The 57,671-nt window shown below is 63.1% G+C and carries 45 protein-coding genes and 2 tRNA genes (1 of these 47 cut by a window edge); 16 read left to right on the top strand and 31 right to left on the bottom strand.

What is annotated here, in order from left to right; all coding sequences use genetic code 11:
* Positions 1–23 precede the first annotated feature (23 nt).
* From hpf to FYB76_RS14700, 7 genes are all read right to left on the bottom strand, one after another.
* Positions 24–386: a ribosome hibernation-promoting factor, HPF/YfiA family gene (hpf, locus tag FYB76_RS14670; protein WP_034331451.1), complete on the bottom strand. Its 363-nt coding sequence runs from the start codon at positions 384–386 to the stop codon at positions 24–26.
* 152 nt (positions 387–538) lie between these two features.
* The gene (locus FYB76_RS14675) at positions 539–2,029 is read right to left on the bottom strand and encodes an RNA polymerase factor sigma-54 (RefSeq protein ID WP_154134115.1); all 1,491 of its coding nucleotides are present in this window, start codon (positions 2,027–2,029) and stop codon (positions 539–541) included.
* 68 nt (positions 2,030–2,097) lie between these two features.
* Positions 2,098–2,847: an LPS export ABC transporter ATP-binding protein gene (gene lptB, locus FYB76_RS14680; RefSeq protein WP_088756092.1), complete on the bottom strand. Its 750-nt coding sequence runs from the start codon at positions 2,845–2,847 to the stop codon at positions 2,098–2,100.
* Positions 2,844–3,482, bottom strand: a complete 639-nt coding sequence (lptA, locus tag FYB76_RS14685) for a lipopolysaccharide transport periplasmic protein LptA (protein ID WP_088756093.1) — start codon at positions 3,480–3,482, stop codon at positions 2,844–2,846. Before lptA ends, lptB begins: the two co-directional genes overlap by 4 nt.
* Before the next feature lie 51 nt (positions 3,483–3,533).
* Positions 3,534–4,142: an LPS export ABC transporter periplasmic protein LptC gene (gene lptC / locus FYB76_RS14690; RefSeq protein ID WP_154134116.1), complete on the bottom strand. Its 609-nt coding sequence runs from the start codon at positions 4,140–4,142 to the stop codon at positions 3,534–3,536.
* Complete coding sequence (locus FYB76_RS14695; RefSeq protein ID WP_154134117.1) at positions 4,139–4,693, bottom strand: HAD family hydrolase; 555 nt, start codon at positions 4,691–4,693, stop codon at positions 4,139–4,141. The genes lptC and FYB76_RS14695 overlap by 4 nt, the downstream gene beginning before the upstream one ends.
* Positions 4,693–5,721, bottom strand: coding sequence for an SIS domain-containing protein (locus FYB76_RS14700; RefSeq protein ID WP_154134118.1), 1,029 nt, complete (start codon positions 5,719–5,721; stop codon positions 4,693–4,695). The genes FYB76_RS14695 and FYB76_RS14700 overlap by 1 nt, the downstream gene beginning before the upstream one ends.
* Before the next feature lie 361 nt (positions 5,722–6,082).
* Between FYB76_RS14700 and FYB76_RS14705 the strand changes: the two genes are divergently transcribed.
* On the top strand, positions 6,083–8,074 hold the full coding sequence (locus FYB76_RS14705) for a cation:proton antiporter (RefSeq protein ID WP_154134119.1): 1,992 nt from the start codon (positions 6,083–6,085) through the stop codon (positions 8,072–8,074).
* 250 nt (positions 8,075–8,324) lie between these two features.
* Positions 8,325–9,956 (top strand): methyl-accepting chemotaxis protein, encoded by a 1,632-nt coding sequence (locus FYB76_RS14710; RefSeq protein WP_154134120.1) that lies wholly within the window; start codon positions 8,325–8,327, stop codon positions 9,954–9,956.
* Between the two features lie 128 nt (positions 9,957–10,084).
* Here FYB76_RS14710 and FYB76_RS14715 read toward each other — a convergent pair whose 3' ends face one another.
* The 3 genes from FYB76_RS14715 to FYB76_RS14725 all read right to left on the bottom strand — a co-directional run bounded on the left by FYB76_RS14715 (position 10,085) and on the right by FYB76_RS14725 (position 15,964).
* Positions 10,085–10,852, bottom strand: a complete 768-nt coding sequence (locus tag FYB76_RS14715) for a phytanoyl-CoA dioxygenase family protein (RefSeq protein WP_088756099.1) — start codon at positions 10,850–10,852, stop codon at positions 10,085–10,087.
* 163 nt (positions 10,853–11,015) lie between these two features.
* Positions 11,016–13,883 carry an excinuclease ABC subunit UvrA gene (uvrA, locus tag FYB76_RS14720; RefSeq protein WP_145607307.1) on the bottom strand — a complete coding sequence of 956 codons (2,868 nt, stop codon included), beginning with the start codon at positions 13,881–13,883 and terminating at the stop codon, positions 11,016–11,018.
* 326 nt (positions 13,884–14,209) lie between these two features.
* Positions 14,210–15,964, bottom strand: a complete 1,755-nt coding sequence (locus FYB76_RS14725; RefSeq protein WP_154134121.1) for a glycosyltransferase family 39 protein — start codon at positions 15,962–15,964, stop codon at positions 14,210–14,212.
* Positions 15,965–16,537: 573 nt separating this feature from the next.
* On the opposite strand from FYB76_RS14725, the gene FYB76_RS14730 reads away from it, so the two are divergent.
* Positions 16,538–17,734 (top strand): MFS transporter, encoded by a 1,197-nt coding sequence (locus tag FYB76_RS14730; protein WP_370516353.1) that lies wholly within the window; start codon positions 16,538–16,540, stop codon positions 17,732–17,734.
* An 18-nt stretch (positions 17,735–17,752) separates the two neighbouring features.
* A complete protein-coding gene (ssb, locus tag FYB76_RS14735) occupies positions 17,753–18,280 on the top strand; it encodes a single-stranded DNA-binding protein (protein ID WP_154134123.1) in 528 nt (175 codons plus the stop codon).
* Between the two features lie 78 nt (positions 18,281–18,358).
* Here ssb and FYB76_RS14740 read toward each other — a convergent pair whose 3' ends face one another.
* The 3 genes from FYB76_RS14740 to FYB76_RS14750 form a co-directional block, all read right to left on the bottom strand.
* Positions 18,359–19,510, bottom strand: coding sequence for a branched-chain amino acid ABC transporter substrate-binding protein (locus FYB76_RS14740; protein ID WP_229296974.1), 1,152 nt, complete (start codon positions 19,508–19,510; stop codon positions 18,359–18,361).
* 125 nt (positions 19,511–19,635) lie between these two features.
* Positions 19,636–20,724 (bottom strand): ATP-binding protein, encoded by a 1,089-nt coding sequence (locus FYB76_RS14745; RefSeq protein WP_154134124.1) that lies wholly within the window; start codon positions 20,722–20,724, stop codon positions 19,636–19,638.
* Positions 20,725–20,747: 23 nt separating this feature from the next.
* Complete coding sequence (locus FYB76_RS14750) at positions 20,748–21,488, bottom strand: response regulator (RefSeq protein WP_154134125.1); 741 nt, start codon at positions 21,486–21,488, stop codon at positions 20,748–20,750.
* A gap of 170 nt (positions 21,489–21,658) precedes the next feature.
* Here FYB76_RS14750 and FYB76_RS14755 point away from each other — a divergent pair, with 170 nt between their 5' ends.
* Both FYB76_RS14755 and FYB76_RS14760 read left to right on the top strand, forming a co-directional pair.
* Positions 21,659–24,769 carry a multidrug efflux RND transporter permease subunit gene (locus FYB76_RS14755; RefSeq protein WP_154134126.1) on the top strand — a complete coding sequence of 1,037 codons (3,111 nt, stop codon included), beginning with the start codon at positions 21,659–21,661 and terminating at the stop codon, positions 24,767–24,769.
* On the top strand, positions 24,769–25,038 hold the full coding sequence (locus tag FYB76_RS14760) for a hypothetical protein (RefSeq protein WP_154134127.1): 270 nt from the start codon (positions 24,769–24,771) through the stop codon (positions 25,036–25,038). Before FYB76_RS14755 ends, FYB76_RS14760 begins: the two co-directional genes overlap by 1 nt.
* Positions 25,039–25,082: 44 nt before the next feature.
* Here the strand turns inward: FYB76_RS14760 and FYB76_RS14765 are convergent, their stop codons facing one another.
* The 4 genes from FYB76_RS14765 to FYB76_RS14780 form a co-directional block, all read right to left on the bottom strand.
* The gene (locus FYB76_RS14765) at positions 25,083–25,388 is read right to left on the bottom strand and encodes a hypothetical protein (RefSeq protein ID WP_154134128.1); all 306 of its coding nucleotides are present in this window, start codon (positions 25,386–25,388) and stop codon (positions 25,083–25,085) included.
* Between the two features lie 206 nt (positions 25,389–25,594).
* Positions 25,595–25,671, bottom strand: a tRNA-Arg gene (locus FYB76_RS14770).
* Positions 25,672–25,753: 82 nt separating this feature from the next.
* Positions 25,754–27,382: a glucan biosynthesis protein gene (locus FYB76_RS14775; protein WP_154134129.1), complete on the bottom strand. Its 1,629-nt coding sequence runs from the start codon at positions 27,380–27,382 to the stop codon at positions 25,754–25,756.
* 152 nt (positions 27,383–27,534) lie between these two features.
* Positions 27,535–28,602, bottom strand: a complete 1,068-nt coding sequence (locus FYB76_RS14780) for a type II asparaginase (protein ID WP_154134130.1) — start codon at positions 28,600–28,602, stop codon at positions 27,535–27,537.
* Positions 28,603–29,168: 566 nt separating this feature from the next.
* Here FYB76_RS14780 and FYB76_RS14785 point away from each other — a divergent pair.
* A complete protein-coding gene (locus tag FYB76_RS14785) occupies positions 29,169–30,671 on the top strand; it encodes an AMP nucleosidase (protein WP_154134131.1) in 1,503 nt (500 codons plus the stop codon).
* A gap of 82 nt (positions 30,672–30,753) precedes the next feature.
* Here FYB76_RS14785 and FYB76_RS14790 read toward each other — a convergent pair whose 3' ends face one another.
* Positions 30,754–31,977, bottom strand: coding sequence for a YbfB/YjiJ family MFS transporter (locus FYB76_RS14790; protein ID WP_154134132.1), 1,224 nt, complete (start codon positions 31,975–31,977; stop codon positions 30,754–30,756).
* 117 nt (positions 31,978–32,094) lie between these two features.
* On the opposite strand from FYB76_RS14790, the gene FYB76_RS14795 reads away from it, so the two are divergent.
* Positions 32,095–32,958, top strand: a complete 864-nt coding sequence (locus tag FYB76_RS14795; RefSeq protein WP_154134133.1) for a LysR substrate-binding domain-containing protein — start codon at positions 32,095–32,097, stop codon at positions 32,956–32,958.
* 387 nt (positions 32,959–33,345) lie between these two features.
* Here FYB76_RS14795 and nhaR read toward each other — a convergent pair whose 3' ends face one another.
* The gene (gene nhaR, locus FYB76_RS14800) at positions 33,346–34,284 is read right to left on the bottom strand and encodes a transcriptional activator NhaR (protein ID WP_154134134.1); all 939 of its coding nucleotides are present in this window, start codon (positions 34,282–34,284) and stop codon (positions 33,346–33,348) included.
* Positions 34,285–34,450: 166 nt separating this feature from the next.
* On the opposite strand from nhaR, the gene FYB76_RS14805 reads away from it, so the two are divergent.
* The 6 genes from FYB76_RS14805 (at position 34,451) to FYB76_RS14830 (ending at position 45,192) form a co-directional block, all read left to right on the top strand.
* A complete protein-coding gene (locus FYB76_RS14805; protein WP_154134135.1) occupies positions 34,451–34,750 on the top strand; it encodes a zf-TFIIB domain-containing protein in 300 nt (99 codons plus the stop codon).
* 88 nt (positions 34,751–34,838) lie between these two features.
* The gene (locus tag FYB76_RS14810) at positions 34,839–35,816 is read left to right on the top strand and encodes a TerC family protein (RefSeq protein WP_088756117.1); all 978 of its coding nucleotides are present in this window, start codon (positions 34,839–34,841) and stop codon (positions 35,814–35,816) included.
* A gap of 182 nt (positions 35,817–35,998) precedes the next feature.
* On the top strand, positions 35,999–36,730 hold the full coding sequence (locus FYB76_RS14815; protein ID WP_154134136.1) for a transposase: 732 nt from the start codon (positions 35,999–36,001) through the stop codon (positions 36,728–36,730).
* A gap of 185 nt (positions 36,731–36,915) precedes the next feature.
* Positions 36,916–41,592: a glutamate synthase-related protein gene (locus tag FYB76_RS14820; protein WP_154134137.1), complete on the top strand. Its 4,677-nt coding sequence runs from the start codon at positions 36,916–36,918 to the stop codon at positions 41,590–41,592.
* A gap of 110 nt (positions 41,593–41,702) precedes the next feature.
* On the top strand, positions 41,703–43,166 hold the full coding sequence (locus tag FYB76_RS14825; RefSeq protein WP_154134138.1) for a glutamate synthase subunit beta: 1,464 nt from the start codon (positions 41,703–41,705) through the stop codon (positions 43,164–43,166).
* A gap of 226 nt (positions 43,167–43,392) precedes the next feature.
* The gene (locus FYB76_RS14830; protein ID WP_154134139.1) at positions 43,393–45,192 is read left to right on the top strand and encodes a M61 family metallopeptidase; all 1,800 of its coding nucleotides are present in this window, start codon (positions 43,393–43,395) and stop codon (positions 45,190–45,192) included.
* A gap of 93 nt (positions 45,193–45,285) precedes the next feature.
* On the opposite strand, the gene FYB76_RS14835 is transcribed toward FYB76_RS14830, so the two are convergent.
* The 6 genes from FYB76_RS14835 to FYB76_RS14860 all read right to left on the bottom strand — a co-directional run bounded on the left by FYB76_RS14835 (position 45,286) and on the right by FYB76_RS14860 (position 50,622).
* Positions 45,286–45,891 carry a 50S ribosomal protein L25/general stress protein Ctc gene (locus FYB76_RS14835; protein ID WP_034335663.1) on the bottom strand — a complete coding sequence of 202 codons (606 nt, stop codon included), beginning with the start codon at positions 45,889–45,891 and terminating at the stop codon, positions 45,286–45,288.
* A 137-nt stretch (positions 45,892–46,028) separates the two neighbouring features.
* Positions 46,029–46,979, bottom strand: coding sequence for a ribose-phosphate pyrophosphokinase (locus FYB76_RS14840; protein WP_008332043.1), 951 nt, complete (start codon positions 46,977–46,979; stop codon positions 46,029–46,031).
* Positions 46,980–47,110: 131 nt separating this feature from the next.
* Positions 47,111–47,187: transfer RNA gene (locus tag FYB76_RS14845), tRNA-Gln, on the bottom strand.
* A gap of 79 nt (positions 47,188–47,266) precedes the next feature.
* A complete protein-coding gene (ispE, locus tag FYB76_RS14850) occupies positions 47,267–48,136 on the bottom strand; it encodes a 4-(cytidine 5'-diphospho)-2-C-methyl-D-erythritol kinase (RefSeq protein WP_154134140.1) in 870 nt (289 codons plus the stop codon).
* A gap of 63 nt (positions 48,137–48,199) precedes the next feature.
* A complete protein-coding gene (gene lolB, locus FYB76_RS14855) occupies positions 48,200–48,823 on the bottom strand; it encodes a lipoprotein insertase outer membrane protein LolB (RefSeq protein WP_154134141.1) in 624 nt (207 codons plus the stop codon).
* Positions 48,820–50,622, bottom strand: a complete 1,803-nt coding sequence (locus FYB76_RS14860) for a tetratricopeptide repeat protein (protein ID WP_154134142.1) — start codon at positions 50,620–50,622, stop codon at positions 48,820–48,822. Before FYB76_RS14860 ends, lolB begins: the two co-directional genes overlap by 4 nt.
* Positions 50,623–50,842: 220 nt before the next feature.
* On the opposite strand from FYB76_RS14860, the gene mutM reads away from it, so the two are divergent.
* Positions 50,843–51,664: a bifunctional DNA-formamidopyrimidine glycosylase/DNA-(apurinic or apyrimidinic site) lyase gene (gene mutM / locus FYB76_RS14865; RefSeq protein WP_088756125.1), complete on the top strand. Its 822-nt coding sequence runs from the start codon at positions 50,843–50,845 to the stop codon at positions 51,662–51,664.
* Positions 51,661–52,803, top strand: coding sequence for an A/G-specific adenine glycosylase (gene mutY, locus FYB76_RS14870; protein WP_154134143.1), 1,143 nt, complete (start codon positions 51,661–51,663; stop codon positions 52,801–52,803). The genes mutM and mutY overlap by 4 nt, the downstream gene beginning before the upstream one ends.
* Before the next feature lie 78 nt (positions 52,804–52,881).
* On the opposite strand, the gene rapZ is transcribed toward mutY, so the two are convergent.
* The 6 genes from rapZ to ilvA form a co-directional block, all read right to left on the bottom strand.
* Positions 52,882–53,745 (bottom strand): RNase adapter RapZ, encoded by an 864-nt coding sequence (gene rapZ, locus FYB76_RS14875; RefSeq protein WP_088756153.1) that lies wholly within the window; start codon positions 53,743–53,745, stop codon positions 52,882–52,884.
* 116 nt (positions 53,746–53,861) lie between these two features.
* Positions 53,862–54,800, bottom strand: coding sequence for an HPr(Ser) kinase/phosphatase (gene hprK / locus FYB76_RS14880; protein WP_034330851.1), 939 nt, complete (start codon positions 54,798–54,800; stop codon positions 53,862–53,864).
* Between the two features lie 72 nt (positions 54,801–54,872).
* Positions 54,873–55,346: a PTS sugar transporter subunit IIA gene (locus FYB76_RS14885; RefSeq protein ID WP_088756127.1), complete on the bottom strand. Its 474-nt coding sequence runs from the start codon at positions 55,344–55,346 to the stop codon at positions 54,873–54,875.
* Positions 55,347–55,644: 298 nt separating this feature from the next.
* Positions 55,645–56,259, bottom strand: a complete 615-nt coding sequence (locus tag FYB76_RS14890) for a hypothetical protein (protein WP_154134144.1) — start codon at positions 56,257–56,259, stop codon at positions 55,645–55,647.
* 286 nt (positions 56,260–56,545) lie between these two features.
* Entirely contained in the window at positions 56,546–57,421 is an 876-nt protein-coding gene (gene queF, locus FYB76_RS14895; protein WP_154134145.1) for an NADPH-dependent 7-cyano-7-deazaguanine reductase QueF, read from the bottom strand.
* Positions 57,422–57,505: 84 nt separating this feature from the next.
* A protein-coding gene (gene ilvA, locus FYB76_RS14900; protein ID WP_255475313.1) for a threonine ammonia-lyase, biosynthetic crosses the window boundary here: on the bottom strand, positions 57,506–57,671 show its 3' portion. Its footprint extends 1,370 nt past the window's final position; 166 of the gene's 1,536 nt are visible here — the last part of the coding sequence; the start codon falls outside the window, past its right edge; it ends in the stop codon at positions 57,506–57,508.

Genomic DNA, 57,671 nt, shown 5'->3' on the forward strand with positions numbered 1-57,671 from the left:
CGGCTTGCCGAGGGTGTCCTGGCTTATGCCGCTCCGGCCACCGCATCCTCCGGCGTTTCGTCCGGCAGGCGCTTGGCCATGGAGTGATGTTCCTGCAACTTGTCCTTGTGCTTGATGACCTGGCGATCGAGCTTGTCGATCAGCGTGTCAATGGCAGCGTAGAGGTCGTGTGCGATGCTTTCCGCATGTAGATCCTTCCCCTTGATGTGGACGTTGATTTCCGCTTTTTGGCGCTTTTCCTTTTCTGTGAGTTTATCTACGCTCAGGATCACGCTGACGTCGATCACGTTGTCGAAATGGCGCTTGATACGCGAGAGCTTGCTTTGCACGTATTCCCGGATGGCGGGGGTCAGTTCGAGGTGGTGTCCACTGATGGTCAGATTCATACAAGACTCCTATCGTGAAGTCACTGGAGGTTCGTGCAATCGATCCTGCTGCAGCTGTACCACGGGCACGGTCTTCGTGTCGGATGGCGCGGGCATCAGTCGGATGCTTGCCTGAACACAGCAACGGTACTGCAGAAAAACTGAGGAAAAACTCAGAGGGACTTGCGGAGATTGACCGGCGGAATCTTCAACACTTCGCGGTATTTGGCGACTGTGCGTCGCGCGACCACCATGCCTTGTTCTGCCAGCATATCCGCAATCTTGCTATCGGATAATGGGGTCTGCGGGTTCTCGGCTCCTATCAACTGTTTGATCAGCGCCCGTATCGCGGTGGAGGAAGCTTCGCCTCCGGTTTCAGTCGCGACGTGGCTACCGAAGAAGTATTTCAACTCAAACATTCCATGCGGAGTGAGCATGTATTTCTGAGTCGTCACGCGAGAGATGGTGCTCTCGTGTAGACCCAGTGTATCAGCAATTTCACGCAGCACAAGGGGGCGCATGGCGACTGCCCCATGTGAAAAGAAGTTTCTTTGACGTTCCACAATAGCCTGCGCGACGCGCAAAATTGTATCGAAACGTTGCCGCATGTTCTTGATGAGCCACTTGGCTTCCTGCAACTGCGACGACAGCGAACCTTCGCCCTTGGCTTGCTTCAATGCACTGGCATACATCGCATTGACGCGCAGCTTGGGCATGACCTCATGGTTGAGCATGACCTGCCAGCCGGTCTTTGTCTGCTTGACAATCACATCCGGCACCACATAGTCCGAGGCATCGCGCGCGAATTCGGCACCCGGGTGCGGACGGCATTGGCGGATCACGGCCTGGGCTTCACGCAGGTCTTCGTCATCGCAATCCAGGGCCTTCTTGATCTTGTTGAAATCGCGCTGGGCAAACAGCGGCAGGTAATCCTCAACGATCCTCAGCGCCAGCTTGCGGGTGACAAAGGGGATCTTGGGCAGGCGGCGGATTTGCAGCGCCAGGCATTCACCGGCACTGCGTGCACCCACCCCCGCGGGATCCAGGCTCTGCAGGAGCTTGAGCGAAATGGACAGCTCTTCCATGTCGATGCCCAACTCTTCAGGCAGGCGCGCGTGGATGTCTTCCAGCGGTTCTTCGAGATAGCCGCTTTCGTCGAGCGCATCGGTGAGCAGCTCCAGCAGCGCCCGATCGCGCAGGGTGCGCGCGGTCACGCGGATCTGTTCCAGCAGGTGTTCGCGCAGGGTCAGTTCGTGGGCTTCGAGTTGCGGACGGGCATCGTCGTCGTCCGGCGACTTGCCGCTGCGTGCGACATCGTCAAAGCTCCAGTCAGCATCGCCGGTGACACCGTTGTCGGGATTGTTGTCCTGGTACTCGAAACTGGAATCGCCATCTGCCGCCGCCGGTGCGGCCTCGCCGCTGCCTTCCCCGGGCGCCTCGGCCACACCGCTGGAGGGCGAACTGGAGACGGCGCCATCGGCCAGCAGGCGCACCGAATTGTCGAGCGCATCGTCCAGGCGTTCCAGCAGGGGATTGTCGGAGAGGATCTGTTCCAGTTCCTGGTGCAGTTCCAGCGTCGACAGTTGCAGCAGCCTGATCGACTGCTGCAGTTGCGGCGTCAAGGCGAGGTGCTGCGAGGTACGTAACTGGAGCGACTGTTTCATCTGTCTTTCTGGAAGCGGCGTGGCCCGCTGGTTGCACTGCCTGTCGTTGCGTAAAGTAAGTTGCCTGCTTACATGCGGAAGTGTTCGCCCAGGTACACGCGGCGCACCGATTCGTTGGCGATGATCTCTTCCGGATTGCCGCTGGCCAGCACCGTGCCCTGGTTGATGATGTAGGCGCGGTCGCAGATGCCCAGCGTCTCGCGCACATTGTGGTCGGTGATGAGCACGCCGATGCCGCGTTCCTTCAGGAAGCGCACGATGCGCTGGATCTCGATCACGGCAATCGGGTCGATACCGGCAAAGGGTTCATCGAGCAGCACGAAGCGCGGATCGGTGGCCAGTGCGCGGGCGATTTCGACACGGCGACGCTCGCCGCCCGAGAGCGACAGCGCCTGGCTATCGCGCAGCTTTTCGATCTGCAGTTCGTGCAGCAGGTTGTTGAGGCGGCCTTCGATTTCATCGCGCGAGAGCGGCTTGCCGTCTTCCTGGCGCAGCTCGAGCACGGCACGGATATTGTCTTCCACCGTCAGCTTGCGGAACACTGAGGCTTCCTGCGGCAGGTAAGACAAGCCCATGGTGGCGCGCTTGTGGATGGGCATGCGCGAAATGGATGCGCCATCCAGGTCGATCTCGCCGCCATCGGAGGGCACCAGGCCCACGATCATGTAGAACGAGGTGGTCTTGCCGGCACCATTGGGGCCAAGCAGGCCGACCACTTCGCCGCTGCGCACTTCCATCGAGACATCGCGCACCACCTGGCGCGCGCCATAACTTTTCTTCAGGCCGCGAACGACCAGCGAGCTGGCTGCCATCGTCATTGGCCCTTTCCGTTGTCGCGACGCGGGGCAGGCTGCGCGGCGTTGTTCTTGCCGGACGGCTGGGCCGCCGGGGTGGCCGGTGCGGTGCTGCCAGCCGGCGGCGGATTCTTGGGCTGGATCACGGCGGTGATGCGGCCCGCGCCGGGCTTGCTCTCGCCGCTGGCGGTATTGTTCACGGAGTAGAACTCCGCACGGCTGTCGTAGGAGATGAATTCACCGTTGACTTCATCGGTGATGCGATCACCATCCATGCGCTGGATGTGCGCGCGCTGGAACAGTTTGGAGACTTCGGTCTGTTCCGAATATTCGATCCGCTCGGCCTGGCCTTCGATCCACAGGTTGGGACCGCCGTCGCGCTTCTGGCGGAAGTTGGCCAGCGACCCGGGAGCCGCGTACAGCACGGCGTTTTCATAACCGTACTGGTCGGTCGTCAATACCACCCGGCCGGCCTTGATGATGAGCGTACCGCGCGTCATGACCACGTTGCCGGTGAAGGTCTTCACCTGGCGCACATCGTCATACACCATCTGGTCTGCCTCGATGTTGGTGGGCTTGGTGGAGTCCGCCTTCTCGGCGTTGGCCACGCCGCACACGGCAGCCAGCATCAGCATGGGCAGAAAGAGTGAGCGTTTCATTGGTTTCCTGTCTGGTCGGTTCTTGGCGTTCTTGTCCCGGTCGCTACCGGGTTATCGTTTCTTCGGGGTCGGCTCGTAATAGCCGCGTACATTGCCGAACAGCTGCACCACCTGGGTGGCGTTGTTGGCCACCATGCCCACGCCGTTCAGGCGCGTGGTGCCCATGGTCATGGCCACCGGCTTGTCGGTCTTGACGATTTCATCGTCGGGCAACAGCAGCAGGTATTCCGATACCAGGTGCATCTGCTCGCGCCCCTTGTAGGGCGCGCGTATCGCGTTGGCGTTGCCGTACATGTGGATCTGGGTCTGGTCGTCCGTCACGCGTGCGGTATCGGAGTAGAGCTCCATGGGCGCCTGGGCCTGGTCCAGGTTGTGCACGACCGGCTTGGTGATCTCGAAGGAATCATCCGTGGGGAAGTGCACCATCTTCCTGCCCGAGACGTCATAGCGCGGCAGGCCGGTGGGGCCCATCCTCACGTAGCTGAAGTTTTCCAGGTAGTAGTCGGGCTTGCCGCGCGGACGCTGCACCGGCTGCTTGTCGCCCGCTGCGCGCATGGCCTGCATCACCCAGAAACTGCCCAGCGCTGCGCCGATCAGGATCGCCAGGATCACCGCCACGCGGATGCGCTCGGCCTTGCGTGCCCCGCTGTGCCCGCTCATGCCAGGTACGGCGCCAGCGCCGCCTCGTAGTTGCCTTGCGCGGCCAGGACCAGGTCGCAGATTTCTCGCACGGCGCCATTGCCGCCGGTGGCCTGGGTGACGTAGTCGCTGCGCGACTTCACTTCACGATGGCCGTTGGCCACGCAGGCCTTGAAGGCCACGCGGGTCAGGACCGGCAGGTCGATGATGTCATCCCCCAGGTAGCCGCAATCCTGCGGACCCAGCTGCACCTGCTGCAGCAATTGCTCGAAAGCCTGGCGCTTGTCGTGGATGCCCTGGAAGACATGGGCGATGCCCAGGTCGCGCGCCCGGCGCAGTACGAAGGGCGACTGGCGCGCAGTGATGATGGCGGCGGCCGTACCGTACTGCTGCATCATCTTGATGCCGTGGCCATCGAGGGCGTTGAAGCGCTTGAAGGCTTCACCCTCATCACCATAGAACAGGCCGCCATCGGTGAGCACGCCGTCCACATCGAAGATCATCAGGCGCACCTGCGCCGCCTTGGCGAGCGCGGCGGCGGGCAGGGTGCTGGCGAAGGCTGGCGCATTCATCAGATCACCTTGGCACGCGTGAGATCGTGGATGTGCAGCGCGCCCGTGAGCACGCCGGCCGCATCGGTGACCAGCAACTGGTTGATGCGGAATTGTTCCATCAATTGCACCGCATCCACTGCCAGCTGGTCCTGGTTGACGGTCTGCGGATTGGCATGCATCACGTCTGCAATGCAGAACTTGGCGAAGTCCTGGCCACGCTCCAGCAGGCGGCGCAGGTCGCCATCGGTAAAGACGCCGACCGGGCGGAATTGCTCATCCACCACGGCGGTCATGGCCATGCCCTTGCGGGTGATCTCCATGAGCGCGGCCGACAGGGACACATCCGGACGCACGGCAGGAATGGCCTCGCCACTGCGCATGACATCGCGTACGTGGGTCAGCAGGCGGCGGCCCAGGGCGCCCCCGGGATGCGAGCGGGCAAAATCTTCCTCGACGAATCCGCGTGCGTCCAGCAGCGACACCGCCAGCGCATCGCCCATGGCCAGCGCGGCCGTGGTGCTGGCGGTAGGCGCCAGGTTGAGGGTACAGGCTTCCTGGGCCACGCCCACGTTGAGGTGCACGGCCGCAAGCTGCGCCAGGCTGGACTGGTCATTGCCGGTCATGGCAATGATCACTGCGCCCATGCGCTTGATGATGGGGACGATGGCCAGCAGCTCGGCCGTTTCGCCGGAATTGGAAATGGCGATGAAGACATCGCGCGCGGTCACCATGCCCAGGTCGCCATGGGCGGCTTCAGCCGGATGCATGAACAGCGACGGGGTGCCGGTAGAGGCCAGGGTTGCAGCCATCTTGCGGCCGATGTGGCCGGATTTGCCGATCCCGGAAACCACCGCTCGCCCCTCGCACTGCAGCAAGACCTCTACGGCCTGGGCCAGGGGTTCGGCGCTGTCGTCGCGCAGGCGGTTTTTCAGGGCCAGGATGGCATCAGCTTCGATCTGCAGGGTCTGGCGTGCCAGTTCGATGGCACGGCGGGCAGCCCCGGCCGAAAAAGATGCAGGCGTGGTTTTGTCATCGGTTACACTCATAACCGAAGTATAAACGAATTAGCAAAGCAAAAAACTTGCCAGATGTAAGGGAATGCTGCCGGATTTGATGTGAAGTGCAGCTTTGCGTCGCGCCGCAGCGCCGCAGCCACGGGGGATTCCGGCCTGCACCAAGGTCGGGCGCGGCATCGCAACAGACGGGGAAAGCCCACGATCGTAGTGAATAACTCTGCTGTTGTTGCGCCACAGGTATGAATTCTACGGCGATCAAGCCCGCCGCTGCCCGAGGTTTTCCTTCACGTTCAATGCTGGCTGCATGAACTGCCTCTTGCTGGTGCGTTGCCAATTCATTCACATCGAACCCCGCCGAGCCCGGCGGCTTTTGACAAGAAACTCGACAGCAATGTTTTCCGGACTGGAACTGACCCTTTTCCTTCTGGCCGCCGCAGTGCTCGGCGTGGTCGCCTTCCGCATGATGCAGTTGCCGCCCATGCTGGGCTACCTGGTGGTGGGCATCATCATCGGCCCGCACGGCCTGGCCTTCGCCGAAGACAACGAAACCACCCATGCGCTGGCCGAATTCGGCGTGGTCTTCCTGATGTTCTCCATCGGGCTGGAGTTTTCGCTCTCCAAGCTCTCGGCCATGCGCCACATCGTCTTCGGCCTGGGCGTGGCGCAAGTGGCCGCCACCATTGCCACGACCATGGTGGTGGCCTGGGGCGCGGCCATGGTGCTGCCGCAGTTCGTCAACGTGACCTGGCAGGCCGCCTTCGCGCTGGGCGGGGCGCTCACCATGTCGTCCACGGCCATCGTCTCCAAGCTGCTCACCGAACGGCTGGAGCTGGAGACCGAACACGGCCGCCGCATTCTCGGCGTGCTGCTGTTCCAGGATCTGGCGCTGGTGCCGCTGCTGATCGTGGTGCCGGCGCTGGCCAACCCGTCGGGCAACATCATGGTCACGCTGGGCTGGGCGGTGGGCAAGGCGCTGGTGGTGCTGGCCCTGCTGCTGTTCTTTGGCAGCAAGCTCATGCGCGGCTGGTTCCGCATCGTGGTCAAGCGGCGGTCGCAGGAACTGTTCATGCTGAACCTGCTGCTCATCACCCTGGGCGCAGCCTGGATCACCGAGAAGGCCGGGCTGTCGCTGGCCCTGGGCGCCTTCATCGCCGGCATGCTCATTTCCGAGACCGAGTTCAAGCACCAGGTGGAAGAAGACATCAAGTCCTTCCGCGATGTGCTGCTGGGCCTGTTCTTCATCACCATCGGCATGCTGCTCAATGTGCGCACGCTGGTGGATCACTGGTTCCTGGTACTGCTCCTGCTGACCGGGCCGGTATTGCTCAAGTTTGCCCTCATCGCCGGACTGGCGCGCCTGTTCGGCTCCACCACCGGTGTGGCGCTGCGCGTGGGCCTGGGCCTGGCGCAGGCCGGGGAATTCGGCTTCGTGCTGCTGAGCCAGGCCGGTGGCCTCAAACTGGTCGATCCCATGCTGATCCAGGTGATCCTGGCCGCGATGGTGCTGTCGATGCTGGCCACGCCCTTCATCCTGGCCAAGTCCGATGCCATCGTCATGAAGCTTTCTGCCAATGAGTGGATGCTGCAGTCGCTGGCCCTGACGCAGCTGGCCACGCGCACCATGGGTGTGCAGAAGCATGTGATCATCGCCGGCTTCGGCCGCAGCGGCCAGAGCCTGGCGCGCCTGCTGGAAGAGGAGGGCATCGCCTATCACGCCCTGGAGATGGATCCGGAGCTGGTGCAGGACGCCCGCAACGGTGGCGCCAGCGTGTCCTACGGCGATGCGGCGCGGCGCGAGAGCCTGGTGGCCGCCGGTATCCATCGCGCGGCGGCGCTGGTGGTGACCTATGCCAGTACGCCTTCGGCCCTGAAGGTCCTGCATCACGCCCACGAACTGGAACCCGAGCTGCCCGTCATCGTGCGCAGCCACGATGATGCCGACCTGGAAAAACTGCTGGCCGCCGGCGCTACCGAGGTCGTGCCGGAAGCCCTGGAAGGCAGCCTCATGCTGGCTTCGCACGCACTGGTGATGTTGGGTGTACCGCTGCGGCGGGTGGTGCACCGCGTGCAGGACGCTCGCGACGAACGCTATGCTTCGCTGCGCGGTTATTTCCACGGCATGTCGGACGCCGAGGCCGATGGCGTGGGCATGAACGTGCGCCTGCAATCGGTGACCCTCATCGGCGGCGCCAGTGCGGTTGGCCACACCCTGGCAGAAATCGACCTGCCGACGCAGTGTGGCGCTGAAGTCACCATGTTGCGACGCGGCAAGCAACGCCTGGAATCGGCCCAAGATACGGTGCTGATGACGGGCGACATCGTGGTGCTGCGCGGAAGTTCAGAGAGCATCCTGCGCGCCGAAAAGCGCTTGCTCAGCAAGTAGACGGAGCGTGCCGCTGGCAGCCGATGCGCAGCGGCTCGTGAAGCAAACTTCAGCACGTCTGCTCATCATCCCAGGCCTCCAAAAATAAATCTTCACTTGGCGCATCCCGCACCTGTTCCCCTGGTACGAGAAATGCTAGTGTTTCCGGGCGGCAGCGGCGTGGCCTCATCGGCGCGCCGGACGCATCAGGACTACGGGTCCACACAATGGATCCGTTGTAGAGAAAACAAAAGTGAAGTCCGGGAGGAACATGTTCAGCAAATTAACCATCAGGGCTCGCCTGATTTTCGTCATCGGCTTTTTGGCGTTGCTGCTGGTCGCCTCAGGTGTCTTGGGACTGGTGGGCCTGCGTTCGACCAATGCGCAGATGCGCTCGCTCTATGAAGATCGCCTGGTGGCCTTCTCCCAGCTCGAACGCATGTCGGCGGCGCTCGATGCCGCGCGCAATGGCATCTCCACGTCCATCGTGGGAGACTCCGGCGACATCGACGCCAACATGGACCGCATCGAAAAAGCCATCAAGGCCAACGATGCCGTCCTCAAGCAATACCAGGAGACCCAGCTCACCAGCGAGGAGCGAGCGCTGCTGGACAAGCTCGTGCCGCAGCGCCAGAAGTTTGTCGCCGAGGGCATCAAGCCTGCGGCCGAAGCCCTGCGTAATCGTGACTTCCAGGGCGCCATCGAGCTGTATGGCGGCGTCATGCTCAAGCTCTATGCGGATGCCCATGCCACGCTGGCCCAGCTGATGGACTTGCAGCGCAATGTCGGCCGTGAGCTGCATGAGCAGGCGCAGCAGCGTTACCAGACCTTGCTGGTAGTGATGGGCGTGGCCATGGCGGCGGGCCTGTTCGTGGCATTGTTGATGGGTGTGCTGCTGGTGCGGGCGATCTCGCGTCCCTTGCAGCGAGCCGTGACGGTGGCGCAAGCGGTGGCCGCCGGCGATCTCACCCAGCAGATCGACGTGCACAGCCAGGATGAAACCGGCCAGCTGATGCAGGCGCTGCGGCAGATGAATGAAAACCTGCAGGGCATCGTCGGCCAGGTGCGCCTGAGCACGGACACCATTGCCACGGCCTCCAGCGAGATCGCGCATGGCAACCTCGATCTCTCCTCGCGTACTGAACAGCAGGCCGGCGCACTCGAAGAAACCGCCTCCGCCATGGAACAGCTGACCTCCACCGTGCGCCACAACGCCGACAGCGCGCAGCAAGCCAAGGAGCTGGCGCATTCCGCTTCCGAAGTGGCGGTGCGTGGAGGCGATGTGGTGCGCCAGGTGGTCGACACCATGAGTTCCATCAACCAGTCCTCCAGCAAGATCGTCGACATCATCAGCGTCATCGATGGCATCGCCTTCCAGACCAACATCCTGGCCCTGAATGCCGCCGTGGAAGCGGCGCGCGCCGGGGAGCAGGGGCGCGGGTTTGCGGTGGTGGCCTCCGAGGTGCGTTCGCTGGCCCAGCGTTCGGCGGCAGCGGCCAAGGAGATCAAGGTCCTGATCGATGACTCGGTCGCCCGCGTGGGGACCGGCAGCGCCCTGGTGGCACAGGCCGGACAAACCATCGATGAAGTGGTCAGGAGCGTGCAGCGCGTAAGCGAAGTGGTCACCGACATCAGCGCGGCCGGGCAGGAGCAGAGCCAGGGCATCGAGGAAGTCAACAACGCCATCACGCAGATGGATGAAACCACGCAGCAGAACGCCGCGTTGGTGGAGCAGGCCGCTGCCGCTGCGCAATCCATGCAGGAACAGGCGGCGCGCCTGTCGGAGGCGGTCAGTGTCTTCCGACTCGGTGGTGGCAGCGTGGCCGGGATACCGGTCGCTCAGAGCATGGCCGCTCCTGCCACTCCTTCCTTGCCGGCCAAGGGCAGCCTGCTGCTGCGCTGATCCGGCCCGGCCTGTCCGCTACGGCTTTGCTGCAGCGGACAGTTCACCGGAACAGTCGCCCGACTGTTCCGGCCCAGTGCCCTGAACCTTACCGGTGCACCGCTAGTTGATCGACCAGTACGGTCGGCTCAACTGTCCAGGGCCACATCCTCCGACGCCGCCGACCGCGTGCCCGGCAAGGGCGGGTTGCTTTTGCCGTGATAGGCGAACACTGCCGAACACTTCACCTGGTCACTATCGTTACGGCCAGCGGCATGGAACAGGCCGCTATGGAACAGCACCACATCGCCCGGCGCCAGCGACAGCGCAATGCCCTGCTCGAACAGGGCCTGGTTGGCGGGCACGTCCGGACGCAGGAAATCGAGTTCGTCCATCTGTTGCGGCTGCAGCTTGAGCTTGTGCGAACCGGGGATGAACTTGAGTGCGCCGTTTTCCGGCGTTTCCGCGCCCAGCGCCAGCCACACCGAAATCAGCTCATTGCGCGGGAAGGACCAGTAGCGGATGTCGCGGTGCCAGCCGGTGGCCGTGCCGAAGGCCGGGTGTTTGGTCATGATGCAGTTGTGATGGGCCAGCGTGAGGCACACCGGTTCTTCGAACAGCTGGTGCAGCATGGCCACCAGTTGCGCATCGGCGGCCCATTCGCGATACACCGGATCGCGCTGCCAGGCTGCACGCAGGCGCCGCGCCGTGCGGCCTCCTTCGGCTTCCAGCGAAGCGGGGGCGCCTTCATAGCCGACCTCGGCTTCGTATTCCAGGGGCGCGACCGCGCGTTGCAGGTGATCTTGGGTAACGGCGAGCAGGCGTTCGCGCAGGGCGTCAGGGACCATGCCCGGGAGCAGGAGATAGCCCTGTTCGCGGAAGAAAGCGACCTGGGCGGGTGACAGCGGGTTCGACATGATGGACTTTCGGGGTTGCACGGCAGCGCGTCCATGGCGGACGGGCGAGCCTTCATTGTGCGCCGGATGGCGGCCAGGTGCATGACTGTATGCCATGGCCGGCGCAGCGCAAGATACAGATGGGCAGCAATTCTGTATCGTTTGCGCGTGCGCAAGTCCGGACTTATTTTTCTTGCTTCGACTTCTTCTTCAGCAGCGGACCCAGGTACTTGCCGGTGACGCTGGCCGGATTCTTGGCCACGTCCTCAGGCGTGCCCGCGGCGACGATGCGGCCACCGCCGGCACCGCCTTCGGGACCGAGGTCGATGATCCAGTCGGCGGTCTTGATGACGTCCAGGTTGTGCTCGATGATGGTCACCGTATTGCCCTGGTCGCGCAGGCGATGGATCACCTTGAGCAGCAGGTCGATATCGTGGAAGTGCAGGCCGGTGGTCGGCTCATCGAGGATGTAGAGCGTGCGGCCGGTATCGCGCTTGGACAATTCCAGCGACAGCTTCACGCGCTGCGCTTCGCCGCCCGAGAGGGTGGTGGCGCTCTGGCCCAGCTTGATGTAGCCCAGGCCTACATCGAGCAGGGTCTGCAGCTTGCGCGCGATCAGCGGCACGGGTTTGAAGAACTCGTGCGCGTCTTCCACCGTCATGTCCAGGATCTCGGTGATGTTCTTGCCCTTGTACTGCACTTCCAGCGTTTCGCGGTTGTAGCGCTTGCCGTGGCAGACATCGCAAGGCACATACACGTCCGGCAGGAAGTGCATTTCCACCTTGATGACGCCATCGCCCTGGCAGGCCTCGCAGCGGCCGCCCTTGACGTTGAAGGAGAAGCGCCCGGCGCTGTAGCCTCGTTCCTTGGCCATGGGCACGGTGGCGAACAGGTCACGGATCGGCGTGAACAGGCCCGTGTAGGTGGCCGGGTTGGAGCGCGGCGTGCGGCCGATCGGAGCCTGGTCCACGGCGATCACCTTGTCGAAGTGTTCCAGTCCGCCGATGGCTTCGTGCTCGGCCGGTTCGGTTTGCGAACCGTACAGGTGGCGTGCCGCCGACAGGTACAGCGTGTCGTTGACCAGGGTCGACTTGCCCGAACCGGAGACGCCGGTCACGCAGGTCAGCAGGCCCACCGGCAGTTCCAGGTCCACATTCTTGAGGTTGTTGCCGGTGGCGCCGGTGATGGTCAGCATGCGCGATTCATCGCAGGGCGTGCGCTTCTTGGGCACGGCGATTTCCAGCGAGCCGTTCAAGTACTTGGCGGTCAGCGACTTCTTGTTCTTGAGGATGTCCGGCAACGAACCATGGGCGATCACGTCGCCGCCATGCACGCCCGCGCCAATGCCCATGTCGACCACGTAGTCGGCGGTGCGGATGGCGTCTTCATCGTGTTCCACCACCAGCACGGTGTTGCCGATGTCGCGCAGGTGCTTCAGGGTATCGATCAGGCGGTCGTTGTCGCGCTGGTGCAGGCCGATGGAGGGTTCGTCCAGCACATACATCACGCCGGTCAGGCCCGAGCCGATCTGCGAAGCCAGGCGGATGCGCTGGGCTTCGCCGCCCGAGAGCGTATCGGCGCTGCGTTCCAGCGAGAGATAGTCCAGGCCGACGTTGTTGAGGAAGGTCAGGCGCGAGACGATTTCCTTGATGATGCGGTCAGCGATTTCCTTCTTGGCGCCGGTCAGCTTCAAGGTCTCGAAAAAGGACAGGGTCTCGCGCAGCGGCGTGGCAGCGACTTCGTAGATGGCACGCTGCTGCTTGCCGCTGCCGACCTTCACATAGCGCGCTTCCACCCGCAGGCGGGCGCCGTGGCAGGACGGACACTGCTTTTCGTTGATGAACTTGGCCAGCTCTTCCTTGACCGCCATCGAATCGGTTTCGCGATAGCGGCGCTGCAGGTTGTTGACCACGCCTTCGAAGGTGTGCTCCTTGACCACCGTGCGGCCACGCTCGTTGACATAGGCAAACGGAATGGTCTGGCGGCCGGAGCCGTAGAGCACCGCTTGCTGGGCCTTGTCGTCGAGCTGCTCGAAAGGCACATCGAGGTCGAAGCCGTAGTAGGCGGCGATGCTGGTCAACATCTGGAAGTAGAACTGGTTGCGGCGATCCCAGCCCTTGATCGCGCCCGAGGCCAGCGACAGGTTGGGGAAGGCTACGATGCGCTTGGGGTCGAAGAATTCGATGTGGCCCAGGCCATCGCATTCCGGGCAGGCGCCCATCGGGTTGTTGAAGGAGAACAGGCGCGGCTCCAGTTCCTGCAGCGAATAGCCGCAGATGGGGCAGGCGAACTTGTTGGAATACAGGTGTTCCTTGCCGCTGTCCATTTCCAGCGCAATGGCGCGGCCATCGGCCAGGCGCAGCGCGGTCTCGAAGCTCTCGGCCAGACGCTGCTTGATCTCGGCCTTGACCTTCACGCGGTCGATGACGACGTCGATGGTGTGCTTCTCGGTCTTCTTCAGCTTGGGCAGGTCATCGACTTCATACACCTTGGCCGTCCCGGTGCCGCTCTGGATGCGGAAGCGCACGAAGCCCTGGGCCTGCATCTCCTCGAACAGGTCGGCATGTTCGCCCTTGCGGTTGGCTACCACGGGCGCCATGATCATCAGCTTGGTGTCTTCCGGCAGCGCCAGCACGGCATCGACCATCTGCGAGACCGATTGCGCCTCCAGGGGATGCTCGGGGTGGTCCGGGCAATAAGGCGTACCGACGCGGGCGTACAGCAGGCGCAGGTAGTCGTGGATCTCGGTGACGGTACCGACGGTGGAGCGCGGGTTGTGCGACGTCGCCTTCTGCTCGATCGAGATGGCCGGGGACAGGCCCTCGATCATGTCGACATCGGGCTTTTCCATCAGCTGCAGGAACTGGCGTGCGTAGGCCGACAGCGACTCCACATAGCGGCGCTGGCCTTCGGCATACAAGGTATCGAAGGCCAGCGACGACTTGCCCGAACCGGACAGGCCAGTGATGACGATGAGCTTGTTGCGGGGGAGGTCTAGGTTGATATTCTTGAGATTGTGCGTGCGTGCGCCGCGAATGCGAATTTCTTCCATGGATGCCTTCAGCTAGGGGTTGCCTGCCCCCGCGTGCGATCAGCCGATAAGCGATAGCGCGTTGTGCGGAGCAGCGATGGGGACAACATGTAACTATAACAGGACTGCGAATGGCCGGCAGGCGGGGCTGCAGCGGCAGATCACCCATGTGGGCATGCCTGCGCGAATTGAAAGCGCGACAGTGGAAAAAGGCTTGCCGGTGCAGCGCAAATGCCGCAGGAAATCGACGCTACAGGCATCCTGAAGTGAAGTTTCCGGCGCGAACGGGCAAGAAAAAGCCGGCCCGGGGCCGGCATGGATGTTCTTGATGGATTGGCAATGCGTCTTCAGGGGGCGCGCTGGTAGACCTTGAACAACTGCCCCTGGTCGCCATCGCGGCGGCCCTCCCAGAACAGGACCCAGTGGCCGTGCGGACGCCTGGTGGCTTCGGGCATCTCCTGGATCAGCCAGCGGCAGCGGGTGCGGGCGTGTCCCACCACGGGCTGGTGCAGGATCCCGGTGTAGTAGAACAGCATCGGCGCCTCAGACTCGCCCAGCGCCTGGCTGGCCATGCAGTCGCCCTCCTGCCAGAGCGGCGCTATCCTGGCGTTGAGGTCGGTGTAGACATATTCATAGCTCTTGCCGTAGTCGGCCCAGGGCATCAGCAAGGTGAAGGCCAGGCCCCACATCAGGGTCATGCCGCCGAACCAGGAAAAGACGCCGCGCCACTGGCCCGCGCGACTGAGCAGGCCCAGCGAGACGATCCACAGCGCGCTCATGGCGCCGGCCGCCAGCAAGGCCAAGGGGTAGACGGGGGTGACGAAGTCCAGCGGCAGCCATTTGCCCATGAAGCTGATGGCCTGGTGCTGGTCGGCCGGGCTGGTGGAAACGAGGTAGATGGCCCAGATCCCCACGGCCAGGGTGCCGAAGAGCAGGCGCGACAACCAGTCCCATACCAGGTGGAGCCGCTGCGGCAGGCGGGGCAGGGCGCGCGCCCCCAGCATGGCCAGCGGCAGCAGGACCGGCAGCAGGTAGAGCTGGCGCGCGGTGGCCGAGCTTTGCAGCACCGCCAGGCTGATGGCGCCGAAGGCCAGCGGCACGGCCACGCGCGAGGTACCGGCCTGGCGCCAGTCGCCGGAGCTCAGTGCCAGCAGCGCCAGGAGGGAAACGGGCAGGGCGAAACCGGCCAGTGCCCGCAGGATCACGGTATGGTCGTTGTCCGACCCCAGTTTCTGGACGGAGAAGCCGAAGAAGCGGCCGACGTTGTTATCCCAGAACCACTCCATGAACAGCGGCATCGAATGCTGGGCCAGCAGCGCTGGCCAGATCACGAAAAAGGGCAGCGAAACCAGCACGGCTGCGCCGACCATCTTCCAATAGGAGCGCCGCCGGCAGGCCGGGACCAGGATGCCGACGGCCAGGGCGGTGGCGGCGAAGGTCAGCGGTACGAAAAGTCCCTTGCTCATGAGCGTGATGCCGACCCCCAGCCCGAACCAGAAGGCGGCCTTCCAGGAGGGCGTATTGCGTTCCTCATTCAAGGCGATGAGCAGCAGGCCGTAGGTCGCCATGGCGCCGCCGGCCACCAGGGCCACGTCGGTGAACATGTCGTGGGCGTGCTTGACCATGCCCGGCGATCCGGCAAACAGCGCCAGGGTAGCCAGTACCGGCAGGCTCATGAGGCTGTGCTGCTGCCACATGATCTTGGCGATGCGGGCTACGAAGACCGGCGTCACCAGGTTGTAGAACACGGAGGCCAGGCGCGCCCCGTCGTGATAGGGCAAGAGCGGGTGCAACAGCTTGGCCGTGATCACCGCCGTCCAGTAGTACAGCGGCGGCTTTTCCATGAAGGGTTGGCCGGCATTGGTTGGCACCAGGTAGTGGCCCGACACCAGCATGTGATGGATCATGCCGAAGGAATACGTTTCGTCCTGCTTCCACGGGCCGTGGCCGAAGATGCCGGGCAGCAGCCATGCCGCCCCCACCAGGACCAGCAACAGCCAGGCCAGGCGCGGCGAGAGCGCGCGCTTGCCCGGGGTCGCTGGCGAGTGCGCAGGAATGAGGGTGCTCGTCTTGCCTTCAGAGAGCGAATCGAATAAGTACATGGTGAATAACCGGATGCGAGCAATCCATGCTGCTCGCGCAACAAACAAAAAACTGAAAACCGGGAAGACAGGGAATGCACGTGCGTCAACGGCTGGCACCGTGATCAGTGCTGGCCGGCTTCTTCGCCATCCTCTGCGTCCTGGTCTTCTCCCCCCTGACGCGTGATTGCCTTCTTTTTCTTGGCGAAATTATTGCCTCACGGAATTCTTCCTTGGACGGAAGCTGGGCGGCTGTTATGAGCACTGCAGAAAAAATGAGCAATGCAATATTTTGGCACAATGTGTGTGCAAAATGACAGGTTTGTCAGGAATGTTGTAAAGAATCGCGTCATTCTCGCTACGCCGGCGGCGGGCCAGCAGCGCAAGGAAGTTGACGCAGGACAGGGAAGTGCGTCAATCCCGCAGGATGGGACCGTGCGGGGTGGACCGGCGCTGCCGGTCGGCCGGACTATCCTGTTACCATACGTCTTTTGCCCCGGCCGGGTTTCCCGCGAGGCCGGGCAGCCGCCAACGCCAGCCACGAACCGTATGTCCCACAACACCCGTTCCACCGCACAGCCTGAAAAATCCGGCATGTCGCGCGCCGAGGTGCGCGCCAGCGTTTCCCTTGCCTCCATTTTTTCCCTGCGCATGCTGGGCCTGTTCCTGGTCTTGCCGGTGTTCGCAGTCCATGCGCACAGCCTGCCCGGCGGCGACAGCGACACCCTGGTCGGCATCGCCCTGGGCATCTACGGCCTGGCGCAGGCCTGCGGCCAGATTCCCTACGGCATCGCTTCCGACCGCTACGGACGCAAGCGCATCATCGTCATCGGGCTGCTGCTGTTTGCGCTGGGTTCCTTCGTGGCAGCCGGCGCCCAGAGCGTGCTGTGGCTGCTGATCGGACGCGCACTGCAGGGCTCGGGTGCGATTTCGGCGGCCATCACGGCCTTCATCGCCGATTCCACCCGGGAGGAACACCGCACCAAGGCCATGGCCATGGTCGGTGCCTCCATCGGGGTGACCTTTGCGGTCTCGATGGTGGCTTCGCCGCTGCTCTACAAGTCCATCGGCATGGGCGGCATCTTCGGCCTGACGGGCATCCTGTCGCTGATCGCCATCGCGGTGGTGGTGTGGGTGGTTCCGGCCGCACCGATGGTGCAGGCGCGCCGGGTGTCGCTCTCCGAGGTGTTGCGCCATGCTGAATTGCTGCGGCTCAATTTTGGCGTGTTCACGCTGCACCTGACCCAGGTCGCCATGTTCATGGTGGTGCCGGCGGCCCTGGTGCAACTGGCCGGCATCCCGCTGGGGGAGCACTGGAAGATCTACCTGCCGGTGGTTCTGGCGTCCTTCGTGCTGATGCTGCCGCCGATCTTCGTGGCAGAGAAATATGGCCGCATGAAACCGGTCTTCCTCGGGGCCATCGGGCTCATGCTGCTGGTGCAACTGGGCTTCTGGGCGGTGCTCTCGCATCCGCTGGCGCAGGTGTGGATGCTGGTGGCGCTGCTGTTCCTGTTCTTCGTCGCCTTCAACATCCTGGAGGCGGCCCAGCCTTCGCTGGTGTCGCGCATTGCGCCGCCGGCTGCCAAGGGCGCGGCGCTGGGTGTCTACAACACCTTGCAGGCGCTGGGATTGTCCTGTGGCGGCGCCTTCGGGGGCTGGCTCAAACAAAATGTGGGGAATTCCGCTGTGTTTCTCTTGTCAGCCGTCCTCACGCTGACCTGGCTTATAATCGCGGCTAACATGAAAAACCTGCCGCGCCGCGCTGCGCAGGCGGCGGGTGCAACAGCCTAAACGTATTCAGGAGAAACAATGGCATCGGTCAACAAAGTCATCATCGTCGGCAATCTCGGGCGCGATCCGGAAACCCGCTACATGCCCAACGGCGAAGCCGTCACCAACATCGCCGTCGCCACGACCGAAAGCTGGAAGGACAAGAACACCGGCGAAAAGAAGGAGCTCACCGAATGGCACCGCATCACCTTCTACCGCAAGCTCGCTGAAATCGCCGGCCAGTACCTGAAGAAAGGTTCGCAGATCTACGTCGAAGGTCGCCTGCAGACCCGCAAGTGGCAGGACAAGGAAGGCGTGGAGCGCTACACCACCGAAATCATCGCTGACACCATGCAGATGCTGGGCGGCCGCCAAGGCGCCGGCGGCGGTGGCGGCGGCATGGATGAAGGCGGCTACGGTGGCGGCGGCGGTGGCGGCAGCTACGGCGGCGGTGCCCCGCGCCAGAGCGCCGGTGGTGGTGCAGCAGGAGGCGGCGCCCCGCGCCAGCAGCCGGCCCAGCGCCCGGCACCGAACTTCTCGGACATGGACGACGATATCCCCTTCTGATCCGCCAGCCCCTGCCGTACCAAAGGGAGAAAAGGCCCGTTCTGCATGGAACGGGCCTTTTTCATGGGCGCATCGTATTCACAGGCATTTCTCGTTCTGTCCCGCCCCTGGTGGAAACACCCCCGCCGGCCGCCATTGCCCCTTGTTCTGGTACTGATACAGCCGGAAGCGCGGCGCCGCATTGGCGCCGCCGGCAGCAAAACTGATCGGCCCGCTCAGCCCCGCATGGCGTATCTGGCGCAAGCTGGCCGCAATCTTTTCGCCGTCGGTCGAGTCGCTTTGCAGGATGGCGGCGATCAGTACGCTGGCCGCGTCATAGGCGTAGTAGGAGTAGGGACTGGGCGGGGCGTCGTAGCGCCGCACATAGGCTTGGGTGAAGGCCTTCCAGCGAGGACACTGCTCACGCGCCAGTTCGTATTCCAGCACGTAGGCCTGCGGCATCTCGGCCTGGCCGAAGGACAGGCTGCTGGCTCCGCCAACCAGCAAGACTTTGGCGTCCAGTCCTGAGCGTCGGACTTCCTCCACAAAGGCCGCCGCCTGGGGAAACAGCGCCAGGAACACCAGCACATCGGCCTGATACTGGCTGGCTGCCTTGATCGTGGCATTGAAGTCGGTGCTGCGCCGGCCGACCAGGTAGCGCGTGGCCGTCAGCCCGGGCCGGTTGACCAGGCGCGAGGTCAGTTCGTCGGTGAGCGCATTGCTGTAGGCCGAATCATTGTGGACCACGAAAACGCGCTTGCCCTTCAAGGTATTGGTCACCACCTCGGCCATCGTGGCTCCCACTTCGGTGGTGCCACCCACGACGCGGAACGGCATGCGGTTGCCCTGGCTGGTCCACTGGCTGGTGCCGGCCGTAAAGCTGATCTGCGGGATGCGTGCCGCCTCGTACAGCTCGGCCGTGGCCATGGCGGCATCACTGCTCCAGGGGCCGAGCACGCCAGTGACTTTTTCCTTGATGAAGTAACGGGCGACATTGACGCCGAAATTGGCCGTCCCCTGGTCATCTTGGGCCAGCAAGCGGAAACGCCATGAAGATTTCTTCCTGGCGGCCAGGGCGTTGGCATCCTCCACCGCCAGCTCGGCCCCATGCCAGGCACTCTGCACAATAGGTTGCGTGATCCAGGCGCTCAGGCCCAGTGTGACGGTCCGCGTTTCTTCCGCGTGCGATAAGGTATGAAAGTTCAGCAAGAACGCGATGGCCAGCGCCATCGCTGTATCGAGTCGCCGCATCCTGCCCCCCTTGGCCTTGCCGGCCTTGTCATGTTGTATGTGGCCCCAGGGCCTGTTCCCTTTCAATCGCACTCGCAGATTGAATGGGAACAAGCACTAGTATGAAGAAAATAGCACATCCGGCTTCAACCGGGCCAGCGCAACTCGAAACAGCTGCCGCCCATTCCCGAGGGCTGGCATTGGACCGTGCCATGATGCGCACTGGCAATGGCCCGCACCACGGCCAATCCCAGCCCGCTGCCCTTGGCCGCCGCCTCCCCGGTATGCGGGCCGCGCTGGAACGCCTCGAAGATGCGCTGCGCATCGGCCGCCGCCAGGCCGGGCCCGCTGTCTTCCACCCGCAGGCACTGCTGGCCGTCGCGCTGCATGGTCGCGATGCGCAAGGGGCCGGGCGTGGCGTGTTGCAGGGCGTTTTCCAGCAGGGCCAGCAAGGCCTGGCGGATGCGGATCGGATCGCACACCGAGACCTGCGCGGCCAGTGCCAGGGTCACCGTAAAGCCTTTTTCCTGCAGCGCCGATTCGCAGGCCTTGAGTACCGTCATGACCTCCTTGCGCAGATCGGTCTGCTGCAACTGGATGCGCAAGTGGCCGCTCTCGGCCAGTCCCACGATGCGCAAGTCCTCGATCAAGCGGCCCAATCCCTCCACTTGCACCAGCAGGCTGGCAAAGAGCGCCGGGTCGGGCTGGAACACGCCATCGGCCAGGCCCTGCAAACGTCCGCGCAAGATGGTCACCGGCGTGCGCAGCTCGTGGGCAATCGCGGCGTTCCAGAAGACGCGTTCCTGCTGCACCCGCTCCAGCCGTTCGGCCATGGCATTGAAGTCGCTGATGAGTTGCGAGGCCTCATCCAGCGGCTGCCGCTCTGCCGCCGCGCGCGCGGCCAGGTCGCCCTGCGCCACGCGGCGCAGGCTGGTGGCCACCGAATTCAAGGGCGTGAGGATGCGCCGTGATAGCCGGATCGCGACCCACACCGCGATGGCCACGCCGATGAGCGTGGTCACCACGATCCAGCCCCATTCGGCGGGCGAGGGCAGCCAGCTGTCCGGCGCGGAGAGTGCCGTGGGCAGGAAGATGAAGAGGGTCGAATAAAACGCGTAGGACCCCAGCAGCACCATCAGCATGATGGTCAGCGCCAGGATGGCGACGGAGCTGATGATCTGGCGCGCCAGTCCCTTGCCGCGCCAGAGGGTCAGGAGATCGATGCCGGGTTTCATTGGGAGATACCAGGTTGGCGCACTCAGCCGCCCTGCTGGAAGCGGTAGCCGACCCCGCGGATGCTCACCGGGATACCGGCCAGTCCGAGGTCTTCCAGCTTCTTGCGCAGCTTGCTGACGTGGCTGTCGACGGTACGTTCCAGGGTGTCGCCCTCGGGCAGGCAAGTGGCCAGCAGTTCGGCACGGCTGAACACCCGTCGCGGTGAGCGCGCCAATTGCGCCAGCAGCTTGAATTCGGTCAGGGTCAGCACCAGGGTGTGGCTCACGCCATCGATCTCAGCAACCGCCTCATGCTGTTCGAAATCGATCACCAAGGGCGGCACGCGCAGGATGCGGCGGTCCTCGCGCTCCTCGCGCGGCAGGCTGCGGCGCAGTACCGCTTCCACGCGCGCGACCACTTCGGCCGGGTTGAACGGTTTGACCACGTAGTCATCGGCACCGATGCGCAGGCCCGTGAGCTTGTCCACGTCCTGGTCCAGCGCGGTGAGCAGGATGACCGGCGTGTTGTCGCGCTGGCGGATCTGCGCCAGCACCTGCCAGCCATTGACCTGCGGCATCTGGATATCGAGCAGCACCAGGTCCGGCTTGAGCGAGAGATGCAGCTCCAGTGCCCGCGCGCCATCGACCGCGTGCACGCTGCGCATGCCGCTGCGGGCCAGGTAGGCGGCCAGGATCTCGGCGATCTCGGGTGCGTCCTCGGCGATGAGGATCAGCGCGCCCGTGGCCGGTGCGGCCTCGCTGGCTTTCACTTGGGTTGCCGCCATTCTTGCCTCCTCCATCAAAACTCCATCGTTGTATCGCGCAAACCTCACGCGCATGGCCCAGACTCCGCCTTCGCTCGCGATTGTACTGTCGGGCAGCCCGCGCGGCAAAAATGCCGGGGGGCGACCGACAGGTGCTGTCCTTCGCGTGTTTCCCCCGATGGAGTTCCTGCATGCCCCGCTTCTTTATCGACCGCCCCATCTTTGCCTGGGTGGTCGCGCTGTTCATCGTGCTCTTCGGCGTCATCGCCATGAGCCAGTTGCCCATTGCCCGCTATCCCTCCGTGGCCCCGCCCAGCGTGACGATCAATGCCACCTATCCGGGCGCCACGCCGCAGACCATGAACGACGGCGTCATCAGCCTGATCGAGCGCGAGCTGTCGGGCGTGAAGAACCTGCTCTATTTCGAATCCTCGGCCGATACCTCGGGCAGCGCCCAGATCACCGTGACCTTCAAGCCTGGTACCGATCCGGAACTGGCCCAGGTCGACGTACAGAACAAGCTCAAGGCCATCGAAGCGCGCCTGCCGCAAACGGTGCGCCAGAACGGGGTGACCGTGGAGTCGGCGGCCTCGGGTTTCCTGCTCATGGTCAGCCTGACCTCGGTGGACGGTAGCCATGATGAAATCCGCCTCAACGATTACCTGGCCCGCAACATCGTCGAAGAGCTGCGCCGCGTCGACGGCGTAGGCCGCGTGCAACTGTTCGGTGCCGAGCAGGCGATGCGGATCTGGATCGATCCCTTCAAGCTCAATGCCTACGGATTGACCGTGACAGATATCAGTACAGCGATCAGCCAGCAGAACGCACAGATCGCTCCCGGACGCCTGGGCGATACGCCAACTGTACCGGGCCAGCAGATCGCAGTTCCCCTGACAGTACAAGGACAGTTGCAGTCGCCGGACCAGTTCGCTTCCATCGTGCTCAAGGCCAAGTCCGATGGTTCGCGCGTACTTCTGGGTGATGTAGCCCGGGTCGAACTGGGTGCGCAATCTTATGTCTTCTCCAACCGTGAAGACGGCAAGCCTGCGGGCGTGGCCGCCGTACAGCTCTCGCCCGGCGCCAACGCGGTACGCACGGCCGCGGCGATCCAGGCGCGCATGGAAGAGCTGCGCCCCAGCCTGCCGCAGGGCATGCAGTTCTCGCTGCCCTACAACACCGCGCCCTTCGTCAAGATCTCCATCCAGAAAGTGGTGCAGACCCTCATCGAGGCCATGGTGCTGGTGTTCCTGGTGATGTACCTGTTCCTGCAGAACGTGCGCTATACCGTCATCCCGGCCATCGTCGCGCCCATCGCGCTGCTGGGCACGCTGGCGGTGATGCTGGTGGCCGGGTACTCGGTCAACGTGCTGACCATGTTCGGCATGGTGCTGGCCATCGGCATCATCGTCGATGACGCCATCGTGGTGGTGGAAAACGTCGAGCGCATCATGGCCGAGGAGGGGCTGGGGCCGCGCGAGGCCACCATCAAGGCGATGGGGGAGATCACCGGTGCCATCATCGGCATCACCCTGGTGCTGACCGCTGTCTTCATCCCCATGGCGCTGGCCGGGGGATCGGTGGGCGTGATTTATCGGCAGTTCTCGCTGGCCATGGCGGTATCGATCCTGTTCTCGGCGTTCCTGGCGCTGAGCCTGACACCGGCCCTCTGCGCCACGCTGTTGAAACCGGTCGCTCCCGGCCATCACGACAAGCGCGGCTTCTTCGGTGCCTTCAATCGTGCCTTTGCGGGCCTGACGCGCCGCTACGAATCGCTGCTGGGCCGCGTGATCGCGCGCGGGCTGCGCATGATGCTGCTCTATGGGGCGCTGTCACTGTTGCTGGTGCTGGGTTGGCGGGCGCTGCCCTCGGCTTTCCTGCCGGAAGAAGACCAGGGCTATTTCATGACCAGCTTCCAGCTGCCGGCCGATGCCACCACCGAGCGCACGGCGCGCGCGGTGGATCAGTTCGAGCGCTATCTGAAAACGCGCGAGGATATCGGCGCCAACCTGTCGGTGCTGGGTTTCGGTTTCTCCGGTTCCGGTCCCAATGCGGCAATGGCCTTCACCGAACTGAAGGATTGGAAAGAGCGCAAGGCGTCCACCGCAGCGATCGAGGCCCAGCATGCGCAGGCGGCCATGGAGAACGGCGTGGACGGTATGGTGATGAGCCTGCTGCCGCCGGCCATCGAGGAGCTGGGCAATTCTTCCGGCTTTGCCATGCGGCTGCAGGACCGCGCCAACCAGGGCCACGCCGCGCTCAAGGCGGCCGAAGCGCAGCTGCTGGCATTGGCCGCACACAGCCCCAAGCTGGCCGGCGTCTATTCGGACGGCCTGCCGCCGGGTGCGAGCCTGCAGCTCAATGTGGATCGCCACAAGGCGGCCGCGCTGGGCGTTTCCTTTGCCAGCATCAGCGATACGCTCTCGGCGGCCATGGGGTCTTTTTACGTCAATGATTTCCCCAATGCGGGCCGCATGCAGCAGGTCATCATTCAGGCGCAGGCGCAGTCGCGCATGCAGGTTGACGATCTGATGAAGCTGTATGTCCGCAACCAGAACGGCGGCATGGTGCCGCTCTCGGAAGTGGTGCAAGCCCAATGGCAGCTGGTGCCGACCCAATTGCAGCGCTACCAGGGCTTCCCGGCCGTGCGTATCTCCGGCAGTGCCGCGCCCGGCGTGGCCAGTGGCGATGCGATGGCCGAGATGGAGAAGCTGGCACAGCAACTGCCGCCCGGGTTTGCCGTGGCGTGGACCGGCCAGTCGCTGCAGGAACGCCTGTCGGCGGCCCAGGCACCGATGCTGATGGCCTTGTCGATGCTGGTGGTGTTCCTGGTGCTGGCGGCCTTGTATGAGAGCTGGCGCATTCCGCTGGCAGTCATGCTGGTGGTGCCATTGGGCTTGGCCGGTGCGGTGGCAGCGGTGATCCTGCGCGACATGCCCAATGACGTCTTCTTCAAGGTCGGCATGATTACCGTCATCGGGCTCTCGGCCAAGAACGCCATCCTCATCGTCGAGTTCGCGCGCCAGTTGCGGGCTGAAGGGGCGGGCCTGGTGGAGGCCTCCATCAAGGCGGCGGTGCTGCGGCTGCGGCCCATCCTCATGACTTCGCTGGCCTTTGCGCTGGGCGTGGTACCGCTGATGCTGGCCTCGGGCGCAAGCGCGGAGACGCAGCGCGCCATCGGTACGGGCGTGTTCGGCGGCATGGTCAGTGCCACGGTGCTGGCGGTGCTGTTCGTCCCCTTGTTCTTCGTCTTGGTGCTGGGTGCGGGACGTCGACGCGGCGCGCAGCGCGTGCAGGAGGCATGATGTGTCCGCGCAGTGATTTGCGGCTGTATGGCCGCCGGCTCCTCAACGACCGCGAACAGATCCACCACGCCCGGTATCGCGACTACGATATCCGCGTCATCGCAATTGAGGGGCAGCATGGCTGGGAGATGAGCCTGCGCATCTTCCACGCCGGCAAGCGCATCGTGCGCTACCGGCAGGACAGTCCTCTGTATCTCGATTTCGAACACGCCCGCATCGCCGGCATGCTGCGCGCCTACGAGATCATCGAGCGCCGGTCGGCGCCCTGACGGACAGCGTCCGGCGGATTGCCGGCGCGTTCAAGGCCTCGGCTTCACGCACCGACCGGCGGTGCGAAATCGCCATCCTTGCGAGGAGGGATGCCCACCGGTGCAGCTTGCACTGCAGGCGGACTGACCGGGTCATGCTGCTGCGTGCCGTCAGCCACCATGCTGCTTTCCTGGGCGACGGGTTGCATGTCTTCTTCGCCGATGACGGCCGGTTGGCCTGGGGCGGTGTCTGCGGGCGCTGTGCCGGCACGGCGGCGGTTGAGGTCGTCATAGCGGCGCAGTACCGGCTTGGCGGCGGCCAGCATGGCCAGCGAACCGGCGGCCAGCATGAGGAAGGACATCTTTTTCATTGCGGCTCCTGTAGGCATCGAGGGAAATCGATGGAATCAGATTCGGGGAGCCTTGATTATCCCCAGCCGAGCTGCGGGGGCCTGTCGGACGATGGCGCAACCGTGCGTCGGCCAGCCTTGGATTGTGTGGATGAGCTGCGCCATGGTGGCGGCAGCGAAAAACAAAAAAGGGCCCATCTTGCGATGGACCCTTTTTCTACTACATATGGTGCGGCTGGCAGGAATCGAACCCACGACCCCTTGGTTCGTAGCCAAGTACTCTATCCAGCTGAGCTACAGCCGCGAAAGAACGAGATTATAAGGAGCTTTTGAAAAAAGTACAAACATTTTTTCGAGGCCCTTCAAAAAATCTGTTTCCTCTCGTTTCAATACACTTCCCGGGCGGCAAACGGATGGTACTGGAACAGCCAGGTCTCGCTCAGTGCCTGGCCCTGATGGCGCAGGAACAGGCGCAGCTCGACCGGCTCCTCGCCGCTGGCCGTGAGATCGAACTGCGCGCGCCAGTGGCCGGGCACGCCGTTGGGCAGCGCTTCGGTATAGACATAGGAAATGCTGCCGCGCGAGGCCGTGATGACCGCCTCCGGCTTCACGCCGAAAGGCAGCCCCGCCAGCGCTTCTCCCTTGAACTCCACCATGAACTTGCGCACCTGCGGCGGCCTGGGCTGGCCCGGCTGGCCGCCACGTCCCAGGCGCGTGGCCATGCAGCGTGCCAGCGGGGAAGGGAAGGGCTCGTCCTGCTGCCAGTAGAGCCGGTAGCGCAGGCGATACGCACTGCCCGCGCGCGCCGGGGCCTTGGGCACCCACATGGCGACGATGTTGTCGTGGATCTCGTCATCGGTGCGCAGCTCGATGAGCTGCACTTCGCCTTCGCCCCAGTCACCCACGGGTTCTACCCAGAGGCTGGGGCGGCGCTCGTAATGCACGCCGTCCAGGTAGTGATCGAAATCGCGATCCCGCTGCAGCAGGCCGAAGCCGCGCAGGTGCTGGTCGCTGAAGGCCGATGACATGGTGCGCGGCGGATTGTTGAGCGGACGCCAGAGGTGTTCGCCCGCACCGTTCCAGATCGCCAGTCCGTCCGAGTCATGCACCTCCGGCCGCCAGTCCGCGCCGGTGCCCTTCACCGTCTCCGAGAACCAGTACATCGAGGTGGCCGGTGCCAGGCCCAGGCGCGCCACGTCGCGCCGCAGGAACAGCGACTTGTCGATCTCCATGTTGACGCCGCCGCCCTGCTTGCGCTGCATGGCGAAGCGGTAGGCGCCGGTGATGCTCGGCCCGTCGAGCAGGGCATACACCACCACCGTATCGCTGCCCGGGGCGGAGGGTTCGAAGAAGAATTGCGTGAAGTCGGGAAATTCCTCAGGCCGGTCGGCCTGGGCCACGTCGATGGCGATGCCGCGCGCCGACAGGCCGTATTGGTACAGGTCGCCAATGGCACGGAAATAGGAGGCCCCGAGGAAAGCCACCCAGTCATTGGTAAGCCAGTCCTTGGCCTTCTGGTCGGCCAGGCGGCTTTCCTGGAAGCGGAAGCCGGCGAAGCCGCTGCCTGCCGGGAGCTGGCGGGCGGGGCTGTCGGCCGGCATGTCGAAATAGTCATCGCGGTAAGACACTTCGCGCGACTGTACCGGTACAGTGCCATCGCCCTGACCAGCAAGGATGAACATCCGTACCGGTACACGGAAGAACTTGCCGAGGTGGAAGAAGGTCACCGGATACGCGCCGGGCCCTTGGGCGAAGAGGGCATCGGCGGTCTTGAAGCGGATCTTGCCGTGGGCTTCGTAGTCGATCTTGTCCAGCACCTCGGCCGGCACGGCGGGCGGCGCCTGGTAGGGGGTGCGGGCCATGTCGCGGGCGCGCGCGATGAGGCTGTCGAGGGAAAACGGCTGCGCACTGCCCAGGCGCAAGCCCTGGGCCGCCACCGCACGCGGCGCGAGGCCGAGGGCGGCCAAGGCCGAAGCGGCACTGGCGGCGGCGAGGAAATGTCGGCGGCTGGGCATGCGGTGTTCTCCTGTGAGGTGTTCCGGGCAAGACGAACTCTACAGAGTGAGGCCTGCCGTGCTTGGTTCCTGCGTAAAAAAAGCCCGCTGCACGGGCAGCGGGCTTGCGCACTGATGCAGGGCCCGGCAGTCGGGACCGCCGGATCGCAGGATCAGTACTCCCAGAACATCTTCTGGATTTCCTTGGTGTCGGTAGTCTTGGTCAGTGCCAGCATCAAGAGGATGCGGGCCTTCTGCGGGTTCAGCGTATCGGAGACCACGAAGTCCAGCTTGTCGTCGTCGGCTTCGCCGTTGCGCGCCACGATGCCCTGGCCGACGCGGCTGGAACGCACGATCACGACGCCCTTCTTGCGGGCTTCGGTCAGGGACGGCACTACGGTGTTGTTCAGGCTGCCGTCACCCACGCCGGCGTGGATGATGCCTTGCGCACCAGCGGCCACGAAGGCGTTGAGCGCGATCGGGTTCATGTTGGCGTAGCCATAGACGATGTCCACTTGCGGCAGCTTGTCCAGGTTCATGATGTCGAACGGGGTGTCAGCCGTGTTCTTGCGGGTGGACTGGCGATAGAAGTAAGGCTTGCTGCCCTGGATGTAGCCCAGGAAGCCCAGTTCCGGCGTCTTGAAGGTGTCCATGGTGGAGGTGTTGGTCTTGGTCACTTCACGGCCAGCGTTGATCTGGTCGTTCAGGGTCACCAGCACGCCCTTGCCGATGGCTTCCTTGGAGCCGGCCAGCAGCACGGCGTTGTACAGGTTGATCGGGCCGTCGGCGCTGATGGCAGTGGAGGGACGCATCGCGCCCACGATCACCACCGGCTTCTTGCTCTTGACCACCAGGTCCAGGAAGTAGGCGGTTTCTTCGATGGTGTCGGTACCGTGGGTGATGACGATGCCATCGACGTCACTCTGCGCCAGCAGGGTGTTGACGCGCTTGGCCAGCTTCAGCCAGGCCTCGTTGTTCATGTTCTCGCTGGCGATCTGCATGACCTGCTCGCCGCGCACGTTGGCGACCTTCTTGAGTTCAGGAACGGCGGCGATCAGCGCATCCACGCCGACCTTGGCAGCGGTGTAGCCGACGGTGGTGGTGCTGGTGGCGCCGGTGCCGGCGATGGTGCCGCCGGTGGCCAGGATGACGACATTGGGGAGGTTCTGTGCTTGCGCGGCAGCTGCTGCAGCCAGGCAGAGCAGGACCAGCATCTGCTGGAAGATTTTTCGGATGAACATGTTTGCCTCTGAACAAGTGGTGGATAAATTTTCTTAGTTTTATGTGTGCCCTGCGAAGATGGTTCACGTCTTGCTGCGTGATGTCATCCCGTCAAAAGCGCCGACACGATAGCACCGGCTCGCCTGGCAATCAAAGGTTTTTTTATCCGGTGAGAAAGCCGCATGGCGCGGGCCTTTGCGACGGGGTTGCGTGCACGTTTGGTGCGTTTTGGCAGGGCTGGAGTGATCGAAAGGGGAAAAATGGCTCGCCACTGACAACCGGCTGACGCCGTCGGCCGGCCCTGATGGAGGCGCCTTGACCGGGGGAGAGGGCGCGAACGAAAAAATAAGTAAATTGCGCGGAAGAACTTGGAAGATATCACCGAATCAGAAGTCAGCAAAGCGCGACAAGCGCGGCATTGTCCTGTGTGATCGCGGCATGGCGCAGCCGCGTGAAAATCGGCGCCCTCAGGTAAGATGGTACCGCGCACAAGTTATCTCGATGAATGACCGGTCCAACCGGCCGCGCCGCCCCAGCGCATTGGCTGTCAAACCGGTGCGGCGCGCGGCAATGATGGAGAACCACGATGTTTGCCACAGAAAAATTCACCAACCCCGAAGCCGCCTATGCGCGCGTGCTGGAGATCTACGAACACAACACGGCCATCCTGCGCGATGCCTTCCGCCAGTTCTCCAGCGGCCAGGGGATGCCACAGCGGGTGCGTGCCTGCTATCCCTTCGTGCGCATCACCACCGAAAAATCCACCCATACCGATACCCGCCAGTCCTTCGGTTTCGTGGCCGGTCCCGGCTGCTACGAGACCACGATCACGCGCCCCAAGCTGTTCCATCAATACCTGCTGGCGCAATTCAAGCTGGTACTGCAGAACCATGAAGTGCCGCTGGAAGTGGGCGTGAGCGAGCTGCCGATCCCGGTGCACTTCGCCTTCCCCGAGGGTATCCACGTGGAAGGCAGCCTGGACCCGGAACACCTGCGCACGCTGCCCGATTACTTCGACCTGCCCGACCTGGCGACCATGGATGACCGCATCGCCAACGGCACCTATGAAGTGGACAACGGTGCCTGGCGCGAAGGGCCGCATCCGCTGGCGCTGTTCACCGGGCCGCGCATCGATTACTCGCTGCATCGGCTGCGCCACTACACGGCGACCTCGCCGGACCAGTTCCAGCGCTACGTGCTCTTCACCAACTATGCCTTCTACGTCGATGAATTCGTGCGCCTGGGCCGGCGCCTGATGGAGCCGACCGATGACCCGGACGAACTGGCTTATCGCCGCCAGTACACTGCCTTTGTCGAGCCCGGTAATGTCACCACCTGGAGTGCCAACCAGACCGGTACAGATACCAGGCCAGTTTCCGGTGTGGCACCAGCACGGCAGCCGCAGATGCCGGCCTATCACCTGCAGCGCGCCGACGGCAGCGGCATTACCCTGGTCAACATCGGCGTGGGTCCGTCCAATGCCAAGACGGTGACCGACCACGTGGCCGTCTTGCGCCCGCATGGCTGGTTGATGCTGGGTCACTGCGCCGGTTTGTCGGCCTCGCAGCGCATGGGCGATTACGTGCTGGCGCATGCCTACGTGCGCGACGATCACGTGCTTGATGATGACCTGCCGCTGTGGGTGCCGATTCCGGCCCTGGCAGAAGTGCAGCTGGCCTTGCAGGATGCGGTGGCCAGCATCACCCAGCTCGACGGCTATGAATTGAAGCGCATCATGCGGACCGGGACCGTGGCCTCGGTCGATGACCGCAACTGGGAACTGCGCGACCATCGCATGCCGCTGCTGCGTTTCTCGCAGAGCCGTGCCATCGCGCTGGACATGGAGAGCGCGACGGTGGCGGCCAACGGTTTCCGCTTCCGGGTGCCCTATGGCACGCTGCTGTGCGTCTCCGACAAGCCGCTGCACGGCGAGATCAAGCTGCCCGGCATGGCCAACACCTTCTATGAGCAGCGCGTGGCGCAGCACTTGCAGATCGGCATTCGTGCGCTGGAGCTGTTGCGCAACAATGGCATCGAGCAGGTGCACAGCCGCAAGCTGCGCAGCTTTGCGGAGCCGGCGTTCCGCTGATCCACATCGCTGGTTGCCGCAAGGTCGAACGCCCGCGACAGTCGATGTCGCGGGCGTTTTTCATGAGGCGTCGAAACGCGGGTCAGCGCGGCAGGCGATGCGTGATCGTCAGTCGATAGTAAAGCGCAGCACCGATGGCCAGCGTCACGGCCGCTACGCACAGCGATGGCGTGAAGGAGCCGCTGCCATGCACCAGGGCCGTGGCCAGCGGCGGACCGGCGATCTGGCCGATGCCGTAGGCGGCGGTCATCAGGGCCATGAGGCTGCTGGCCTGTTCGCGGCGCAGGCGGCGTGCTTCGCGCATGCCGAACAGGGTAATGGCGGTAAAGGGCAGGCCCAGCAGCAGGCAGCTCAACGCAAAGCCGGGCGCGGTGGGGAAGAGGATGGACACCAGTACCCCCGCCGCCTGCATCAGGTAAGCCCCGGTCAGCAGCAGGCGCTGGTCACCCAACACCGACAGTCGCGTGGCGCTGAAAGCGCCGGCGGCCACCGACAAGCCGAAGATGGGCCAGAAGTAATCCGGCCACGCCGAGCCCGGCAGCGCCTGGCGCGCGATCACCGGCAGGAAGGTGGCGGTGATGATGTAGCCGAATCCGGCGATGCCATAGGCGATCACCTGGATCAGTACCTCGCGCTTCTGGCTGGCCGACTCCGGTACCGGGGCCTGGGCTGCACCGCTGTCATGCGGATGCACATTGAGGCCGCGCCCGGCATCGAAGCTGAACGACTTCCATACCAATGCCGTGAGCCCCAGCGCAATCACGCCAAAGGCAATCCAGCCACCGGCCGCCAGCCAGCCGGCCGCGATCATGGGGCCGGAGAGCAGGCCGGTCAGCGCGATGCCCAGGCCGGGACCACAGAAGATCACGCCGCCCAATTCCGGACGGCCCAGCTGCGTGAGTTGCTGCAGGCACCAGCCTGCGGTGTAGACGAAGACATAGGCGCTGGCTACGCCCGAGAGAAAGCGCATCCACAGCCAGATCCAGTCCTGGTGCAGCACGCCCATGCCCAGCGTGAGCAGGATGGTCACCACCAGCCCGGCGCGCAGCATGGCCACGCCGCGCTTGCTGCGATGGAAGGCGCACAGCATGGCGCCGGCGAAGTAGCCGAGGTAATTGGCCGTGGCCAGCCAGCCGCCCATCTGCAGCGAGAGGCTGCCCTCATGCAGCATCATCGGCAGCAGCGGCGTGAAGGCGAAGCGGCCGATGCCCATCGCCACCGACAGGGCGACCATGCCGGACAAACAGACTTTCCAGGCCAGTGCGTCAAGGGAGGCACCGGGAGGTGTGGCGGCGGGGTGGGTCATGGGCGAGCGCAAAGGCGTGAGGGAAACAGGGGTCTATGCTATCGTCTTTCGGTCATTCCAAAAAATGAATAATCGGGATGACTTCATCTTGATTCGAGAACATCGACTGGAGCAGCCATGGAACTGGCCGAACTGGAAATCTTCCGCACCGTCGTCGCCGAGGGCGGTGTGACCCGCGCCGCCGAACGGCTCAACCGGGTGCAGTCCAATGTCACCACGCGCATCAAGCAACTGGAGGCGTCCGTGGGCGTGCCGCTGTTCGTGCGTGACCGCAAGCGGCTGGTGCTCACTGCATCGGGCGAAGCCCTGCTGGATTACGCCGAGCGCATCCTCGACCTGGTGCAGGAGGCGCGCGAGGTGGTGTCGCCCCAGAATCCGCGCGGCCGCCTGCGCATCGGCTCCATGGAAAGCGCTGCCGCCAGCCGCCTGCCGGCACCCCTGGCCGAATTCCACCAGCGCTGGCCGGAAGTACGGCTGGAACTCTCGACCGGCCCGACCGATGTGCTGATGGCCGGCGTACGCACCGGCAAGCTCGATGCGGCGCTGGTGGCCGGACCCATCGAAGATGCGGCCCTGTCGGCCACGCCCCTCTACAAGGAAGAACTGATGCTGGTGACACCGCGCAGCCATCGCCGGGTGCGCTCGCCCGAGGATGTGCAGCTCGATACCTTGATCGTCTTCGAGCAGGGCTGCGCTTATCGCCGTCATGCCGAAAGCTGGTTCGCCGGTCCAGGACGGGGCGGGGTGCCGGTGCGCACACTGGAACTGGCTTCCTATCACGCCATCCTCGCCTGCGTGGCGGCCGGGGCAGGGGTGGCGGTGGTGCCGCGCTCGGTGATCGCCATGCAGATGGAACCCCACGGCTTTTCCACCCATTCGCTGGGCCGCGATGGGCGGGTCACCACTTACCTGGTCAGCCGGCGCGAACGCAGTTCGGCGTCCCTGCTGGCGCTGCGTTCTTTACTTGTGGCAAGTCTTTGATATATTGGATTCATGCAGGATCGCTTTGATATGCATCCTTCTGCACAAAATATGTTCGCAGCTGCAGCATATGAAGAGGGTGTAACCATTTGTAAAAACGGCTGCGACGGGTGGGGTATTTCCCTATATTGAAGTTCCCCCTCCATTCTCCCCCCCGAGAATGGGATTTACCCCACGGCTCGCAAGGGACGTGGGGTTTTTCTTTTGTTCTGCGTCTTTCTTCCCACTTTACAGCTGTCTTTTCCCGTCATTTACGACAGGCTGCCGCATGAAAGCACAGGTCGTGAGGAATGATGAGTAGATATGTACCAAGGTGCATATATTTTGATGTTTTCCACATCACACCCGTTGCCCATGGAATTGCCTGTTGGTAACCCTGCGAGTGACTTATTGTTCGCCCTTGGCACGCGTTGACGGGGCTGCGCTGCCGACGATGAGGTTGCCGCGCGCCGCCGTCTGGATCGCCAGCACGGCAGGGTGGCTGAGCCTGCGCTCGACCGAAATGGCGTAGAACTGCTCGCGGATGGCCTCGGTCTTGCCGATTTCCACCAGGCCGTATTGCTTGCGGATCTGTGCGGCAATGGCCGTAGGGGCGGCGAAAATTCCGGCACCGGCGTCGCCGAAGGCCAGCAGCAGGGCGCCGTCGTCGAATTCACCGGTGATGCGGGGGCGGATGCCTTCTCTCTCGAACCAGCGCAACAGGCGCGGACGTACCGCTGCATCTTCGCCCGGCATCAGGAAGGGCGCGGCATCCAGGCTCTGCGGAAACCCCTTGCGGTAGCGCCTGGCCAATTCCGGCGTGGCGAAAAAGCTGGTATCGCATTCGCCCAGCAGGTGGTGGTAGCCGCGCACGTCCACATTGGGCGGCATGGGGCTGTCGGCGATGATGATGTCCAGTTTGTGGATGGCGAGGTCGGCCAGCAGCACGTCCAGCTTGCCTTCGCGGCAGATGATGCGGATCGGGTCCTGCATGGCCAGCGCGCTCTCCAGCAGCAGGTAGGCAATCGCCTTGGGCACGGCATCGGCCACGCCCACGCGCAGCTGCAGCGTGCGTCCACCGGGGCGCAGGCGCAGTGCTTCTTCCAGTTCCTCGCCCAGGCTGAAGATGCGTTCGGCATAGTCGAACACCATGCGGCCTTCATCGTTGAGTTCCAGCCGCCGTCCCACACGCTTGAAGAGCTTGTAGCCCAGGGATTCCTCGAACAGGCTGATCTGGCCGCTGATGGTCTGGGCCGTCAGGTGCAGCCGTTCGCTGGCGCGCGCCACGCCGCCAGTCTTGGCCACCGTCCAGAAATAATGGAGATGCTTGTAGTTGAGGCTGGCCATGGCAATCATCCTTGTCTGAATACTTCGGTTTTTCCGAAGCATTATCTCAAAATATTCGAATTTTCATTCATCATGGTTTCGCCTAAAGTGACGCCTTGTCCGGTAGTGATCTTGAGTTGCCAGCGTGCCGGACATCGTTGCCAAACCTGACTTTGAGGAGAGCCTGATGAAATGTCCTGTCTGCACATCTCACAACCTGCTGATCTCGGAACGCCAGGGCATCGAGATTGATTACTGCCCGCAATGCCGTGGCGTGTGGCTGGATCGCGGCGAGCTGGACAAGCTGATCGAACGTTCCGCCGCCAGCCAGGCGGGCGCACCGGTGCCGGTGCAGGCGGCGCGGGCGCATACGCCCCCGATGCCGCCGCAGGCAGGGCACGATCCCCGCTACGGCCATGGTGGCCATGGATATGACTACAAACGCAAGAAAAAGGGCTTCCTGGGCGAGATATTCGACTTCGATTGAAGATTTTTTCCAGGAACCGATAAGCGATAAGCGATAAGCGATAACCGAAGCCGCCACTGGCGGTTGAACAAGAAGAGAGAGGTCTGACGTGAATGGCGTAGAGAGTTTCGCAAGCCTGCCCATGTGGATAGGTTTCATTGTCTTCGTGCTGGGGATGCTGGCCGTGGACATGTTTGCCCTGGGTGGCCGCAACGCCCACCGGGTGTCGCCCAAGGAGGCCCTGGGGTGGTCGGTGGTGTGGGTGTCGCTGGCCTTCCTGTTTGCCGGCCTGATGTGGTGGTACCTCGATGCCAACGTCGGCCGCGAGTTCGCCAACCAGAAGGGGGCCGAGTTCCTCTCCGGCTACCTGATCGAGAAGGCGCTGTCGGTCGACAACATCTTCGTGTTCCTGATGATCTTCAGCTACTTCGCCGTGCCGGCTGAAATGCAGCGCCGCGTGCTGCTGTACGGGGTTATCGGTGCCATCGTCATGCGCGCCGTGATGATCCTGCTGGGTGCATGGATGATCGCGCAGTTCAGCTGGATCCTGTATGTGTTCGGCGCCTTCCTCGTCTTTACCGGCGTGAAGATGCTGATCTTTGCCGACAAGGAAGCCGACCTGGGTGACAACCCGCTGCTGCGCTGGCTGCGTGGCCACATGAAGATCAGTGACAACTATGACGGCGAAAACTTCACCACCCGCATCAATGGCGTGCGCTATTTCACCCCGCTGATGCTGGTGCTGCTGCTGATCGAAATTTCCGATGTGATCTTCGCGGTGGACAGCATCCCGGCGATCTTCGCCATCACCAAGGATCCGTTCATCGTCTTCACCTCGAACATGTTCGCCATCATGGGCCTGCGTGCGCTGTACTTCCTGCTGGCTGATTCGGCAGAGCGCTTCCACCTGCTCAAGTATGGCCTGGCCCTGGTGCTGCTGTTCGTGGGCTTCAAGATGCTGGCGTCCTACTGGTTCCACGTGCCGGTGCTGGTCTCGCTGTCCATCGTCGGTGCCATCCTGGTGATCTCCATCATCGCCAGCCTGGTGTTGACCAAGGGCAAGGAAAAGGAAACCACCGCGGGTTAAGCGGATTTGATGGACATGTGAACAATTCAACGTGGGGTTTGACCGGCTGGAGCGATCTGGCCGGTTTTTTTATGCCCAACTGAACAATCAGGATAAACGATGCAATTTCGGCATCGTGTGTTTATTGGGGACGGAGTGCATTAGAATGTCCGCTCCCATTCTTCAGGTTTGCAGCGTCTGCCATGGCCCGCCTTCCCCGACTCGTCGTTCCGCACCAGCCGCATCACATCATCCAGCGTGGCCATGATGGCCTGGTCATCTTCCGTGATGCCGATGATCATCTGGCTTTCCTCGGCTGGCTCAAGGATGCCGCGCGGCAATTCAAGGTGGCCGTGCATGCCTATGTGCTGATGCCGGATCACCTGCACCTGCTGGCCACCCCGTCCGACGACCAGGGCCTGGCACGGATGATGCAATGGATAGGGCGCCACTACGTCCCGTATTTCAACCAGAAGCATGGACGCAGCGGCACGCTGTGGCAGGGGCGCTACCGCGCCACTGTCATCGACGCCGAGCTCTACCTTCTGGCCGTATGCCGCTACATCGAGCTCAACCCCGTGCGCAATGGCCTGGCGGCCAGCCCCGGGGAGTATCCGTGGTCCAGCTACACGCATCACATCGGCGCCAAGCAGGATGGCCTGATCACCGACCATCCCCAATATTGGTCGATTGGCAACACTCCTTTCGACCGCGAGATCGCCTATCGCCAGCTCACCGAAGAGGGCTTGGCGCGCGCCGAAGTGGAGCGCATCACCGATGCCACGCTCAAGGGTTGGGCGCTGGGCTCGGAAGATTTCAAGCAGGGGCTGGAGCGCCAGACGCATCGGCGCGTCAGTCCGGCCAAGCGTGGTCGGCCCGCCATCGTTCGCATGGCGGGCGAGGCGGATGAAGTATCCGCCCGGCAAGAATCGTAAGGTTTCAAAAATAAGTCTTTGCAATCAAGGACTTGAATCTGTATTGCTTTACTCTGTCCCCAATTGAAAAATCCTGAAAATCTTGGGGATTTAAATTGCACTCAGACCCTAATTATTTTCATTGAACTATTGGGTGCAGTGCACTATTCTTCAAATCCTTACTGTCAATGTGGTGGAGTTCCGTTATGCACGCGCAAGGCCTTTATGACCCAGCAAATGAACATGACGCCTGTGGCGTCGGTTTCATCGCCCACATCAAGGGCAAGAAAACCCATTCCATCGTTGACCAGGGTTTGCTCATCCTGAAGAACCTGGACCACCGGGGTGCTGTCGGTGCCGACCCGTTGATGGGTGACGGCGCCGGTATCCTGATCCAGATCCCCGACCAGTATTACCGTGAAGAGATGGCCAAGCAGGGCGTGGACCTGCCGCCGCCCGGTGAATACGGCGTGGGCATGATCTTCCTGCCCAAGGAAAACGCTTCCCGCATTGCCTGTGAACAGGAAATCGAACGCGCGGTGCTGGCCGAAGGCCAGATCGTGCTGGGCTGGCGCGATGTCCCCGTGGACCGCGACATGCCGATGTCGCCCACCGTGCGTGAAAAAGAGCCGGTGATCCGCCAGATCTTCATCGGCCGCGGCCCCGACGTGATGGTCACCGACGCGCTGGAACGCAAGCTGTACGTGATCCGCAAGTCGTCCGGCCACGCCATCCAGGCCCTGAACCTGCTGCACGGCAAGGAATTCTTCGTGCCCTCGATGTCGGCCCGCACCGTGGTCTACAAGGGCCTGCTGCTGGCCGACCAGGTCGGCGTGTACTACAAGGACCTGCAGGACGAGCGCTGTGTCTCCGCGCTGGCCCTGGTGCACCAGCGCTTCTCCACCAACACCTTCCCGGAATGGCCGCTGGCCCACCCGTACCGCCTGATCGCCCACAACGGTGAAATCAACACCGTCAAGGGCAACTTCAACTGGATGCGCGCCCGCGAAGGCGTGATGCAGTCGGCCGTGCTGGGTTCGGACCTCAAGAAGCTGTTCCCGCTGATCTATGAAGGCCAGTCCGACACCGCCAGCTTCGACAACGCGCTGGAACTGCTGGTCATGGCCGGCTATCCGCTGCCGCAGGCGATGATGATGATGGTCCCCGAAGCCTGGGAAAACCACACCTCGATGGACGACAACCGCCGCGCCTTCTACGAATACCACGCCGCCATGATGGAACCGTGGGACGGCCCCGCTGCGCTGGCCTTCACCGACGGCCGCCACATCGGCGGCACCCTGGACCGCAACGGCCTGCGTCCGGCCCGCTACATCGTCACCGATGACGACCTGGTGGTGATGGCTTCCGAATCGGGCGTGCTGCCGATTCCCGAGTCCAAGATCATCCAGAAGTGGCGCCTGCAGCCGGGCAAGATGTTCCTGATCGACCTGGACGCCGGCCGCATCATCGACGACAAGGAATTGAAGGACACCTACGCCAACGCCAAGCCCTACAAGCAGTGGATCAACTCGGTGCGCGTCAAGCTCGATGAGTTGAAGGAAGAGCCGCGCCAGCCGTCCTCGTCCCTGAAGCTGCTGGACCTGCAGCAGGTCTTCGGCTACACCCAGGAAGACGTCAAGTTCCTGATGGCCCCCATGGCCAGCGGTGGCGAGGAAGCCATCGGCTCCATGGGCAATGACTCGCCGCTGGCGGTCATGTCCAACAAGAACAAGCCGCTGTACAACTACTTCCGCCAGCTGTTCGCGCAGGTGACCAACCCGCCGATCGACCCGATCCGCGAAGCGCTGGTCATGTCGCTGGTGTCCTTCATCGGCCCCAAGCCCAACCTGCTGGACACCAACAACATCAACCCGCCGATGCGCCTGGAAGTGTCGCAGCCGGTGCTGGACTACGACGACATCGCCAAGCTGCGCAACATCAGCGCACACAGCGGCGGCAAGTTCAAGTCCTACGAACTGAACATCTGCTATCCGGTCGCCTGGGGCAAGGAAGGCATCGAAGCACGCCTGGCTTCGCTGTGCGCCAAGGCTGTCGATGCGGTCAAGTCGGGCCACAACATCCTGATCATCTCGGACCGCAAGGTCGATGCCGACCAGCTGCCGATCCCGGCACTGCTGGCCACTTCGGCCATCCACCAGCACCTGGTCAGCAAGGGCCTGCGCACCTCCACCGGCCTGGTCGTGGAAACCGGTTCGGCCCGCGAAACGCACCACTTCGCCCTGCTGGCAGGCTACGGCGCCGAAGCGATCCACCCGTACCTGGCCATGGACACCTTGGCCGACCTGGCCAAGGGTCTGCCGGGCGACCTGTCGCCTGAGAAGGCCATCTACAACTTCCAGAAGGCAGTCGGCAAGGGCTTGCTGAAGGTCATGTCCAAGATGGGCATCTCGACCTACATGTCCTACTGCGGCGCGCAGATCTTCGAAGCCATCGGCCTGTCCAAGGCGCTGGTGGACAAGTACTTCAAGGGTACCGCCTCCAACGTCGAAGGCATCGGCGTGTTCGAAGTGGCCGAAGAAGCGCTGCGCCTGCATACCGCTGCCTTCAGCGCCGACCCGGTGCTGGCCAATGCGCTCGATGCCGGTGGCGAATATGCCTTCCGCATCCGCGGCGAAGAGCACATGTGGACCCCGGACGCGATCGCCAAGCTGCAGCACTCGACCCGTTCGAACAGCTACAACACCTACAAGGAATACGCCCAGATCATCAACGACCAGTCCAAGCGCCACATGACGCTGCGCGGCCTGTTCGAGTTCAAGATCGACCCCTCCAAGGCGATCTCGATCGATGAAGTGGAACCGGCCAAGGAAATCGTCAAGCGTTTTGCTACCGGCGCCATGTCGCTTGGCTCGATCTCGACCGAAGCCCACGCCACGCTGGCCATCGCCATGAACCGTATCGGCGGCAAGTCCAACACCGGCGAAGGTGGTGAGGACGTCAACCGTTATCGCAACGAGTTGAAGGGCATCCCCATCAAGCAAGGCGCAACCCTGGCGTCGGAAATCGGCCGCGAACACATCGAAGTCGACATTCCCCTGCTGGAAGGTGACTCGCTGCGTTCGCGCATCAAGCAGGTGGCGTCGGGCCGTTTCGGTGTCTCCGCCGAATACCTGATCTCGGCCGACCAGATCCAGATCAAGATGGCCCAGGGCGCCAAGCCCGGCGAAGGCGGCCAGCTGCCCGGCCACAAGGTCTCGGAATACATCGCCAAGCTGCGCGTGTCGGTGCCGGGCGTGGGCCTGATTTCGCCGCCGCCGCACCATGACATCTACTCCATCGAGGATCTGGCCCAGCTGATCCACGACCTGAAGAACGTCAACCCGCGCGCCTCCATCTCGGTCAAGCTGGTCTCCGAAGTGGGTGTCGGTACCGTGGCTGCCGGCGTGGCCAAGGCCAAGTCGGACCACGTGGTCATCGCCGGCCACGATGGCGGTACCGGTGCTTCGCCGCTGTCCTCGATCAAGCACGCCGGTTCCCCGTGGGAACTGGGCCTGGCTGAAACCCAGCAGACCCTGGTCCTGAATGGCCTGCGCAACCGTATCCGCGTGCAGGCTGACGGCCAGATGAAGACCGGCCGCGACGTCGTGATCGGCGCCATGCTGGGCGCCGATGAATTCGGTTTCGCCACTGCACCGCTGGTGGTCGAAGGCTGCATCATGATGCGCAAGTGCCACCTGAACACCTGCCCGGTGGGCGTGGCGACGCAAGATCCGGTGCTGCGCGCCAAGTTCTCCGGCAAGCCGGAACACGTGGTCAACTTCTTCTTCTTCATTGCGGAAGAAGCGCGCCAGATCATGGCCCAGCTGGGTATCCGCAAGTTCGATGACCTGATCGGCCGTGCCGACCTGCTGGACCGTTCCAAGGCAATCGCCCACTGGAAGGCCAAGGGCCTGGACTTCAGCCGCATCTTCCACCAGCCCGAGTCGAACCTGCCGGTGTACCACACCGACGTGCAAGACCACGGCCTGGACAAGGCACTGGACCACAAGCTGATCGCGCAAGCCAAGATCGCGCTGGAGAAGGGCGAGAAGGTTTCCTTCATTTCCCCGATCAAGAACCTCAACCGCACCGTCGGCGCCATGCTCTCGGGTGAAGTGGCCAAGCGTTATGGCGATGAAGGCCTGCCGGACGACACCATCCACATCCAGCTGCAAGGCACCGCAGGCCAGTCCGCCGGCGCCTTCCTGGCCAAGGGCGTGACCCTGGACCTGGTCGGCGAAGGCAACGACTATGTGGGCAAGGGCTTGTCGGGTGGTCGCATCATCGTGCGTCCCAACACGGAGTTCCGTGGCCGTGCCGTGGACAACATGATCTCCGGCAACACGGTCCTGTACGGTGCCATCAGCGGTGAAGCCTTCATCAACGGCGTGGCCGGCGAGCGTTTCGCCGTGCGTAACTCCGGCGCCACTGCGGTGGTGGAAGGCACGGGCGACCACGGTTGCGAATACATGACCGGCGGCACCGTGGTGGTGCTGGGCAATACCGGCCGCAACTTCGCAGCGGGCATGTCGGGTGGTATCGCTTACGTGTATGACCCGGAAGGCGACTTCGCCGGCAAGTGCAATACCTCGATGGTCAGCCTGGAGAAGGTCCTGTCCGACACCGAGCAGGAGCAGACCCTGGGCCGCGACATCTGGCACAGCCTGCAGCGCGGTGGCGAACGCCAGACCGACGAAGCCATCCTGCGCGGCTTGATTGAACGCCACTTCAAGTACACCGGCAGCACGCGTGCGCGCTACCTGCTGGATAACTGGGCGGCGTCGCGCGCCAAGTTCGTCAAGGTGTTCCCGACCGAGTACAAGCGTGCGCTGGCCGAACTGGCCGCCGCTGCCGAAACGAAGAAGGAAAAGGTCGCCGCCTGATTTTCAGCCAGGCATCGATCGGACTAATCAATCAAGCACGCCGGCGGGCGTGGCGCCACCCAGAGTGAGAGCGCAGCCCGCCGCATCCTTAGCGAGAATGTGAGAGGAAAATGGGAAAAGCAACCGGTTTCATGGAGTACCAGCGCCTGAAAGAGGCCAGCGAGGCACCTGCCGCGCGTACCAAGCATTACAAGGAATTCGTCCTGCACCTCAGCGACGCCGACGCCAAGATCCAGGGCGCACGTTGCATGGACTGCGGCATCCCCTTCTGCAACAACGGCTGCCCGGTCAACAACATCATTCCCGACTGGAATGACCTGGTCTATCGCGGCAACTACAAGGAAGCCCTGGACACCCTGCACCAGACCAACAACTTCCCCGAGTTCACCGGCCGCATCTGCCCGGCACCCTGCGAAGCTGCCTGCACCCTGGGCATCAACAACGACGCCGTGGGCATCAAGTCGATCGAGCACTTCATCATCGACAAGGGCTGGGAAAACGGCTGGGTCGTGCCGCAACCTGCTGCGGTCAAGACCGGCAAGAAAGTTGCCGTGGTCGGCTCCGGTCCTGCCGGCCTGGCCGCTGCCCAGCAGCTGGCGCGCGCCGGTCACGACGTGACCGTGTTCGAGAAGAATGACCGTGTCGGCGGACTGCTGCGTTATGGCATCCCCGACTTCAAGATGGAAAAGTCGCACATCGACCTGCGCGTGGAACAGATGAAGGCCGAAGGCGTCACTTTCCGTACCGGTGTGTTCGTCGGCAAGGAGTTCCCCGAGACCGTCAACAACTGGTCCAAGGAAAGCGTAACTCCCGAAGAGCTGAAGAAGGAATTCGATGCGGTGGTCATCGCTGGTGGCGCCGAGTCCCCGCGTGACCTGCCGGTGCCGGGCCGCGAACTCAAGGGCGTGCATTTCGCCATGGATTTCCTGCCGCTGCAGAACAAGGTCAATGCCGGCGACAAGCTCAAGAACCAGATCATGGCCACCGGCAAGAACGTGGTCGTCATCGGCGGTGGCGACACCGGCTCCGACTGCGTCGGTACCTCCAACCGTCATGGTGCTGCCTCGGTGACCCAGTTCGAACTGATGCCGCAACCGCCGGAGTCCGAAAACAAGCCGCTGGTCTGGCCTTACTGGCCGATCAAGCTGCGCACCTCGTCCTCGCATGAGGAAGGTTGCGCGCGCGACTTCGCAGTGACCACCAAGCGCCTGGAAGGCAAGGGCGGCAAGGTCGAGAAGCTGATCGCCGCACGTGTCGAGTTCAAGGACGGCAAGATGGTCGAAGTGCCCGATTCGGAATTCGAGATCAAGGCTGACCTGGTGCTGCTGGCCATGGGCTTCGTCTCGCCGGTGCAGCAGGTGCTGGACGCCTTCGGCGTCGAGAAGGATGCACGCGGCAATGCCAAGGCCACTACCGATGGCGAAGGCTGCTACAAGACTTCCGTCGACAAGGTCTTTGCTGCCGGCGACATGCGCCGTGGCCAGTCGCTGGTGGTGTGGGCCATTCGCGAAGGCCGCCAGTGCGCACGTGCGGTGGATGAATTCCTGATGGGTTCCTCGCTGCTGCCACGCTGATTGGCTAATCGGCTAATTGGTATTCCGCGGTAAATGATTTATAAAATTTATATGATTTAAGACGTATTACGCAGTTTTCGTTTGACCCTGGACCCGGATCGGCGCAAGCCGGTCCGGTTTTTTTTTCGCGCCGTGCCTGCTTGCATTGCGGCACCCCCATGCCGCGTGGCCGCGCGTGTAAAATGGTCCATCGCCGCACGCCGGCACCATCCCTACGCACATCGCAATGGCAACCCCGATCCGCTACCGCATCACCTCCCTCGATCCTGCCTCTCACCTCTACGACGTCAGCCTTACCGTGGACAGCCCGGCCGCTGGCGGCCAGGTCTTCTCGCTGCCGGCCTGGATTCCGGGCAGCTACATGATTCGTGAATTCGGCAAGAACATCGTGCAGCTGCGCGGCGAGTCCAACGGCCGCAAGGTGGCGGTGAAGAAGCTGGACAAGCACACCTGGCAAGCCGCGCCCTGCAAGGGCGCGCTCACGCTGCACTATCAGGTGTATGCCTGGGACCTGTCGGTGCGCACGGCCCACCTGGACCGTACGCATGGCTTCTTCAATGGCACCAGTGTCTTCCTGGCCGCGCATGGTTTCGAGGACGGTGAGCAGGTGGTGGATATCGTCCGTCCGGAAGGGGAGGACTTCAAGCGCTGGCGCGTGGCAACCGCCATGCCGGAACTCAAGGCCAAGCGCTATGGTTTCGGGACTTACGTTGCACCGAACTACGATGCGCTGATCGATCATCCGGTAGAGATCGGTGACTTCGCCTTGGCCACGTTCCAGGCGCATGGCGTGCCACATGATGTGGTGATCACTGGTCGGGTGCCCAATCTCGACCTGGCGCGCCTGTGCGATGACTTGAAGAAGATCTGCGAAGCGCAGATTGCCTTCTTCGAGCCGCGCAGCAAGCGTGCGCCCATGGATCGCTACGTCTTCATGACGCTGGCCGTGGGCGATGGCTACGGCGGTCTGGAACACCGTGCATCGACTGCGTTGATCTGCTCGCGTGCCGACCTGCCCGTCAAGGGCAAGGCGGAGCAGACCGATGGCTACCGCACTTACCTGGGCCTGTGCAGCCATGAGTATTTCCACACCTGGAACGTCAAGCGCATCAAGCCCGCGGTGTTCGCACCCTACGATCTGCGCCAGGAAAATTACACCTCGCTGCTGTGGCTGTTCGAAGGCTTCACCAGCTATTACGACGATCTGTTCCTGGTCCGTACCGGCGTCATCGATCTCGACAACTACCTCAAGCTGGTCGGCAAGACCGTCACCGGCGTGCTGCGCGGCAGCGGCCGCAAGAAGCAGAGCGTGGCCGAGTCCAGCTTCGATGCCTGGGTCAAGTATTACCGCCAGGATGAAAACGCCAGCAATGCCATCGTCAGCTACTACACCAAGGGCTCGCTGGTAGCGCTGGGACTGGACCTGACCATCCGCACCCAGACCCGTGGCCGCCGCTCGCTCGATGATGTGATGCGCGGACTGTGGGTACGCTATGGCCGCGACTTCTACGACGGCAAGCAGCAGGGCGTGCCGGAAGACGAGATCCTGGCCATCATGGAAGAGTTGAGCGGCGCTGACCTCAAGCGTTTCCATGACCGCCACATCCGCGGCACCGAGGACGTGCCGCTGGAGGATCTGCTGCCGGCCTTCGGTGTGGCCTATGAAGCCAACGTCCCGGCCGATGCCAAGCCCTGGCTAGGCGCGCGCATCGGCAAGGAAGGTGGCGATGCCAAGCTGGCCGCGGTGTATGAGGGTGGTCCGGCGATGCTGGCGGGGCTGTCGGCGGGCGACAAACTGGTGGCCATCGATGGCCTGCGCGTACCGGCTTCGGGTCCCGACAGCCTGCTGGCACGCTATCGCATCAACGACACCGTGCGCATCCACGCCTTCCGCCGTGATGAGCTGATGGAATTCAGCCTCAGGCTCAAGTCCGATACCGCACCGCAGGTCACGCTCAAGGCGCTGGCCAAGCCGGTGGCGGTGCTGCGCCAGCGCCAGGCATGGCTGACCCTGAAGGGCCGCTGATTGGATGCGACGATGCCCGTCGCCATCCCGCCAGACGAAAAAAAACCCGCCAACGCAAATTGGCGGGTTTTTTCTTGCAGCGGAAAAAGCGAATTACTTGGCTTCTTCAGCGCCGCCAGCAGCTTCACCTTCAGCGGCCACTTGACCAGCCGGCACGGTGGCGGTGGCGATGGTCAGGTTTTCCTGGGTCACGGCGGTCACGCCGTTGGGCAGCTTCAGGTCAGCCAGGTGGATCGATTGACCGACGTCCAGCTTGGCCAGGTCGACTTCGATGAACTCAGGCAGGTTCTTCGGCAGGCAGGTCACGTCCAGTTCAGCAGCCACGTGGCTGATGATGCCGCCGTGCAGCTTGACGGCCGGCGAGACTTCAGCGTTCACGAAGTGCAGGGGCACCTTGGTGTGCAGCTTCTGGGAAGCATCCACGCGTTGGAAGTCAACGTGCAGGACCAGTTGCTTGAACGCGTGGACTTGGAAGTCACGCAGCAGCACTTGCTCGACCTTGCCGTCGATTTCCAGGTCCAGGATGGACGAGTGGAAGGTTTCCTTCTTCAGGGCGTGGTACAGCGCGTTGTGGTCAACAGCGATGTTCAGCGGTGCAGCGGTGCCACCGTAGACGATACCCGGGGTTTGACCCGCGCGACGCAGGCGGCGGCTCGCTCCGGTGCCCTGTTCATTACGCGGAAAGGCGATGACTTTCATGTGATAACTCCAATGTTGGCGGGGCTCGTCGTGGAATCATTCCATGGACGGTTGCCCCGTGAGATAAATATTCCCCGCGACCAGGGAATACGAAAAAACCTCGCTACGAAAAAACGCAGCGAGGCGAATGCAAAATCTTATTCAGCAAACAGCGACATCACCGAGTCACCCTTGGTGATGCGCTTGAAGGTCTCGGCCAGCAGGTCGGCGCAGGTCAGCTGACGTACCTTCGGGCAGCCGCGTGCAGCAGGCGACAGCGGGATGGTGTCGGTAACGACCAGTTCATCCAGCGGCGAATTGGCGATGCGATCGATGGCCGGACCCGACAGCACGGGGTGCGTACAGTAAGCCACGACCTTCTTGGCGCCACGTTCCTTCAACACTTCAGCTGCCTTGGTCAGGGTGCCGGCGGTATCGACCATGTCATCCATGATGACGCAGTTGCGGCCTTCGACTTCACCGATGATGTTCATCACTTCGGAGACGTTGGCCTTCGGACGGCGCTTGTCGATGATGGCCAGGTCGCAGTTCAGGCGCTTGGCCAGCGCACGGGCGCGCACCACGCCGCCGACGTCGGGCGACACGACCAGCAGGTCGTCGTAGTTCTTGTTGACCAGGTCACCCAGCAGGATAGGCGAGGCGTAGATGTTGTCCACCGGGATATCGAAGAAACCCTGGATCTGGTCTGCGTGCAGATCCATGATCAGGACGCGTTCGACGCCGGCTTCCTGCAGCATGTTGGCCACGACCTTGGCCGAGATGGCCACGCGCGCCGAACGCGGGCGGCGGTCCTGGCGGGCATAGCCGAAGTAGGGGATGGCGGCGGTGATGCGACCGGCCGATGCGCGCTTCAGGGCGTCGACCATGATCATGATTTCCATCAGGTTGTCATTGGTCGGTGCGCAGGTGGACTGCAGCACGAAGACGTCCTTGCCGCGAACGTTTTCATTGATCTCGACCATGACTTCGCCGTCGGAGAACTTGGAAACGTTGGCCTTGCCCAGCGGGATACCGAGTTTCTCAGCGACGCCGCGCGCCAGTTCGGGGTTGGCGTTGCCCGTAAAAACCATCAGGTTCTCAAGTGCCATGTGGGTATCCCTGGAATGCAATCGTTAAAAAGTCGAAAAGCCGACAATGCTTGACTTGTTCGGTCTCACATTGACGGCTTATTTTTCTGACTGGACCCGGGCCTGATCAAACAAGGCCTGTCCGAATTAAATGGCAGGGGAACAAGGATTCGAACCTTGGAATGCCGGAATCAAAATCCGGTGCCTTAACCAGCTTGGCGATTCCCCTACGCAACTTGCTGCTTGCCGTGTCGGCGCGCTCATCTTCAGGCGCTGCGTCTTCGTCAAACCAATTCTCTAACTCTCTCTTACGACTGCACTAAATGGGCGAGAGGATGTTCCTGCATCGCTTTGGCTTTCCAGCCGATCCAGCGCGAAGGCAATTGCTTGAGCACTTCGTCTGCCTGATGTTCGTGTTCGAATGCACAAAACACACAGGCGCCAGATCCGGTCATCCTCGCACTCCCGAATTTGCCCAGCCACTCGACTGCTGCTGCCACTTCGGGGAAATGTGCGGTTGCCACCATTTCCAGATCGTTTTTCCCGAAGCTGGAAGCAACTTGTTTCGTCGCATCAGGAAAGTCCGTTATTCTGACGGGTTGCGTATCCCTTGTCAACAACTTTGATGAAAAAATTATTGAAGTTGGAACAGATACGCCCGGCTCGATCACTACATACCAGCACTCGGCGGTCTGCAGTACCGACAATTCTTCACCCACACCTTCGGCGAATGCATTGCGGCCGAACAGGAAGAAGGGAACATCCGCACCCAGCTTCAGGCCCATCTCCATCAGCGAGGCGCGATTGTAGCCGCATTTCCATAAATGATTCAAGACCAATAATGTCGTTGCCGCGTCCGACGAGCCGCCACCGACTCCGCCGCCCATGGGCAGCACCTTGTGCACCGTGATGTCGGCGCCCAGCTGCATCTGGCCGCTGGCCTGGCGCAGCAGGTGCGCGGCACGGATCACCAGGTCCGATTCCTCGGGCACGCCGGGGACCTCGTTGGTGCGGCGGATCTGTCCATCCTCGCGCAGGGCAAAGTCGAGCGTGTCGCAGCGGTCGATGAGCTGGAACGCCGATTGCAGCAGGTGATAGCCATCCGGACGGCGGCCGGTCACGTGCAGGAACAGGTTCAGCTTGGCCGGTGCCGGGCAGGCGGTGAGGGTGGTGGTCATGCGCAGTACGGATTGTTCAGTGGTGGTTCAAACGAGGTGCAGGTCTAGCCCTCGGGGCTGGCATCAAGGCTTCTTCCAGCCATCGATGGCGATACGGATCGCCACCTTGCCGGCCTGCGTCGTGCTGCGGGTAAGGTCGATGCGCTTGGGGCGCGCCTGGCCGCTGGCGGCATCGCTCTCCCAGTTGGCATAGGTCACGCGCCAGCCATCGCGGGTGGTGAAGCTGGCATCGTTCTCGCCGGCCTTGGCCACGAAGGGCTTGCCGCTGGCATCGATGCCGCTGCCCTGCAGCCACTGGCGCATGCCCGAGACCGGCAGCGGCCAGCCCAGCGATTGCGCGGCCAGGGCGTCCACGTCGGCTGCCACCTGCGGCGCGCGGCCTGACTGCACCAGCGTGGCGATGCCGGGCTTGACGTTGATGGTGGCCACCGTCTGCCCCAAGGGCGAGAACATGTCCAGGTTCAACTCTTGCGCGGTCTGCTTCCAGAAGAAGCTGCCGTGCAAGGATTGCGGGCGGTCATCCTGCTCATACTGCACCGAGATGCGGCCATCGATCTCGATGCTGGACTGGTAAGCCGGGGCGGTGGTGTCCGGTGCCACGGCATCCTGCGACACCGTGGCGCAACCGCCGAGCAGGGCGGCCAGGCAGAGGGCGGCGGCCCCCGGAAAAGCGCGTGTTTTGCTCATAACTTCACATTGAGACGCGACAGCGTGCTTTTCAGGACTTCATTGTTGGGTTCCTTGAGGCTGACTTCGCGCCAGACCTTGCGGGCTTCGTCCTGCTTGCCATTGGTCCACAGGACTTCGCCCAGGTGCACGCCGATCTCCACATCCGGGCGCAGGCCATAGGCGCGGCGCATCTGGGTTTCGGCCTGTTCGGCACGGCCCAGGCGGAACAGCACCCAGCCCAGGCTGTCGGCGATGAAGGGATCTTCCGGCGCCAGGTCGGCTGCCTTCTGGATCAGTTCCAGCGCTTCCGGCAGGCGGATGTTGCGATCGGCCAGCGAATAGCCCAGCGCGTTGTAGGCGTGCTGGTTGCCCGGCGCCAGCTGCATCACGCGGCGCAGCGACTTTTCCATCTCGTCGAACTTGCCCAGCTTCTCCAGGACCATGGAATAGTCGTAGAGCAGGTCGGTATTGTTGGGGAAGCGCTGCAGGCCGCCCTTGAGCACGTCGGCGGCTTCCTGGTTGCGGTTGGCATCGCGCAGCAGGCCCGATTCGGCCAGCAGCAGTTGCAGCTGTTCGCCATCGTTGGTCGATTCGGCCTGGGCATCTTCCAGCGCCTTGCGCGCGCCTTCGACGTCATTCTTGCGGGCCAGCAATTGGGCGCGGCGCACCTGGATGTTCAGGTAGCCGTCGGTGCCGGGTTCGGCCTGGTCCAGGTAGCGCAGGGCCGAATCCAGGTCGCGGCGCTCTTCGGCGATGCGCGAGAGCAGCAGCAGGGCCTGGCTGGGATCGCGGTCTTCCTCGGGCTGGGCCGAGATCACCTGCAGGTAGCGCTGCAGATAGTATTCGGCATCCTTCAACTGGTCGGTCTGGGCCGAGAGCACGCCCAGCGCGAAGAGGGTGGTGGCGTCTTCGCCGTCTTCCTTCAGCAGGGTCTCGAACTGGGTGCGCGCCAGCTTGAAGTCTTTCTGCTCGACCAGGCTGCGGGCGTAGGCCACGCGCACCTCGCGCGCATCCGGATACTTGCGCAGGAAGTCCGTCACCAGCTTGGTCGCATCCTTGTTGTTGGAGGCGACCTGGGCGGCGGTGAGCACGGCCAGTTCCGAATCGGGCTTGATCTTCATGGCGGCAGCGGCTTCACGTTGCGCGGTGGCGCCGTCGCCCATGCCGAAGGCACCCTGGGCCAGGGCCAGGTGGGTTTCCATCAGGTTGCCGTAGGGCTTGCTGATGTTTTGCAGGATGGTATAGCTGGCCTGCTTGTCCTTGGCCCGCGCCAGCAGGCGCTGGATTTGCAGCAGCATCGGTCCGCGCGCCTGCGGGGCGGCATCGGCCAGGCGCTGGGTGAGCAGCGGTTCGATCTCGTCCACGCTGTCGGAGAGCATGATCAGGCCCAGGTAATTCTGCAGGGCTTCATCCGAGTGCGGCGCCAGTTCGGTCCACAGCCGTACCGCCACCAGCGCTTCGCCGGCCTGGCGCGCCGCCACGGCCATCTCGGCGGCCCGCTTGGCCAGGCGTGGATCGCGCGTCTGCTGCGCCGCGGCCAGCATGGTCACGTAGGCCGATTGCCATTGGCCGCGCTGGAAGGCGATCTCGGCTGTCAGCACTTTGTAAAGGACGTCCTCGCTCAGCTCCATGGCCGGCAGCGCGTCTTCCTGCTGCTGGACCTTGGCCTTGGGCGCCTTCTTGCGATTGGCAGGCTTCGAGGAAGCCGTCTTCTGGTCAGTGGCCGCCTGGGTGTTCTCCTTGTCGCCGGGCTGCTGGAAGCTCGCGCAGGCAGTCAGCAGCAGGGAACTGGTGAGGAGGGCGATGGTTTTTTTCAAGATGTCATCCTGACGATTCGAGAGAGTGTCGATTTTACGCGCAACAACCGTGGCGTTGCTGACCGCGCTGATAGTGCAGATAGCGCAGTGTAATCCATCTTTGACAAGCTTCTGTCCCGAGGTTGCACACGCGGCTTCAGGTCTTGATTTCGGCAAGTGCATTATCATATGCAGCTTCCCGCTAGCCCCGGCTAGCCCCGATCTCCCCGAACGCCAGCCCATGCCTGAATTACCAGAAGTTGAAGTCACCCGTCGCGGGGTCGCGCCCCATTTGGAAGGGCGCACCGTCAGCGGTGTCGTGCTGCGTCACACCGGCCTGCGCTGGCCTTTTCCGGAGGGATTGCATGCCCTGCTGGCCGGCCGCGTGATCCGCAGCACCGGGCGGCGCGGCAAGTACCTGCTGATCCATTTCGACCATGGCACGCTCATCGTGCACCTGGGCATGTCCGGCCACTTGCGCATCCTGCCGCCGGGCATCGCGCCGCAAAAGCACGACCACTTCGACCTCGAAGTCGGCGGGCAGGTCATGCGCATGACCGATCCGCGCCGCTTCGGTGCCATCCTGTGGCATGACCTGGCCGACGGTCACATCGAAGAACACCTGCTGCTGCGCAGCCTGGGCGCCGAACCATTGGAAGACAAATTCAGCGCCCGCGAGCTGTTCAACCAGACGCGCGGCCGCAGCGCCCCCATCAAGCAGGTGCTGCTGGCGGGCGACATCGTGGTCGGGGTGGGCAACATCTATGCGTCGGAAAGCCTGTTCAAGGCCCGCATCAATCCCAAGACCCCGGCCGGCAAGATCAGCCTGGCGCGTTATGAGCGCCTGGCCGAAGCCATCCGCGAGACGCTGGCGGCGGCCATCGAGCAGGGCGGCAGCACGCTGCGCGACTTCATTGCGGTCAACGGGCAATCGGGTTACTTCCAGCAGAATTATTTCGTCTACAACCGCACCGGCGAGCCTTGCCGCATCTGCGCGGCACCGATCCGCCAGATCAAGCAGGGCCAGCGCTCCACCTTTTACTGCGTGAGCTGCCAGAAATGAAGGGCATCGTCGAATCGCGCCGCAAGAAAGCGGCACCCGGTGAGGATGCGGGCACGCAGTATGAAGATCCCTCCTTTTCGGCGCAGGTCATCGCCTGGCAGAAGCAGCACGGCCGCCACAAGCTGCCCTGGCAGAACACGCGCGATGCCTATCGCGTGTGGCTCTCCGAGATCATGCTGCAGCAGACCCAGGTGGCGGCCGTGATTCCGTATTACCAGCGCTTCCTTGATCGCTGCCCGGACGTCTTCGCACTGGCCGCCGCGCCATCGGAAGATGTGATGGCGCTCTGGAGCGGCTTGGGCTACTACACCCGCGCGCGCAACTTGCACAAGTGCGCGCAGCGGGTGGTGGCCGAATACGGTGGCCGCTTCCCGGACGATCCGGCGCTGCTGGCCGATCTGCCCGGTATCGGGCGTTCGACGGCGGCGGCCATCGCCGCCTTTTCCTATGGGCGCCGCGCGGCCATCCTGGATGGCAACGTCAAGCGCGTGTTTGCGCGGGTGTTCGGGGTGGATGGCTATCCGGGTTCCAAGCCGGTCGAAGACCAGCTCTGGCTGCGCGCCGTGGCCTTGCTGCCGGAACAGGATATCGAGTCCTACACCCAGGGCCTGATGGACCTGGGCGCAACGCTGTGCGTGCGCGGCAAGCCCGCCTGCACGCGCTGCCCCCTGGCCGGACGCTGCGTGGCGCTGGCCGAGGATCGCGTGGCTGAACTGCCGGTGAGCAAACCGAAGAAGGCCGTGCCGGAAAAGGAAACGGTGATGCTGGTCATCACCCAGGGCGAGGATGTGCTGCTGGAGCAGCGCCCCGACAGCGGCATCTGGGGCGGCCTGCTGTCGCTGCCGGAAATCGGCGTGGGTAATGCCGAACACTTCGACAGCGCCGTGCGCACCCTGGTGGCACCCTATGGCGAACTGGAGGGTTGCCGCAAGCTGCAGCCGTTCTCGCACGTGTTTACGCACTTCAAGCTGCATGTGGCACCGTTCCAGGTGGCCCTCAAGAGCCGTACCCATCACATCGCCGAGCGCGGGCTGGTGTGGTATCCGGCGCGCAAGCTGGCCGATGCGCCGTTGCCGGCACCGGTCAAGAAATTGCTGTTGGGGGTGTTGCGGGCGGACGATCTGCTGGCCACCGCCTGAACAGTTCACCTGACACTTCAGGTTGTTGCACCTGACACTTCAAGCCCGCGCTCCTGACACTTTCGGAGCGCGCACCGGTCAGTTCAGCTGGCGATGCCTGCACACCACCTGTTCAGTGGCACGGAAATGACTGGCCAGTTGTTCCGCCAGATAGACCGAACGGTGCTGCCCACCGGTACAGCCAATGGCCACCGTGAGATAGCTGCGGTTGTCGTTCTTGAAGGAGGGCAGCCACTTTTCGACGAAGCCGCGGATGTCGTTGTACATGTCGGTCACTTCCGGATACGCCACCAGGAACTCGATCACCGGCGCATCGCGTCCGGTCAGCGGACGCAGCTCGGCGTCGTAATGCGGATTGGGCAGCATGCGGACATCGAACACCAGGTCGGCATCCAGCGGCAGCCCGTGCTTGAAGCCGAAGGATTCGATGAGCAGGGTCAGCGGCGAGCGCTGCAGGTCCACCAGGTCCTTGATCCAGCGCCGCAGCTTGTTGGAACTGAGTTGCGAGGTATCCATGACCAGCGCGATGTCCTGCAGGTCGCCCAGCATTTCCTTTTCCAGCGCGATGCACTCGGTCAGGGTCAGGCGGTCATTGGGATTGCGGCCCGGCAGCAGGCGGTGCGACAGCGGATGACTGCGGCGCGTCTCGGAGAAGCGGGTGATGAGGGTTTCGTCGGAGGCGGTCAGGAAGAACACCTTGACGTCGTGCCCGTCATCGCGCAACTGCTCGATGTCGGTGCGCAGCGTGGCCAGTGAATCGGCACTGCGCGCATCGGTGGCCACGGCCAGCATGCTGGCGCCTTCCTTGATGCGGGTCTGCACCAGGTCGCACAGCAGGGAGGGCGGGAGATTGTCGACGCAGAAATAGCCGGCGTCTTCCAGCACGTGAAGTGCTACCGATTTGCCGGAGCCGGAAATGCCGGTGATCAGAACGATTCGCATGGCGGAATCATAACGCATCGCCCGCGCCTGCGTGGCGGCACGGGTAGGCCAATCTGCCACCGAAAGTTTTCCCGTTGAGCGGGAAAGCCGCGCCCGGCTTATCCAGCTTATCCGGCTTATTCGCCGTTCATGGCGCGCCGCTGGCGTTCGATGAATTCCTTGAGGGTATCGATGCCGCGCAGTTGCAGGATGGTGTTGCGTACGGCCGCTTCCAGCAGCACCGCGATGTTGCGGCCGGCCGCAACGGGAATGACCACCTTGCGGATCGGCAGGCCCAGCACTTCCTCGTATTGGGCGTCCAGCGGCAGGCGTTCGTAGTTTTCTTCCAGCGTACTGCGGCGGACCAGGTGGACGATGAGCTTCAGGCGCATCTTGCGGCGTACCGCGGTCTCGCCAAAGATGGCCTTGATGTCCAACAGGCCCAGGCCGCGCACTTCCAGCAGGTTGGCCAGGAGCGGCGGGCAGCGGCCCTCGATCATGTTGGGTGCGATGCGCGCAAACTCCACCGCGTCATCGGCCACCAGGCCGTGGCTGCGCGAGATCAGTTCCAGCCCCAGTTCGCTCTTGCCCAGGCCGGATTCACCGGTGATCAACACGCCCACGCCCAGCACGTCCATGAACACGCCATGCATGGTGATCTGCTGGGCCAGCTTCTTGGACAGGTACACGCGCAGGTAGTCGATCACCTGCGCGGCCGGCAGCGGCGTGGAAAACAGCGGGATGTTCTTTTCATCGCACACCGCCAGGATATCGGGCGGGGTCGACAGGCCCTGCGCGATGATGAAGGCAGGCGGCTCACCGGCCACCAGTTCAGCGGTCTGGTAGGCGCGCGAGGTGTTGGAGAGGCGGTTGTAGTACTCGATTTCCTGGTGGCCGAAGACCTGCAGGCGGCCGGGGTGGATCAGGTTGAGGTGGCCGACTTGGTCGGAGGCCGAGACGGCATCGCCCGAGATCAGGCGTTCGCCACCCGGGAAGCCGGCGAACCAGCCCAGTTGCAGGGATTCACGGTTTTCTTCGTACAGCTGCTGAATCGACAACGCGGAATAATTGGGCATGGAGATCCGGATCTGCTCACAGGATTAGGTGCGGCCTTGCCGCCGGCTTGGTGCAGCCTGGTTGTGCCGGCCTCAGCCGGTTTTTTCCATCGAGGTCTGCCAGGTCACGATGCGCGCATGCACCACGGCAGGGTCGGGCTCGACGGTCAGTTCGTTGCGGAAGGCATCATCGGAAAACATCTCGGCGATTTCCGAGAGGATTTCCAGGTGCTGCTGCGTCACATTGTCGGGAATGAGCAGGAACACCAGCAGCTTGACCGGCTGGCCGTCAGGCGACTCGAAAGGAATCGGTGCGGCCAGGCGCATGAACAGCGCCAGCGGCGCCTTCAGGCCCTTGATGCGGCCGTGCGGCACGGCCACGCCATGCCCCAGTCCGGTCGAACCCAGGCGCTCTCGTGCGAACAGGTTTTCGGAAACGGTGGAGCGCGCGATGCCGCTGTTGTTTTCGAAGGTCAGGCCGGCTTGTTCGAAAGCTCTTTTTTTGCTGGACACTTCCAGATCCAGAACCACGTTTTCTGGAGACAGGATTTTTGCGAGATTAGTCATGACGCTCAAGGAATTGCTACGGACTGAAGCTTTGAGCAGGATTATAGGCTTCTTTGCCGATGCCGGAATGCTTTGAAAGCGCTGAACAGGAGGGGATTTCGGGCAGAAAACCCCGAATTGTCGCGAGTTGTTGCCTTCAAGCAGATGATCTTTGGCAACATCTTGCCTGAAGGGACAGGATACGGTGATGGTTGGCGACGATGTGCAGATCGTCGGCCTGGCTCATCGCTCATCGGACCACGTGGCGCGCGATGATGGATGAGCCAGCGCGCAGGCGAGCCGCCACGCCGCTGGCGTCTTACATCTCGATGCGGCCGAAGATCAGCAGCACGTCGCCATTGTTCTTGTTGGCCGAGAGGCGCGGCACGTAGGCGAACATGATCTTGGCCTTCTGCGTGCCGATGGAGGCCAGCGGCAGCGGCACCGGGAAGGGCACGCTGTGGAAGTAATCCTGGCGGCTCATGAGCATGGCGGTACCGCCCAGGCCCAGTTCCAGCCCGGTATGGGCGATCGGGAACACCCATTCATAAGCATAGCCGGCCATGTACTGCGGATGGCGGTGCGAATCCTTGAGGACGAAGCCGTACAGGGATTCATCATTGCCCTGTTCATTGCGCAAGGTCTTGCCATAGCCCAGGCCCCAGGCGTGTTCGTTGAGTTCGTTGAGCTTTTCGCGGGTATAGGTGCTGCGGCCATGATGCGCCACCCCTGACAAATAGAGAGCGCCATCGCCCTGGTTCCAGATGTTGGCCGCGTGGTCGCGGGTCTGCTGCCAGAGGCTGTACTGGTTGTCCTCGGCATGGGCGGCCGGCGCGATGGCCAGGGTGGCGGCTGCCGCCAGTGCCGCATTGCGCAGCATTGGGGCAAAAGTGAAGGAGTCGGCCTGGCGCCGGGGCTGGGAGGTGGTTTTCATGGTGGTGATGGAACGGAAATGCAAAAAACGCGACAACGGGGAAGCGGTGAGAACAGGGGTTGAAGCGGCCGGAGGCCAGAAAGGCGAGACGCCCGCAAGCTCATCTGCAAGGGATGGACCGGGACGAAGGTAAAAAAATCCCGTGATGAGGGTATTGCTCAAAAACAAGATGTTACCAAATCACAATCGCGATCACTACCCACCCGGGGCGACAAGCTGACCGCTTGCAAGATCTGGTAACAATTTGTTGACAGGCCGCGGCAGGCCGCCGCGGCGGAGGGAGGTCTTACTGGCGCGCGTTGCGCAATTGCGAAGGCGGCTTGGCGCTGGAGAAATTGCTGCGCCAGGGGTTGATGTCCAGCCCGCCGCGCCGGGTGTAGCGGGCATAGACCGCCAGCTTCTGCGGTTTGCAGTGGCGCAGGATGTCGGTGAAGATGCGTTCCACGCATTGCTCGTGGAATTCATTGTGTTCACGGAAGCCAATGATGTACTTCAGCAGCCGCTCCTGGTCGATGGGCGCGCCCACGTACTGGATCTGCACGCTGCCCCAATCGGGCTGGCTGGTCACCGGACAGTTGGACTTGAGCAGGTGTGACACCAGCGTCTCTTCCACCGTGGCTTCCTCCGTATTGGCGCGCAGCAGGCTGCCATCGGGATGGGCGCCCGTAGCGGCCGGTTCGATTTCCACATCGAGGCGGTCCAGCAGCAGGCCCGAAAGTTCGCCGAACTGCAACTGGCCGAACTGCGACGATTCGGTCAGCGTCACCTGCACGCTGGCGCCGGCGGCGGCCGAAAGATCAGCGCGCATCTTCGTGATCAGCTCGTCGGCGCTTTCCAGGCGTTCCTGGTTGAAGGAGTTCAGGTACAGCTTGAAGGACTTCGACTCGATGATGTTGGGCGAATCGGCCGGCACCATGAAGGTGGCGATGGCGATCTGGGGTTTGCCGCGCAGGTTCAGCCAGGAGATCTCATAGGCGGTCCAGAAGTCGGCGCCGAAGAAGGGCAGGGTGCCGCTGATCTGCAATTCGGCGCGCTTGGGCGCGCGCGCAATCGGGAACAGCAGGCTGGGATCGTAATGGGTCGGATATTCCGAGCTCTTGCCCAGGGGCGAGCTTTCCGGGGTGTGGCCGATGGTGGATGCGGACGGGGTGGTGTGGTCCATGTGAATACTCCTGCGGTGCTGCGGGTGACGTTCTGTGATGTTGCCGCCGCGCGCCGTTGACGGGGCGCGCGGCGTCGGCGTTGATCAGCCGAGGAAGAGCTTGTACAGCGGGTTCCTGGTTTCGTCCCAGTGGCGATAGCCCAGCTGGGCCAGGAAGGCGCGGAATTCCTTCATCTCCTTCTTCGGCACCTGCAGGCCGATCAGGATGCGGCCGACATCGCCGCCCTGGTTGCGGTAGTGGAACAGGCTG

This window comes from Herbaspirillum sp. CAH-3, from assembly GCF_009668275.1.
Taxonomy (GTDB): Bacteria; Pseudomonadota; Gammaproteobacteria; order Burkholderiales; family Burkholderiaceae_D; genus Herbaspirillum; species Herbaspirillum aquaticum.

Bases quoted from the DNA above. Each gene is read 5' to 3' on its own strand.
- hpf (WP_034331451.1), bottom strand. From the start codon at position 386: ATGAATCTGACCATCAGTGGACACCACCTCGAACTGACCCCCGCCATC.
- FYB76_RS14675 (WP_154134115.1), bottom strand. From the start codon at position 2,029: ATGAAACAGTCGCTCCAGTTACGTACCTCGCAGCACCTCGCCTTGACG.
- lptB (WP_088756092.1), bottom strand. From the start codon at position 2,847: ATGACGATGGCAGCCAGCTCGCTGGTCGTTCGCGGCCTGAAGAAAAGT.
- lptA (WP_088756093.1), bottom strand. From the start codon at position 3,482: ATGAAACGCTCACTCTTTCTGCCCATGCTGATGCTGGCTGCCGTGTGC.
- lptC (WP_154134116.1), bottom strand. From the start codon at position 4,142: ATGAGCGGGCACAGCGGGGCACGCAAGGCCGAGCGCATCCGCGTGGCG.
- FYB76_RS14695 (WP_154134117.1), bottom strand. From the start codon at position 4,693: ATGAATGCGCCAGCCTTCGCCAGCACCCTGCCCGCCGCCGCGCTCGCC.
- FYB76_RS14700 (WP_154134118.1), bottom strand. From the start codon at position 5,721: ATGAGTGTAACCGATGACAAAACCACGCCTGCATCTTTTTCGGCCGGG.
- FYB76_RS14705 (WP_154134119.1), top strand. From the start codon at position 6,083: ATGTTTTCCGGACTGGAACTGACCCTTTTCCTTCTGGCCGCCGCAGTG.
- FYB76_RS14710 (WP_154134120.1), top strand. From the start codon at position 8,325: ATGTTCAGCAAATTAACCATCAGGGCTCGCCTGATTTTCGTCATCGGC.
- FYB76_RS14715 (WP_088756099.1), bottom strand. From the start codon at position 10,852: ATGTCGAACCCGCTGTCACCCGCCCAGGTCGCTTTCTTCCGCGAACAG.
- uvrA (WP_145607307.1), bottom strand. From the start codon at position 13,883: ATGGAAGAAATTCGCATTCGCGGCGCACGCACGCACAATCTCAAGAAT.
- FYB76_RS14725 (WP_154134121.1), bottom strand. From the start codon at position 15,964: ATGTACTTATTCGATTCGCTCTCTGAAGGCAAGACGAGCACCCTCATT.
- FYB76_RS14730 (WP_370516353.1), top strand. From the start codon at position 16,538: ATGTCGCGCGCCGAGGTGCGCGCCAGCGTTTCCCTTGCCTCCATTTTT.
- ssb (WP_154134123.1), top strand. From the start codon at position 17,753: ATGGCATCGGTCAACAAAGTCATCATCGTCGGCAATCTCGGGCGCGAT.
- FYB76_RS14740 (WP_229296974.1), bottom strand. From the start codon at position 19,510: ATGCGGCGACTCGATACAGCGATGGCGCTGGCCATCGCGTTCTTGCTG.
- FYB76_RS14745 (WP_154134124.1), bottom strand. From the start codon at position 20,724: ATGAAACCCGGCATCGATCTCCTGACCCTCTGGCGCGGCAAGGGACTG.
- FYB76_RS14750 (WP_154134125.1), bottom strand. From the start codon at position 21,488: ATGGCGGCAACCCAAGTGAAAGCCAGCGAGGCCGCACCGGCCACGGGC.
- FYB76_RS14755 (WP_154134126.1), top strand. From the start codon at position 21,659: ATGCCCCGCTTCTTTATCGACCGCCCCATCTTTGCCTGGGTGGTCGCG.
- FYB76_RS14760 (WP_154134127.1), top strand. From the start codon at position 24,769: ATGTGTCCGCGCAGTGATTTGCGGCTGTATGGCCGCCGGCTCCTCAAC.
- FYB76_RS14765 (WP_154134128.1), bottom strand. From the start codon at position 25,388: ATGAAAAAGATGTCCTTCCTCATGCTGGCCGCCGGTTCGCTGGCCATG.
- FYB76_RS14775 (WP_154134129.1), bottom strand. From the start codon at position 27,382: ATGCCCAGCCGCCGACATTTCCTCGCCGCCGCCAGTGCCGCTTCGGCC.
- FYB76_RS14780 (WP_154134130.1), bottom strand. From the start codon at position 28,602: ATGTTCATCCGAAAAATCTTCCAGCAGATGCTGGTCCTGCTCTGCCTG.
- FYB76_RS14785 (WP_154134131.1), top strand. From the start codon at position 29,169: ATGTTTGCCACAGAAAAATTCACCAACCCCGAAGCCGCCTATGCGCGC.
- FYB76_RS14790 (WP_154134132.1), bottom strand. From the start codon at position 31,977: ATGACCCACCCCGCCGCCACACCTCCCGGTGCCTCCCTTGACGCACTG.
- FYB76_RS14795 (WP_154134133.1), top strand. From the start codon at position 32,095: ATGGAACTGGCCGAACTGGAAATCTTCCGCACCGTCGTCGCCGAGGGC.
- nhaR (WP_154134134.1), bottom strand. From the start codon at position 34,284: ATGGCCAGCCTCAACTACAAGCATCTCCATTATTTCTGGACGGTGGCC.
- FYB76_RS14805 (WP_154134135.1), top strand. From the start codon at position 34,451: ATGAAATGTCCTGTCTGCACATCTCACAACCTGCTGATCTCGGAACGC.
- FYB76_RS14815 (WP_154134136.1), top strand. From the start codon at position 35,999: ATGGCCCGCCTTCCCCGACTCGTCGTTCCGCACCAGCCGCATCACATC.
- FYB76_RS14820 (WP_154134137.1), top strand. From the start codon at position 36,916: ATGCACGCGCAAGGCCTTTATGACCCAGCAAATGAACATGACGCCTGT.
- FYB76_RS14825 (WP_154134138.1), top strand. From the start codon at position 41,703: ATGGGAAAAGCAACCGGTTTCATGGAGTACCAGCGCCTGAAAGAGGCC.
- FYB76_RS14830 (WP_154134139.1), top strand. From the start codon at position 43,393: ATGGCAACCCCGATCCGCTACCGCATCACCTCCCTCGATCCTGCCTCT.
- FYB76_RS14835 (WP_034335663.1), bottom strand. From the start codon at position 45,891: ATGAAAGTCATCGCCTTTCCGCGTAATGAACAGGGCACCGGAGCGAGC.
- FYB76_RS14840 (WP_008332043.1), bottom strand. From the start codon at position 46,979: ATGGCACTTGAGAACCTGATGGTTTTTACGGGCAACGCCAACCCCGAA.
- ispE (WP_154134140.1), bottom strand. From the start codon at position 48,136: ATGACCACCACCCTCACCGCCTGCCCGGCACCGGCCAAGCTGAACCTG.
- lolB (WP_154134141.1), bottom strand. From the start codon at position 48,823: ATGAGCAAAACACGCGCTTTTCCGGGGGCCGCCGCCCTCTGCCTGGCC.
- mutM (WP_088756125.1), top strand. From the start codon at position 50,843: ATGCCTGAATTACCAGAAGTTGAAGTCACCCGTCGCGGGGTCGCGCCC.
- mutY (WP_154134143.1), top strand. From the start codon at position 51,661: ATGAAGGGCATCGTCGAATCGCGCCGCAAGAAAGCGGCACCCGGTGAG.
- rapZ (WP_088756153.1), bottom strand. From the start codon at position 53,745: ATGCGAATCGTTCTGATCACCGGCATTTCCGGCTCCGGCAAATCGGTA.
- hprK (WP_034330851.1), bottom strand. From the start codon at position 54,800: ATGCCCAATTATTCCGCGTTGTCGATTCAGCAGCTGTACGAAGAAAAC.
- FYB76_RS14885 (WP_088756127.1), bottom strand. From the start codon at position 55,346: ATGACTAATCTCGCAAAAATCCTGTCTCCAGAAAACGTGGTTCTGGAT.
- FYB76_RS14890 (WP_154134144.1), bottom strand. From the start codon at position 56,259: ATGAAAACCACCTCCCAGCCCCGGCGCCAGGCCGACTCCTTCACTTTT.
- queF (WP_154134145.1), bottom strand. From the start codon at position 57,421: ATGGACCACACCACCCCGTCCGCATCCACCATCGGCCACACCCCGGAA.